General features: G+C 51.2%; 53 protein-coding genes and 1 pseudogene (1 of these 54 running past the window's edge). 36 read left to right on the plus strand and 18 right to left on the minus strand.

What is annotated here, in order from left to right:
* The 7 genes from Q7T66_RS07455 to ugpQ form a co-directional block, all read right to left on the minus strand.
* Nucleotides 1–1707, minus strand: partial view of an acyl-CoA dehydrogenase gene (locus Q7T66_RS07455; RefSeq protein WP_304932697.1) — the 5' portion only. 84 nt of this gene lie to the left of the window's left edge; only the first 1707 of its 1791 coding nucleotides appear in the window; its start codon is at nt 1705–1707; its stop codon lies off the left edge, out of view.
* A gap of 144 nt (nt 1708–1851) precedes the next feature.
* On the minus strand, nt 1852–2781 hold the full coding sequence (locus Q7T66_RS07460; RefSeq protein WP_304932698.1) for an electron transfer flavoprotein subunit alpha/FixB family protein: 930 nt from the start codon (nt 2779–2781) through the stop codon (nt 1852–1854).
* Nucleotides 2782–2843: 62 nt separating this feature from the next.
* A complete protein-coding gene (locus Q7T66_RS07465) occupies nt 2844–3593 on the minus strand; it encodes an electron transfer flavoprotein subunit beta/FixA family protein (RefSeq protein WP_304932699.1) in 750 nt (249 codons plus the stop codon).
* Nucleotides 3594–3927: 334 nt separating this feature from the next.
* Complete coding sequence (locus Q7T66_RS07470; RefSeq protein WP_304932753.1) at nt 3928–4155, minus strand: sulfurtransferase TusA family protein; 228 nt, start codon at nt 4153–4155, stop codon at nt 3928–3930.
* Nucleotides 4156–4261: 106 nt separating this feature from the next.
* A complete protein-coding gene (locus tag Q7T66_RS07475) occupies nt 4262–6037 on the minus strand; it encodes a FimV family protein (protein WP_304932700.1) in 1776 nt (591 codons plus the stop codon).
* Nucleotides 6038–6396: 359 nt separating this feature from the next.
* Entirely contained in the window at nt 6397–9006 is a 2610-nt protein-coding gene (gene alaS / locus Q7T66_RS07480; protein WP_304932701.1) for an alanine--tRNA ligase, read from the minus strand.
* A 151-nt stretch (nt 9007–9157) separates the two neighbouring features.
* The gene (gene ugpQ, locus Q7T66_RS07485) at nt 9158–9928 is read right to left on the minus strand and encodes a glycerophosphodiester phosphodiesterase (protein ID WP_304932702.1); all 771 of its coding nucleotides are present in this window, start codon (nt 9926–9928) and stop codon (nt 9158–9160) included.
* 265 nt (nt 9929–10193) lie between these two features.
* Here ugpQ and Q7T66_RS07490 point away from each other — a divergent pair, with 265 nt between their 5' ends.
* The 8 genes from Q7T66_RS07490 to Q7T66_RS07525 all read left to right on the plus strand — a co-directional run bounded on the left by Q7T66_RS07490 (nt 10194) and on the right by Q7T66_RS07525 (nt 20838).
* Nucleotides 10194–11792 carry a gamma-glutamyltransferase family protein gene (locus tag Q7T66_RS07490; protein WP_304932703.1) on the plus strand — a complete coding sequence of 533 codons (1599 nt, stop codon included), beginning with the start codon at nt 10194–10196 and terminating at the stop codon, nt 11790–11792.
* A gap of 128 nt (nt 11793–11920) precedes the next feature.
* Nucleotides 11921–12466, plus strand: a complete 546-nt coding sequence (locus Q7T66_RS07495; RefSeq protein ID WP_304932704.1) for a DUF2569 domain-containing protein — start codon at nt 11921–11923, stop codon at nt 12464–12466.
* 394 nt (nt 12467–12860) lie between these two features.
* Entirely contained in the window at nt 12861–13595 is a 735-nt protein-coding gene (locus Q7T66_RS07500; protein WP_304932705.1) for a YoaK family protein, read from the plus strand.
* Nucleotides 13596–13851: 256 nt separating this feature from the next.
* Nucleotides 13852–15639 (plus strand): glutamine--tRNA ligase/YqeY domain fusion protein, encoded by a 1788-nt coding sequence (locus tag Q7T66_RS07505; RefSeq protein WP_304932706.1) that lies wholly within the window; start codon nt 13852–13854, stop codon nt 15637–15639.
* A 39-nt stretch (nt 15640–15678) separates the two neighbouring features.
* Nucleotides 15679–18246, plus strand: coding sequence for a hypothetical protein (locus Q7T66_RS07510; RefSeq protein WP_304932707.1), 2568 nt, complete (start codon nt 15679–15681; stop codon nt 18244–18246).
* Nucleotides 18247–18329: 83 nt separating this feature from the next.
* Entirely contained in the window at nt 18330–18785 is a 456-nt protein-coding gene (locus Q7T66_RS07515; RefSeq protein WP_304932708.1) for a DUF2214 family protein, read from the plus strand.
* Between the two features lie 138 nt (nt 18786–18923).
* A complete protein-coding gene (locus Q7T66_RS07520) occupies nt 18924–19307 on the plus strand; it encodes a glutathione S-transferase N-terminal domain-containing protein (protein WP_304932709.1) in 384 nt (127 codons plus the stop codon).
* A 19-nt stretch (nt 19308–19326) separates the two neighbouring features.
* Nucleotides 19327–20838, plus strand: coding sequence for a phosphatidylserine/phosphatidylglycerophosphate/cardiolipin synthase family protein (locus Q7T66_RS07525; protein WP_304932710.1), 1512 nt, complete (start codon nt 19327–19329; stop codon nt 20836–20838).
* A 31-nt stretch (nt 20839–20869) separates the two neighbouring features.
* On the opposite strand, the gene Q7T66_RS07530 is transcribed toward Q7T66_RS07525, so the two are convergent.
* The 3 genes from Q7T66_RS07530 to Q7T66_RS07540 are packed head-to-tail and all read right to left on the minus strand — an operon-like array spanning nt 20870 to nt 23563.
* A complete protein-coding gene (locus Q7T66_RS07530; RefSeq protein WP_304932711.1) occupies nt 20870–21268 on the minus strand; it encodes a hypothetical protein in 399 nt (132 codons plus the stop codon).
* A 41-nt stretch (nt 21269–21309) separates the two neighbouring features.
* Entirely contained in the window at nt 21310–22554 is a 1245-nt protein-coding gene (locus Q7T66_RS07535; RefSeq protein ID WP_304932712.1) for a glycosyltransferase, read from the minus strand.
* Between the two features lie 37 nt (nt 22555–22591).
* The gene (locus tag Q7T66_RS07540; protein WP_304932713.1) at nt 22592–23563 is read right to left on the minus strand and encodes a MerR family transcriptional regulator; all 972 of its coding nucleotides are present in this window, start codon (nt 23561–23563) and stop codon (nt 22592–22594) included.
* A 171-nt stretch (nt 23564–23734) separates the two neighbouring features.
* Between Q7T66_RS07540 and Q7T66_RS07545 the strand changes: the two genes are divergently transcribed.
* The 7 genes from Q7T66_RS07545 to Q7T66_RS07575 all read left to right on the plus strand — a co-directional run bounded on the left by Q7T66_RS07545 (nt 23735) and on the right by Q7T66_RS07575 (nt 28053).
* Nucleotides 23735–24193, plus strand: a complete 459-nt coding sequence (locus tag Q7T66_RS07545) for a fasciclin domain-containing protein (protein WP_304932714.1) — start codon at nt 23735–23737, stop codon at nt 24191–24193.
* Nucleotides 24194–24245: 52 nt separating this feature from the next.
* Nucleotides 24246–24749: a VOC family protein gene (locus Q7T66_RS07550; protein WP_370691621.1), complete on the plus strand. Its 504-nt coding sequence runs from the start codon at nt 24246–24248 to the stop codon at nt 24747–24749.
* 55 nt (nt 24750–24804) lie between these two features.
* Entirely contained in the window at nt 24805–25200 is a 396-nt protein-coding gene (locus Q7T66_RS07555; protein WP_304932715.1) for a VOC family protein, read from the plus strand.
* Nucleotides 25201–25286: 86 nt separating this feature from the next.
* Nucleotides 25287–26261 carry a TAXI family TRAP transporter solute-binding subunit gene (locus Q7T66_RS07560; protein WP_304932716.1) on the plus strand — a complete coding sequence of 325 codons (975 nt, stop codon included), beginning with the start codon at nt 25287–25289 and terminating at the stop codon, nt 26259–26261.
* A gap of 124 nt (nt 26262–26385) precedes the next feature.
* A complete protein-coding gene (gene msrA / locus Q7T66_RS07565; protein WP_304932717.1) occupies nt 26386–26898 on the plus strand; it encodes a peptide-methionine (S)-S-oxide reductase MsrA in 513 nt (170 codons plus the stop codon).
* Between the two features lie 257 nt (nt 26899–27155).
* Nucleotides 27156–27671, plus strand: coding sequence for a GAF domain-containing protein (locus Q7T66_RS07570; RefSeq protein WP_304932718.1), 516 nt, complete (start codon nt 27156–27158; stop codon nt 27669–27671).
* Nucleotides 27661–28053, plus strand: coding sequence for a histidine kinase (locus tag Q7T66_RS07575; RefSeq protein WP_304932719.1), 393 nt, complete (start codon nt 27661–27663; stop codon nt 28051–28053). The genes Q7T66_RS07570 and Q7T66_RS07575 overlap by 11 nt, the downstream gene beginning before the upstream one ends.
* 182 nt (nt 28054–28235) lie before the next feature.
* Here Q7T66_RS07575 and Q7T66_RS07580 read toward each other — a convergent pair whose 3' ends face one another.
* The gene (locus tag Q7T66_RS07580; protein WP_304932720.1) at nt 28236–28553 is read right to left on the minus strand and encodes a hypothetical protein; all 318 of its coding nucleotides are present in this window, start codon (nt 28551–28553) and stop codon (nt 28236–28238) included.
* A gap of 322 nt (nt 28554–28875) precedes the next feature.
* On the opposite strand from Q7T66_RS07580, the gene Q7T66_RS07585 reads away from it, so the two are divergent.
* Nucleotides 28876–29673, plus strand: a complete 798-nt coding sequence (locus Q7T66_RS07585; protein ID WP_304932721.1) for a hypothetical protein — start codon at nt 28876–28878, stop codon at nt 29671–29673.
* A gap of 31 nt (nt 29674–29704) precedes the next feature.
* On the opposite strand, the gene Q7T66_RS07590 is transcribed toward Q7T66_RS07585, so the two are convergent.
* Together Q7T66_RS07590 and Q7T66_RS18030 are read right to left on the minus strand one after the other, a co-directional pair.
* A complete protein-coding gene (locus tag Q7T66_RS07590; RefSeq protein ID WP_370691623.1) occupies nt 29705–31024 on the minus strand; it encodes a diguanylate cyclase in 1320 nt (439 codons plus the stop codon).
* A gap of 36 nt (nt 31025–31060) precedes the next feature.
* A pseudogene (locus tag Q7T66_RS18030) lies at nt 31061–31540 on the minus strand (7TM-DISM domain-containing protein); the annotation flags it as partial.
* 268 nt (nt 31541–31808) lie between these two features.
* On the opposite strand from Q7T66_RS18030, the gene Q7T66_RS07595 reads away from it, so the two are divergent.
* Nucleotides 31809–33110, plus strand: a complete 1302-nt coding sequence (locus tag Q7T66_RS07595; RefSeq protein ID WP_304932723.1) for a bifunctional diguanylate cyclase/phosphodiesterase — start codon at nt 31809–31811, stop codon at nt 33108–33110.
* Nucleotides 33111–33120: 10 nt separating this feature from the next.
* Here the strand turns inward: Q7T66_RS07595 and Q7T66_RS07600 are convergent, their stop codons facing one another.
* Nucleotides 33121–34113: a LysR family transcriptional regulator gene (locus tag Q7T66_RS07600; protein WP_370691622.1), complete on the minus strand. Its 993-nt coding sequence runs from the start codon at nt 34111–34113 to the stop codon at nt 33121–33123.
* A gap of 96 nt (nt 34114–34209) precedes the next feature.
* Here Q7T66_RS07600 and Q7T66_RS07605 point away from each other — a divergent pair, with 96 nt between their 5' ends.
* From Q7T66_RS07605 to Q7T66_RS07645, 9 genes are all read left to right on the plus strand, one after another.
* Nucleotides 34210–35427 (plus strand): MFS transporter, encoded by a 1218-nt coding sequence (locus Q7T66_RS07605; protein WP_304932724.1) that lies wholly within the window; start codon nt 34210–34212, stop codon nt 35425–35427.
* A 178-nt stretch (nt 35428–35605) separates the two neighbouring features.
* The gene (locus Q7T66_RS07610; RefSeq protein ID WP_304932725.1) at nt 35606–35995 is read left to right on the plus strand and encodes a hypothetical protein; all 390 of its coding nucleotides are present in this window, start codon (nt 35606–35608) and stop codon (nt 35993–35995) included.
* Nucleotides 35996–36024: 29 nt separating this feature from the next.
* A complete protein-coding gene (gene bla, locus Q7T66_RS07615; protein ID WP_304932726.1) occupies nt 36025–36915 on the plus strand; it encodes a class A beta-lactamase in 891 nt (296 codons plus the stop codon).
* Nucleotides 36916–37152: 237 nt separating this feature from the next.
* On the plus strand, nt 37153–37530 hold the full coding sequence (locus Q7T66_RS07620) for a homoserine dehydrogenase (protein WP_304932727.1): 378 nt from the start codon (nt 37153–37155) through the stop codon (nt 37528–37530).
* Between the two features lie 125 nt (nt 37531–37655).
* Complete coding sequence (locus Q7T66_RS07625) at nt 37656–38417, plus strand: transporter (RefSeq protein WP_304932728.1); 762 nt, start codon at nt 37656–37658, stop codon at nt 38415–38417.
* Between the two features lie 95 nt (nt 38418–38512).
* On the plus strand, nt 38513–38758 hold the full coding sequence (locus tag Q7T66_RS07630) for a hypothetical protein (RefSeq protein ID WP_304932729.1): 246 nt from the start codon (nt 38513–38515) through the stop codon (nt 38756–38758).
* Between the two features lie 108 nt (nt 38759–38866).
* Nucleotides 38867–39511, plus strand: a complete 645-nt coding sequence (locus tag Q7T66_RS07635) for a LysE family transporter (protein WP_304932730.1) — start codon at nt 38867–38869, stop codon at nt 39509–39511.
* A 213-nt stretch (nt 39512–39724) separates the two neighbouring features.
* A complete protein-coding gene (locus Q7T66_RS07640; RefSeq protein WP_304932731.1) occupies nt 39725–40129 on the plus strand; it encodes a DUF2721 domain-containing protein in 405 nt (134 codons plus the stop codon).
* 142 nt (nt 40130–40271) lie between these two features.
* On the plus strand, nt 40272–40667 hold the full coding sequence (locus tag Q7T66_RS07645) for a DUF2237 family protein (protein ID WP_304932732.1): 396 nt from the start codon (nt 40272–40274) through the stop codon (nt 40665–40667).
* Between the two features lie 51 nt (nt 40668–40718).
* Here the strand turns inward: Q7T66_RS07645 and Q7T66_RS07650 are convergent, their stop codons facing one another.
* Together Q7T66_RS07650 and Q7T66_RS07655 are read right to left on the minus strand one after the other, a co-directional pair.
* Nucleotides 40719–41108: a lysozyme inhibitor LprI family protein gene (locus Q7T66_RS07650; RefSeq protein WP_304932733.1), complete on the minus strand. Its 390-nt coding sequence runs from the start codon at nt 41106–41108 to the stop codon at nt 40719–40721.
* Nucleotides 41109–41239: 131 nt separating this feature from the next.
* Nucleotides 41240–41773: a DUF3617 domain-containing protein gene (locus Q7T66_RS07655; protein WP_304932734.1), complete on the minus strand. Its 534-nt coding sequence runs from the start codon at nt 41771–41773 to the stop codon at nt 41240–41242.
* A gap of 214 nt (nt 41774–41987) precedes the next feature.
* Here Q7T66_RS07655 and Q7T66_RS07660 point away from each other — a divergent pair, with 214 nt between their 5' ends.
* From Q7T66_RS07660 to Q7T66_RS07695, 8 genes are all read left to right on the plus strand, one after another.
* A complete protein-coding gene (locus tag Q7T66_RS07660) occupies nt 41988–43127 on the plus strand; it encodes a diguanylate cyclase (protein WP_304932735.1) in 1140 nt (379 codons plus the stop codon).
* Nucleotides 43128–43328: 201 nt separating this feature from the next.
* Nucleotides 43329–43649 carry a hypothetical protein gene (locus Q7T66_RS07665; RefSeq protein WP_304932736.1) on the plus strand — a complete coding sequence of 107 codons (321 nt, stop codon included), beginning with the start codon at nt 43329–43331 and terminating at the stop codon, nt 43647–43649.
* On the plus strand, nt 43646–44521 hold the full coding sequence (locus tag Q7T66_RS07670; protein WP_304932737.1) for an HDOD domain-containing protein: 876 nt from the start codon (nt 43646–43648) through the stop codon (nt 44519–44521). The genes Q7T66_RS07665 and Q7T66_RS07670 overlap by 4 nt, the downstream gene beginning before the upstream one ends.
* 10 nt (nt 44522–44531) lie before the next feature.
* Complete coding sequence (locus Q7T66_RS07675) at nt 44532–45500, plus strand: GGDEF domain-containing protein (protein WP_304932738.1); 969 nt, start codon at nt 44532–44534, stop codon at nt 45498–45500.
* Between the two features lie 67 nt (nt 45501–45567).
* A complete protein-coding gene (gene sbcB / locus Q7T66_RS07680; RefSeq protein WP_304932739.1) occupies nt 45568–47001 on the plus strand; it encodes an exodeoxyribonuclease I in 1434 nt (477 codons plus the stop codon).
* Between the two features lie 170 nt (nt 47002–47171).
* A complete protein-coding gene (locus tag Q7T66_RS07685; protein WP_304932740.1) occupies nt 47172–47558 on the plus strand; it encodes an MAPEG family protein in 387 nt (128 codons plus the stop codon).
* A 51-nt stretch (nt 47559–47609) separates the two neighbouring features.
* Nucleotides 47610–47885: a hypothetical protein gene (locus Q7T66_RS07690; protein ID WP_304932741.1), complete on the plus strand. Its 276-nt coding sequence runs from the start codon at nt 47610–47612 to the stop codon at nt 47883–47885.
* 59 nt (nt 47886–47944) lie between these two features.
* The gene (locus Q7T66_RS07695) at nt 47945–48166 is read left to right on the plus strand and encodes an RNA-binding S4 domain-containing protein (protein ID WP_112993158.1); all 222 of its coding nucleotides are present in this window, start codon (nt 47945–47947) and stop codon (nt 48164–48166) included.
* Between the two features lie 113 nt (nt 48167–48279).
* On the opposite strand, the gene Q7T66_RS07700 is transcribed toward Q7T66_RS07695, so the two are convergent.
* Entirely contained in the window at nt 48280–50379 is a 2100-nt protein-coding gene (locus Q7T66_RS07700) for a methyl-accepting chemotaxis protein (RefSeq protein ID WP_304932742.1), read from the minus strand.
* Nucleotides 50380–50579: 200 nt separating this feature from the next.
* Between Q7T66_RS07700 and Q7T66_RS07705 the strand changes: the two genes are divergently transcribed.
* The gene (locus tag Q7T66_RS07705) at nt 50580–51185 is read left to right on the plus strand and encodes a PolC-type DNA polymerase III (RefSeq protein WP_304932743.1); all 606 of its coding nucleotides are present in this window, start codon (nt 50580–50582) and stop codon (nt 51183–51185) included.
* Between the two features lie 92 nt (nt 51186–51277).
* Complete coding sequence (locus Q7T66_RS07710; protein WP_304932744.1) at nt 51278–51922, plus strand: DsbA family protein; 645 nt, start codon at nt 51278–51280, stop codon at nt 51920–51922.
* A 40-nt stretch (nt 51923–51962) separates the two neighbouring features.
* Here the strand turns inward: Q7T66_RS07710 and phbB are convergent.
* Nucleotides 51963–52563 (minus strand): acetoacetyl-CoA reductase (gene phbB, locus Q7T66_RS07715; protein WP_304932745.1); only part of this gene is annotated, 601 nt, incomplete at its 5' end.

Below are 52563 nucleotides of genomic sequence, written 5' to 3' on the forward strand. Positions count from 1 at the left end.
ATGATCGGCAAAGAATCGCGCCGTGGCTATCTTCGCTGAATAAAACTTCGCATCGCTATCGTTCGCGTCCAGTTTTTGTTGCGCGACCAATGCAGCGCGCGCCATCTGCCAACCGCCAAGAACAATGCCCGCCAATTTCAAATACGGCACGCTACCGGCAAACACACCTTTGATGTCGGATTGAATATTCGCCACGACATACGCAATCACCTCGTCGAGCGCAATCGAAGCGACTGCCAGATGTTTGCCTATCGCTTGCAAATCAGTTGATGAAGACTGGGCCAGCTCCGCCTCGGTTTCGCGTACGCGCGCAATAATTTCACGTGCGACCGCACCGCCATCACGCACTGTTTTGCGTCCGACCAAATCATTCGCCTGGATCGCCGTCGTACCTTCGTAAATCGTCAGGATGCGGGCATCGCGATAATATTGCGCCGCGCCGGTTTCTTCGATGAAGCCCATGCCGCCGTGTATCTGCAAACCAGTGGACGCAACATCGATAGACATTTCGGTCGCCCAGCCTTTGATAACCGGCACCAGAAATTCATAGAAAGCCTGATTGTCGCTACGTACCTTTTCATCAGTGTGATGATGCGCAATATCGAACGCCGCAGCACCGACATAAGCCAGCGCACGCGCCGCTTCTATTTGCGCCCGCATGGACATCAACATGCGCCGCACATCGGGTTGATGAATAATCGAAACCGCAGTCGCCGAACCTTCCAGGTCTTTCGACTGCACGCGATCTTTTGCATACGCGACGGCTTTTTGATACGCACGTTCTGCCACCGCGATGCCTTGCATGCCGACCGCAAAACGCGCTGCGTTCATCATGATGAACATGGTTTCCAGGCCGCGATTTTCCTTACCGATCAAAGTGCCAATCGCGCCACCGTGATCGCCGAATTGCAATACCGCTGTTGGACTCGCCTTGATACCCAGCTTGTGTTCGATGGATACGCAAAACGCATCATTGCGCTCGCCCAGTGAACCATCAGCATTCACCAAAAATTTAGGCACGACAAACAATGAAATCCCTTTTACGCCTTCCGGTGCATCCGGCGTACGCGCCAACACGAGATGGATGATGTTCTCCGCCATATCGTGTTCGCCGTAGGTAATGAAAATCTTGGTGCCGGAAATTTTGTACGTGCCATCGCCTTGTGGAATTGCACGCGAGCGCACCATCGCCAGATCGGAGCCGGCCTGCGGCTCGGTCAGGTTCATCGTGCCTGTCCATTTGCCGGAAATAAAATTCGGGAGAAATTTTTCTTTTTGTTCGTCCGAACCAGCCGTCATCAAGGCTTCAATCGCGCCGTCTGTCAGCAAAGGACAAAGCGCGAACGACAGATTCGCCGCGTTCAACATTTCCATACAAGGTGTTGCTACCAGTTTCGGCAAACCCTGACCGCCAAAATCAACTGGATGCTGCACGCCCTGCCAACCCGCATCGCCGTAGGCCTTGAACGCTTCCTTGAAACCCGGCGTCGTCGTGACCTTGCCATCTTTCCACGCACTCGGATGTTGATCGCCCGCCTTGTTGAGCGGCGCAATCACTTCACTGCAAAAGCGCGCATTTTCTTCCAGCACCGCTTCTACCGTTTCCGGCGTCGCATCTTCGCAGCCAGGCAAGGCATTAACGGCAGCCAGATCGGCCAACTCGTTCATCACGAACAGCATGTCTTTTAATGGCGCAACGTAGCTCATGCAAAGCTCCTAAAGAAAATGGGCAGGACGTTCAGTAATTGCAGTGTGCCAGAAAAAATCCCCAACACACTACAACTCGCTTTCACGTCCTGCCCATTTCTTTTTGCAAGCGGCAATTTTGCCATCTGCATATTAGGTATTTCTTTATCCCAGTTCAGCAACCAGCTTAGGCACGATCTCGAACAGATCGCCGACGATGCCGTAATCCGCTACCGAGAAAATCGGTGCTTCCGGATCCTTGTTGATCGCAACGATCACTTTGGAATCCTTCATGCCGGCCAGATGCTGAATCGCGCCTGAGATACCGACCGCGATATACAAATCAGGAGCAACGATCTTGCCGGTTTGTCCGACTTGCCAATCGTTGGGAACGTAACCAGCGTCGACTGCTGCACGCGATGCGCCCATAGCCGCGCCGAGTTTGTCGGCCAATGGTTCGAGGATCTTGAAGCTTTCTTCCGAACCCATGCCACGACCACCGGAGACGACGATTTTCGCAGCGGTCAATTCAGGACGTGCGGATGTCGCCAGTTCACGCGAGACGAAAGACGATTTTCCTGAATCAGCAACCGCAGTCACATTTTCAACTGTAGCCGAACCGCCTTCTGCAGCAGCATCGAAAGTCGTCGTACGCACAGTGATCACTTTAGTCGCATCTGAAGACTGCACAGTTGCGATCGCGTTGCCAGCATAGAACGGACGCTCAAAAGTATCGGCAGAAATGACTTTGGTGATTTCTGAAATTTGCGCAACGTCGAGCTTGGCAGCCACGCGCGGCAAAATGTTTTTACCATAAGCGGTTGCTGGCGCAAGGATGTGCGAGTAATTGCTGGCCAGAGCCAATGCTTGCGCTGCAACGTTCTCTGCCAGGCCATCGGCAAATTGCGCACCGTCGGCAACCAGTACTTTTGCTACCCCTGCAATTTTTGCAGCGGCTTGTGCTGCTGCATCGGCTTGATGGCCGGCGATCAAAACGTGCACACCGCCACCACATTGAATCGCGGCAGTAATCGTGTGCAAGGTGCTGCCTTTTAAAGAGGCGTTATCGTGTTCGGCAATGACAAGTGCAGTCATGATGATTTCCTGTAATTGTTCCAACCATGCGGCTGCATCTTCATGCGTGCCGCAGCGGATGATTAAATAACTTTGGCTTCTGTCTTTAGTTTGGCAACCAGCGTGGCGACGTCCGGCACAATGATGCCGGCCGAACGTTTGGCTGGCTCAGTCACTTTCAGCGTTTTCAAACGCGGTGTGACATCGACGCCCAAATCGGCTGGCTTGACGTTATCCAGCGTTTTCTTTTTCGCCTTCATGATGTTCGGCAGCGTGACATAACGTGGCTCGTTCAAACGCAGATCGGTCGTGACGATCGCTGGCAAGGTCAGCGAAATAATTTCCAGGCCGCCATCAACTTCACGCGTGACCTTTACTTTGTCGCCATCGATTTCCACTTTCGACGCGTAAGTCGCTTGCGGCCAATCGAGCAAAGCGGCCAACATTTGACCAGTCTGGTTGGCGTCATCATCGATCGCCTGTTTGCCCAGAATGATTAGTTGCGGTTGTTCTTTATCAGCGATTGCTTTCAGCAATTTGGCAACAGCCAAAGGCTGCAACTCAACATCGGTTTCTACCAGGATGGCGCGATCAGCACCAATCGCCATCGCGGTACGCAAGGTTTCTTGCGATTGCAAAACGCCGCAAGAAACAGCGATGATCTCGGTGACCTTGCCGGCTTCTTTCAGACGCGTCGCTTCTTCCACGGCGATTTCATCGAATGGGTTCATCGACATTTTGACGTTGGCGATATCAACACCGGTTTGATCCGATTTGACACGGACCTTGACGTTGTAATCGACCACACGCTTAACTGGAACCAATACTTTCATAGCTCTGCCTTTGAAAAAATCAGAATGACATAAATGCAAATTGGGAACGATTATAAACGGAAGTGGCGATGGCATTCCCACACGCGCCGCGCGGGTACCTTTTGAGGAAGAAAAATACCGGCGATTCCATGACAAAATCGCGGCAAAAATCGCGAGGATTATCTGATCGAAGCGGAGTAGGCAAAGGCATGAGCGCAAAGAACAGCCTGCGCGCATGATTCAAAACGAGAAAGGTCTCAAGCCGGGGCTATATAAGAAGCACGCTAGAACTGCCACCTGCTTTTACACGCGGAGTTATGCGCGGAACTGACTTGCTGCGCGTATTAACTACAGCTTATTTACGCTTCATGAAAAAGGTAAATACGTCGTTCTCTTCGCTCTGTTGCACCAGATCATTGCCGGTCTGGCGGGCGAAAGCTTGAAAATCGCGGACAGAACCAGGATCGGTCGCCTGCACACGCAAAATTTGCCCAGTCGTCATATCGGCCAAAGCCTTCTTGGTTTTCAATATTGGCAAGGGGCAGTTCAAGCCTCGTGCATCGAGGTCTTTACTAAATTCCATAGTCATACAATTGCACCAGTACGAGGTAAGACGGGGATTCTACCCCAAACAAGTTCACAGAACAGCGCGCGGTATAAACCGTATAGGCAATTTTGCGAACCTACAGTCACAGAATTGACCAGTTCGGAAATGCAGCTGGAGGCTTCTCAAATTTTTTCGACAACTGAATTTTATGCGCGATATTAGTCAGGAACAGAATGTCGCGGAAAGCAGCCAAATCGAAGCCGTCGCGATTGCCTTCACGCTCGTCAATCAATAATTTTTCCATAAACGGCAGCAAAGCGTCAGTCGGCCACAACTGAACAATGCGCCCCATTACTTCAGGGAAATCTTCAATACCACGTGGCCGCTCTAAAGTAAGCGGCTCGTCCCACGGCACGATGCGCCCGTTGAATACGCTCATGAAACGTTTGCCCAGCGCTTCGTATTTTTCTCTATCGCCAACCACGCGATACAAATCAAATAAATTCAACCACGGCAATGGAGAAGTAGGATTATCTTCGCTCGATTTCGCTTCCAGAATTTCGATGGCGCGCAATGGTTGATTGATGTGCACCCAGAACTCAGCTTCTTGCGTCTCATCCGACAACTCTTCCGCTGCGGCGATTTTTGGCTTGTCGTGCGAGTAAAAATTCTCGTCAAACTCTTGCTCGCCAGTGACAACTGCTGCCTTGCCCAACTTCTTTTCACCCGGCAACCCGTCAGTATTGTCTGCAAGCGTCACTGCAATTGCTGAATCATCCAGAGCATCACTAGCGGCCGGCGCTGGGAAATGACGCGCTTCCATCTGCGCATCATGCGGTTGATCATTACCAGGAACGATTTGCTGCCACGACGAGAATCCGCCTTCCGATCGTATTTGCCGCATGCGCCACACTAACCACGCTATCGCTACTACACATGCGAATAAAAGCAGATAAAGAAAAATCAGCGAAGTCTTGAGTGGCGGCTCTTTCTTTGCCTCTTGCAAGGCAAGCAATTGCGTTGCGTTTAATTTTCTAAGTTCTTCTGTTTTGCTTTCAAGAAGATTAATTTTTTGCAGCAATTCTTGAAATGCTGGTGACGCTGTCGGCTCACTGATGATTGGTGCAGCCTCAGGTGTTTGTACTTGCGCTTGCGGCGGCAAATCAGCAGCCGGCGTTGGGATCAATCCAGACAAACCGTAAGTCATCGCCAAACGCAAACCGCCACCACCACCCGGCAAATCAGTCACGGCACTTTCACTACCACCTAGGCGCAACACATTCGCGGGCGCGGCAGCCACTGCGGCTTTTTCTTTTTTACGTTTTTTCGCAGGAGCAGGCTCTTGTGCAACTTGCGGCGTGATGTTTTCATCCACGGCCAAAGTTTGAGTTTGTGCCCTAGCCTGACGACGACTGGTTTTCTTTGGCTTCTCAGTTACTTCTTGCTCACCAGCCGCGGTCGGCGGCAAATTATTCAACTGTTGAGAAGCCTGTACCCGTTTGGAGGAAGCTGAATTAGCAGCTGGCGCAACCGCAGCCAAATTACCGCCAATCGGAGGATCAAGCAGAATCGCATATTCGCGTTGCATCTTCGGCTTGCAGACGTGCGTCAAAATAAATTTGGCGGCAGGCTCGTTAACTGGTGGCACACCAGAGATTTTGATATCAGATGAGCCATCCTTGATATCCAGAATAAGACGTCCCAAAGGCACGCCATCATAAGAAGTCAGACTCGCACTGAAGCAATGACGCTCTATAGAACCGCTGTCACTACCTAGTAAATTAACCTGCCCGCGAAACGCTTGCCCCAAAGCAGACTGCAATTGCAGATCGCCGAAGCCCCATGCAAATACTGAACTGCAGCACAACATGGCGATGAAAAACAGGCCTGCGTGAAGAGTAACAATAGACAAACGCATTCCCGACTCCAAAGATGGAGCCGTTGAAATTGCATTCAGTCCGATGACGCGTTTGTTCACTATTGTCCTTGTTGTTACTTCTTTTTACGACACAGTGATTAGAAAGTTGAAGAAAAAAGAGTTAATAAAAATTCATATTGAATTTCACATTGTGTGAGCATGAGGCAAGCCCATCAGGAACTCAACGACGAGCGCACCGATTTATCAATCGTTCACAATTGAAAGATGAGGAAGATACAAAAAAGCCCGGAACTGGTGCGAGCGAAATACTCATCCGCTCACGCCAGAAAGTGACGATACAAAATCCGTCATCACTTGCTTGAGTGTGATCCGCCAGAACGCGGATCACGAAGTCACTATCAGGTGCGTTCGCCGACCCAGGCTGCAACGCCTTTCAATGCTGCTGGCAAACCACTTGCATCGGTACCACCAGCTTGCGCCATATCGGCACGACCGCCACCTTTGCCGCCGACTTGTTGCGCGACAAAGTTAACCAACTCACCGGCTTTGACTTTGCCGGTTGCATCGGCTGTAACGCCGGCGATCAGGCTGACTTTGCCGTCGTTAACTGCAGCCAAAACGATGGCAGCAGTTTTCAGCTTGTCTTTCAGCGTATCCATTGTCGTGCGCAAGGTTCCTGCATCGGCATTTTCCAGCTTGGCTGCCAACACCTTGATGCCGTTGACATCGACTGCTTGCGACAACAGATCATCGCCTTGCGACGAAGCCAGCTTGCCTTTCAGCGCATTGACTTCGCGTTCCAGCGTTTTCATTTGATCCAGCACTTGCATCAAACGCGATTGCAACTCAACCGGTGGCGACTTCAATGTCGCTGCGGCGCTGTGAACGGTCGCTTCCAGATCTTGCAAATAGCTCAATGCATTCGCACCGGTAATCGCTTCGATACGACGCACACCTGCCGCAACACCGCTTTCGCCAACGACTTTGAACAATCCGATATCGCCGGTGCGTGTGACGTGAGTACCACCGCACAATTCGCGGCTGGAGCCGATGTCGAGCACGCGCACACTTTCGCCATATTTTTCGCCGAACAACATCATCGCGCCAGTTTTTTGCGCCGATTCAATATCCATTACACGCGCTTGCGTATCGGAGTTCGCGAGAATTTCCGCATTCACGCGTTTTTCGATTTCCAGAATTTGATCGTGCGTAATTGCTGCATTGTGTGCAAAGTCGAAACGCGTTTTATCCGCATCGACCAGCGAACCTTTTTGCTGCACGTGATCGCCCAATACTTCACGCAAAGCCTTGTGCATGATGTGCGTGACTGAGTGATTGCGCATGGTGGACGCGCGACGTGCGCCATCCACTTCAGCTTTGACTTTGTCGCCGACTTTCAATGTGCCTTGGGTCTGCACACCGTGATGACCGAACACATCGGCTTTGATTTTTTGCGTATCTTCGACGCCAAACTGCACGCCTTCTGCAGAGACAACACCTTGATCGCCAACTTGACCACCGCTTTCCGCATAGAACGGTGTGGTGTCGAGTACAACGATGCCGGCTTGACCTTCTTTTAACTCATTGACAGCGGTACCTTCAAAGTACAAACCGACTACAGTCGCGTCAGCTTGCTGACTTTCGTAACCAGTGAAGACGTTACCCGTGCCTGTGTACTCCACTGCGCGTTCCATCTTGAACTTGCCGGCTGCGCGACCTGCGGCTTTTTGTTTTTCCATCGCGGCAGCGAAGCCAGCTTCATCGACTGCGACGCCGTTTTCACGGCACACGTCGGCTGACAAATCGAGCGGGAAGCCGAAGGTGTCGTGCAATTTGAATGCGACTTCGCCCGGCAATACCTTGACGCCGCCAGCCAGCGCTGTGTCGAGGATTTCCATACCGTTGGCCAGCGTTTCAAAGAAGCGTTCTTCTTCAGCTTTCAATACTTCGGTAATACGTTGTGCATCGGCTTGCAGCTTTGGATAAGCCTCACCCATTTGCTCGACCAGATCTTTCACCAATTTGTGGAAGAAAGGTTTTTTCTGGCCCAGCTTGTAGCCATGACGAATCGCGCGACGGATGATGCGGCGTTGTACATAGCCGCGACCTTCGTTCGATGGGATCACACCGTCGGCAACCAAAAATGCCGTCGCACGAATGTGATCGGCGATCACGCGCAATGAATTGTTTTTCAGGTCTGCCGTATTGGTTTCGCGACCTGCCGCCTTGATCAGCGCAGCGAAGGTATCGATCTCGTAATTGCTGTGCACGCCTTGCAAAATTGCGGCTAGACGTTCCAAACCCATGCCGGTATCAACGCATGGTGCCGGCAATGGTTTGACGGAGCCGTCTTCGGCCATGTCGAACTGCATGAACACGTTGTTCCAGATTTCGATGAAACGATCGCCGTCTTCATCCGGGCTGCCCGGAGGACCGCCGGCAATGTGTGGGCCGTGATCGTAAAAGATTTCCGAGCATGGGCCGCATGGGCCGGTGTCGGCCATCATCCAGAAGTTGTCGGATTTATAGCGACCACCCTTGTTGTCACCGATGCGAATTACGCGCTCAGGCGGCAGGCCGATTTCCTTGGTCCAGATGTCGTAGGCTTCTTGATCTTCAATGTAGACGGTAGCCAGCAGTTTTTCGGCAGGCAAACCGTAGACCTGAGTCAACAATTCCCACGACCATTTCAGCGCGTCGCGCTTGAAGTAATCGCCGAAGCTCCAATTGCCCAGCATTTCGAAAAATGTGTGGTGACGTGCGGTGTAGCCGACGTTTTCCAGATCGTTGTGTTTGCCGCCGGCGCGCAAGCAGGCTTGTACGGACGTAGCGCGCGCATACGGGCGCTTGTCTTCACCGAGGAACACGTCCTTGAACTGGACCATGCCCGAGTTGGTGAACATCAGGGTCGGGTCGTTGCCTGGCACTAACGGGCTGGACGCCACGATGGTGTGGCCTTTGGACTCAAAGAACTTCAGGAATTTTTCGCGGATTTCGGACGAGTTCATGTTCTGGCTAAGTAAGGAAATTGGTATTGCAAAGCGGCGATTATACGTGAAGTAAGCGCGATAACCCTGTGTGCTTCATGGTCGAAACAACAGGAAAAACACCCTCTTTTTAGACTGAATGCCGGGTTTTAGTGAATGCTTCAGCTGCTCGTCAGCGAATGAGGGACGCCGCGCCGCCAAAGTTCGGCCCAATCACATCAATGCGATCAGTACAAAATCCATCGACGCCCCAGGACAAAATTTCCGTCGCGCGCGCCGGTTCATTGACGGTGTAACAAAACAGACCAAAGCCCGCATCTTTTACCGCGCGCGCCAGCAAAGGCGTCAAATTCTTGTGATTCGTCATCAAGGCGATTGCGCCCAAAGCCAGCAGGCGCTCATGCCAATCTGCAGGGATTTCACTCACCAAAAACCCGCGTGGAATTTCCGGTGCCGCCAGTTTTGCCGCCTGCAAAGCGTCAAACGAAAAAGAAGAAAGTATCGGCAATGCGGCCGGCGAACGATCGAGTACCGATTCAAACAAGCGTTTAGTCGTTTGCGCCACCACCCAACCGGTTTGTTCTTCAAATCCCGGTACCGGCTTGATTTCGATATCCATCCAGATCGCGTTGTTCATGCAAAACGCGACAACCTGTTCGAAGGTCGGTACCGGCTCGCCAACAAATTCTTCGCCGAACCATGCACCCGCATCACGCGCTGCCAGCTCCTGCGCGGTGAAGTCGGCCACGCAGCCTTCGCCCGCAACGGTGCGACCAAAGTCGGGATCGTGCATCACAATCGGCACGCCATCTTTCGCCAGCATCACATCGAATTCAACTGCATGAAAACCATGCCTCAAGCCGCAACGCATTGCGGCAATCGTGTTTTCCGGAGCAAGCACACCACCACCGCGATGTGCCACAATTTTTGGATAAGGCCACATACATAGTTCCCGTCATCAAGTCTGACTTCAGTTTATAACAGCGTGCGACTAGTTATAGAATGCTCGCACCGCGCGTTTTTTCATCGTCTGCATTGCCAGGATGAAATGCGTCGAGTCCATCACGTAGTTTGCAAGAACGCTACAAGACAGACACCCGCAAGCGATAAAAATTCATTCAGGTTGTCGTAAGCTTCCTGAGAGTTAATGCAACACCGAACAGAACATCGAACACACCCTCTTCCGATCACAACATCAGGACACCACCATGCCGTCATTTGACTGGAGCAATCCCTACCCCTCGATCCGCCAACCTTTGTTCGCACGCAATACCGTCGCGACCTCACAGCCGCTCGCCGCGCAAGCCGGCTTGCGCATGTTGCTCAAAGGCGGCAATGCAGTTGACGCCGCCATCGCTGCAGCGGCTGCACTGACAATTGTTGAGCCGGTATCGTGCGGTCTTGGCAGCGATGCATTTGCGTTAGTGTGGGATGGCAATCAATTGCACGGTTTGAACAGCTCCGGCACTTCACCAGCGGCGTGGAACGTCGATTACTTCAAGCAAAAACACAATGGCGTGTTCCCTGAACGTGGTTGGGATACGGTCACCGTTCCCGGTGCGATTGCAAGCTGGGTAGCGTTGTCGGATAAATTCGGCAAGCTGCCTTTTGCTGATTTGCTGGAACCAGCAATTGAACTCGCCGCCCGCGGTCACATGGTGTCGCCAGTAGTACAAAAAAAATGGGGCAACGCGATCCCGATCCTGCAAAATCAACCCGGCTTTGCAGAAGCATTCATGCCGCACGGTCGCGCTCCGCACGTTGGTGAAAACTTCGTCTTCGCCGATGCCGCCGAATCGTTGCGCAAGATCGCCGAAACCAAAGGTGAAGCTTTCTATCGTGGCGAACTGGCGGAAGCCATCGTCAATTATGCGAAGGAACATGGCGGCGCAATGACGCTGGCCGACCTCGCCGGCTTCAAGCCGGAATGGGTCACGCCTATACAAAAAGATTACGCCGGTCATACCGTGCATGAAATCCCGCCGAATGGCCAGGGCATCGCAGCATTGATCGCGCTCGGCATACTCGACAAACTCGATGTCGCGCGCTTCCCTGCAGATTCAGTTGAAGCGCAGCATCTGCAAATCGAAGCGATGAAGCTCGCATTCGCCGATACATATAAATGGGTCGCCGATGAAAAGTACATGACGCAAGTCAGCGTCAAGGATTTGCTCGACGATGCATATCTGACCGAACGCGCGAAGATGATCGACCTGCAAAAAGCCAATCGCTTCAGCTACGGCACGCCTCCAAAAGGCGGCACCATCTATTTAACAGCGGCGGATGAAAGCGGCATGATGGTCAGCTTCATCCAGTCCAATTACATGGGCTTCGGCTCCGGCGTTGTTGTACCTGGCACAGGCATCAGCTTGCAAAATCGCGGCCACAGCTTCAACCTCAGCGCCACACATCCAAACTGCGTCGCGCCAAACAAGCGCCCTTTCCATACGATCATTCCCGGCTTCCTGACCAAAGACGGCCAGCCGCAAATGAGCTTCGGCGTCATGGGCGGCAACATGCAACCGCAAGGCCATGTGCAAACCCTGATCCGCATGCTGTCGTACAACCAGCAACCGCAAGCTGCATGCGATGCACCGCGCTGGAAAGTCAACGTCGGCATGTCCGTCGATGTCGAAGACGCAATGGCACCGGACCTGCGCGCAGCTTTGCTCGCACGCGGCCACAAGATAGAGAACATCGCCGACAGCTATATGGATTTCGGCTCAGGCCAGTTCATCTGGAAAACAGAAAACGGCTACATCGCCGCCAGCGATCCGCGTCGCGATGGACAAGCGGTCGGCTATTAAAAGAAACGACAGCTCTGCGCTAGATGCTGACTTAAATCAGCATCTAGCGACGCATATCCCATGTTTATGGGGGTGTTTGTGAAGAAACTTTAGGTTCTAATGAAAGCACATTTCGTTAAAGGATCTTTATGTCCGAAGTCGCAGCACCCCCGGTCTTACCTGAAGAAAAATCATCCGAACTGTCCGGCATAGCCGGCTGGTTGATACTGCCAGCGCTGGCAATGATCATCAGCCCGCTTCGCATCCTCTACGAGAGTTATCAAAGCTTTCTTCCCGTTCTCAAACCATCGCTATGGTTTGCGATGCTGAGTACAAAGTCGACGTTTTACAATCCGCCTTTAGCCTTGCTGCTGACTTGGGAAATCATCGCCAATGTCGCCATGTTTGCATGCACAATCTGGCTCGCCTTTCTGTTTTTCAAAAAGCAGAAGAGTGTGCCAAGACTGTATATAACCTGGCTAGTGTTAGGGATCGTCCTTCAAATAGCCGATCTGGTTTTCAGTTCTTTCGTCCCTCTGGTTGTGGAACAGCAGAACGGCGACGCCTACAAGGAACTGATCAAGTCTGCGGTCGCAGCCGCAATATGGATTCCTTATTTCCTGCAATCGAAACGCGTCAAGAACACGTTTGTGAATGACACTGAAATCAAACTACCGGGGTCCGGCTGGGATTGATTGTGCCCTTGCTCAAATCGTTTATTCAATCGTTGATGGAATCGCGCATGCAGTCGCTGTTTAAATCGTCGTTTCAATAAACGACAAGCACGCAGTTATTTCATTCACTGCATAAGCGACATTCATCAAACGAATCTCTCATGGCCGAATCATCGGCTATGAGTTGCAATCACCCGACATCTCAAAACGAATTCAATAATATTTTTTTGATTCCTCTCGTAATTCACGTTCTGGTAACAACCGTGTCATTGCTTTGTGAGAACATAATTTCGATGTGATCTGAACGCTGTGCGCACGAATCCTGCTTAGTGGTGTTGCAGCATTTGTTCGGGTCCTCGTCCATCAAGCAATGATGGTCATGCAGGGTTTTCATGCATCAGATACTGGAGAATCAATGAAACGCAGTGAACTTCGTCACAAGATACAAAACAGCAGTCTCGGTTTTCTCGCGGGTTACGTAGACACCCTCGGTTTCGTTGCACTGTTTGGATTATTTACTGCACACGTAACGGGCAACTTCGTACTCATCGGCGCAGAAATGGCGCATCCACAAGGCGGCCCGCTGCTGCTTAAAATTCTCGCCTTCCCAGCCTTTGTTTTCGGCGTCGTGTTTGCCCGACTGCTGATCGCCGCGCTGCTGAAATATCACTTCCATGCGTTGTGGTACGCCTACATTTTGCAACTGGTTTTCCTGATTGCGTTTATGGTCGCGGGCATCAAAGCCAGCCCTATTGGTGACACGCCAACCTTGATGGCCGAGATTGCCGGCATCATCGGCGCAATGGCGATGGGCACGCATAGCGCCTGCGGTCGCTTGCTGTTGTCGCACTTGGCACCCACCGCCATGATGACCGGTAATGTCACGCAGCTTGTGATCGATGCAGTCGATGTTATCCGTGGCGCGGCCGATAACACGGTCAAGCAACGCTGCATCAAGTTCTTGTGGCCGGTACTCGCGTTTGCCGTCGGTGCAATCGGTGCTGCGTTCGCGTATCAGTTCGCTGGCTTCTACGCGCTGCTGCTGCCGATCTTCATCCTGATTTTTTTGATGTACATCGAACGCGGCGCAATGCACAAGACGCAAAACATGCCTAAGGTCAAAATTGTCCCAAGCACTAATTCAAAGTAATTGAATAAGGAAAACGGCGGATCTCAGTCCGCCGTTTTCTCTTTCACACCGCCCTCCGCACCACTCTCATTCTCGCTGACCGCCGCCGGTTCAGCAGCATCGCTCTCGCGATCTTTTCAGCCCGAGCCGCAAGGGCAAACAAGCCCATTTGCACGCCATTTCCGCCCATCCCTCATATAGTGCGCAAGCACGGCGACCGCTACGGTAAAATGCCCCTTACTTCTTAATTTGCGCACCCAGCAAGGCACAAGCATCCATGAGCAACGATTCAAAAAACAGCATTAACAATGGCAAAATTGACGCCAATGCACCAGCAAACCCGGCATCGCCTAACCCGGCCAGCTCCAATTTCCTGCGCGGCATTATCGAAGCCGATATCGCCGCCGGCAAGCATGACAAGCGGGTCGGTAAAGACGGCCAGCCGCTGCCTACCGTCATCACCCGCTTCCCGCCGGAACCTAACGGTTACCTGCACATAGGTCACGCCAAATCGATCTGCCTCAACTTCGGCCTCGCGCGCGATTACGCCGGCCGCTGCAACTTGCGCTTCGACGACACCAATCCGACCAAAGAAGAACAGGAATACGTAGACACCATCATCGACAGCGTCAAATGGCTGGGCTTCGATTGGGAAACCGAAGGCAAAGAACACCTGTACTTCGCCAGCGATTACTTCGACCAGTTGTATGCAATGGCCGAATACCTGATCACCGCCGGTCACGCCTACGTCGACAGCCAATCCGCTGACGACATGCAAAAGAACCGCGGCAACTTTGGCGAAGCCGGCAAGAACTCGCCGTTCCGCGATCGTCCCGCTGCAGAATCGCTCGACCTGTTCCGCCGCATGAAGGCTGGCGAATTCAAGGATGGCGAACACATCCTGCGCGCCAAGATCGACATGGCCTCGCCCAACATGAACATGCGCGACCCGGCGATCTACCGCATCCGCCACGCGCATCACCATCGCACCGGCGACAAATGGTGCGTCTACCCGATGTACGACTACGCGCATCCACTGGAAGACGCGATTGAAAACATCACACACTCGATCTGCACGCTTGAATTCCAGGATCACCGCCCGTTCTACGATTGGATCTTGGAGCGCACAGCCGAAGGCGGCTTCTTCACCAAACCGCTGCCGCATCAATACGAATTCGCGCGCCTCAACCTGACCTACGCCATCACTAGCAAACGCAAGTTACTGCAACTGGTGGAAGAAAACATCGTCGACGGTTGGGACGATCCGCGCATGCCAACCATCGTCGGCATCCGTCGCCGCGGCTTTACGCCAGAATCGATACAACTCTTTGCAGAACGCATCGGCGTCGCCAAGGTAGATAGCTGGATCGACATGAGCACACTCGAAGGCGCATTGCGCGACGACCTCGATGAGAAGGCACCACGCGCCATCGCCGTACTGCGTCCGCTCAAACTGATCATCGACAATTTCCCGGAAGGCGAAACTGTCGAATGCACCGCACCAGTTCATCCGCATCATCCGGAACGCGGCAACCGCACATTCCCGATCAGCAAAGAACTGTGGATAGAACAAGAAGACTTTATGGAAGTGCCAAGCAAAGGCTACTTCCGCCTCTTCCCGGGTAATAAGGTACGCCTGCGTTATGGCTACGTAGTTGAATGCGTGGGCGCGGACAAGGATGCAGACGGCAACATCATCGCCGTCCATTGCACCTATTTCCCCGACAGCAAATCCGGCACCGAAGGCTCCGCCAACTACAAAGTCAAAGGCAACCTGCACTGGGTCAGCGCCGCCCACGCACTCGAAGCCGAAGTACGTTTATACGACCGCCTCTTCACCGACCCGCAACCCGATGCAGGCGGCAAGGATTTCAAATTAGCGTTGAATGCTAATTCAAAAGAAATCGTCAAAGCTTTTGTTGAACCAGGCGTCGCAGCAGTACAAGCAGATGAGAAGCTGCAGTTTGAACGTCACGGATATTTTGTTGCGGATCGTGTGGACAGCAAGGCTGGGAAGCCTGTGTTTAATCGAGTGGTGACTTTGAAGGATGGTTGGGGGAAATAACTATCTTGAGCTAGTTAAAAAAGTAAATCGGAGACCGTATTGGATAAGTTACAGACTCAAGTATTTAGTCGAGCAAGACCAATACGACTAGCCTTCTTTATCGATCTAACCGAAGCATCGCACCCAATAATTGATGCTATTTTTGAATATTGCTATTCAATTTGGGGCGGTCGATTTTCGCTGATCATACCTTGCGAGAACGGCGCACCCATTCCAGAATTTCTTCCTTGGTTAAAGGCATTTGATCCCGATGTCATATATTCATATGTAGAAATATCCGAGCCAAAACAACAAGAACTTCATTCGACCTTTTATCCCTCAGCACTTCAACACCATCGCTTCGGCAACGGCGATGCGGATCATATAAACCGTATTCCCAATATATCAATTTCGCCGTTAGTCGTTGAGACGATCTTACCAATTGTTGGAGTTGGTCCATTTGGCGGCATACGTGACAACCGAATTATTGGGGCAATCGGGCGCATGGAAACCGATAGGTTTCTAGGCGATAGCTTTGGCGCTCCTCGTCCCCAATTAAGAAACGCAATGCAAAACATGTTGGCCGACTACGGCTCAATGTTGCTTGTGATTGGAGATGATGAAGCACAACCAAGACAGCACCATATTCGCAACAATGAAATAACGCTACCCGACTCAAATTCACTACTCATGCAAATGGCTGCAAATCGCCAAATTCGTGGCGTTGCGCAGTTATCCGCTTTTTCTGCACCAAGACTTGATCTCCACTCAGCGCATTGGGGTAATAGCTTCAACATTGTCATTAGCGATACTGTCTCTGATCGAGTCTTGTATTGGAACGCAAGATCATTAATGCCTGCTTGGCGAGATGGAAACGACGTCGATCTCTGCATCCCGCGCGCAAATTTTAATGATCAGCCCTTTGTTGCTTCACTGCGTGAATTTCTAAATCGTCGAAATTATGTAAGTGGGAATAACAACGGCGGCCCGCATAGGGTGACGTTACGTTCAGTGAGTATTCAAAACGAAGAACTACAGATAATCGCAGAACAAATGCGACAAGGCCAAAGCTGGAATACCTATAACCATGAAAATATAAGACGGGTCGCGGATTGCATACCGGAACAGCAAGCACTTGATCGTGCAAATTTCACGAATGGGCAACAAGGCTTCCATTCGCCTAAGCTGTGGGTCGAGTCATTTTCGATTGGCAACGAACTACGTCTCACAGCCAAAGAACCCGAGCATCTTCGACAAATACCGCCAAGTCTCTTCAACCCGGCAATGGGCGCTTGGGCCATCGATTTGGATATTGAGAGAAATCTTGATCATTCTCCCTACTCAAATTTGAGCCATCGCTGGCGGCTACCGCGTCGTTTACGTGTGACCCAAGCATTTCTAAATCACTATCAGATATCACAACCACATGGTGAGGTAGTTGGACCGAGGGTTTCAGCTGGCGGCCTTCTGACTCTCTATACCACTGCTAATGTCGACCCGCCCAAAATCAACTTACCAACGGATCGAGAAGCAATTGTGACGGGACTTCAATCTGGAAATGACTGGATGCCTTTTCACCGGCAGGATCAAGGAATACCACCTCAACTCTGCCATCAAGCGAATCGATCAAGTGCTGGGCGTCATTTTTGGGGAGTCTATCAACTCTTTGGGGGAATGAATAAAGCTCGCTCGTTTTTTCTTCATGAATTTTGGCGAAAGCAATTGGAAAGTTATGGAGCAACCGATCAGCGAACTGATATTCGTAAAGCAAAAATGCAGGCTGAGCTAATTCGACGCATCGGTCGTCATCAGCTTGATCTCGCTAACAATGAGCAATTGAATACGCTATCAGATATCGTACTGAAAGAGTCGGATGCCGTTCGAATCAGAGTTCGATCTCTCGATTGGACAACTTTTGAGAAGGACTTCAAAGCCCTGACCGAACGATACAATATTGCAAATCCATCCCACGATCCTAATCATAACCAAGAGGAGGAAGATCGCTGGAATGCTCAGGCACTTCGCGAGTCGGTAGAAAATCTTTGCGAATTGGGCGTACTGCACCAGGGGTATGAACATAAATGCCGAAAATGCCTGCATCGCAGCTGGATCAGTATTGCAGACCTCAAAGCGAATATTGTCTGCGAGGTTTGCCATGATGTTAGGCCAGCCCCCGTAAGCAAAGCTTGGCAATTTAGATTGAATGGCTTTTTACGAGAGGCTCTTCAGCTACACGGAGTGGGGCCATTATTTTGGGTTTTAAGCCGCTACCAAAAAAACAATAGCAATTCTTTTTGGTTTGAAGGCCCCTTAGATATCTTTTTCGATCAAGAAACTGCCACCGCGGGAACACCGGAGACCGACATAGATTTGACTATGATAGACAATGGATTAGTGCGCATGTGCGAGGTCAAGCAATCAGAGCGCCATTTTGATGCTGCCGCTGTGGCACGCACAATGAAAAAATTGCATCCCGACATAGCTGTCATTGCCATAATGCAAGCTAATAGCCCAGTATTACAGCGTAAATTTGATCAATTTTCGGTAGCCCTCGCAGGTACCGGGATTAAACCCGAACTACTAACATTAGATGTTCAGCGGGACATTAAGGACTCACCATATTTTTGATTCAGTTCGCGCAGTGAGGGAAGCGTCACCAAATTCTATATGTGACATTAGCTAAATCTCTGAGCAACTGACAGGAGCTAAAAATGAGCGCATTGACCGCTTTTCTTCACCACATCGCCTTCGTAGTGATCATGTTGATTTTATCGGCCGAAATGCTGATGCTCAAGCAGCCTCTAACACTAGCCTCCGCCAGAAAAATCCAGATATATGATGCAATCTATGGCGTATCCGCCATCCTGATTCTGATCATCGGCAGTTTGCGCGTAATGTATTTTGAAAAAGGCGCTGACTACTACATGCATAGCGCGCCGTTCATCGCGAAGATAATTCTGTTCATCATCGTCGGCCTGATCTCCATCCATCCGACTATCACCTTCATCAAATGGGGCAAGTCACTCAAACAAGGCATCGTCCCTACATTGACCGATGCGCAAAACCGCAAGCTGCGCATGATCATTCATGTGGAACTGACTTTGCTGGCGCTGATGATTCTGTGTGCTGCGATGATGGCCAAAGGCATAGGCTACCTAGGTAGCTAAATACAGTGCAATTAGATAGGCCTGGCCTCTGGCTATAATCGCGGCTACAGCAAACAAAAAAGCCGCGCAACTTTCTCGCCTTTCTCGGCGCGTTGAAGGTCAATTCAAGCCCACCACTCGCATCACCTTAAGGCATCAATGAAATACTTTTTCAAACTGGTACGACTGATACTTGGCCCTTTTTTACTTCTGAAAGAACAACTGAGCAAACCCAAGGGCTTGGTTCGCAGCGCCGCTGATCAGGCACGCGTCGATGCGGAATGCCAGCAACTGGCCTTGTATCAATTTACTACCTGCCCGTTTTGTATCAAGGTGCGCCAGGAAATGCGCCGGCTGTCATTGAATGTAGAACAGCACGATGCTCAGCATTCAGCAGAAAATCGTCAAGCTCTGTTAGCGCAAGGTGGTAGCAGCAAAGTACCGTGCCTGAAGATCGTCGACGCAGATAATCAAACCCGCTGGTTGTACAACTCACGCGAGATCATCGCCTATCTGCAACAGCGCTTTGCAGTCGCCCACTAATCCACTGCCATCCTTGATTATGCGAATCAAACAATTGAAGCATTTGTTATCTGCACTGCTGTTGTCACTGCCGCTATCAGTAGGTGCTGCAGTCGGTACAACGATTGATACATCGTTCTCGTTTATTGATGATCAAATCGCGGCGCATCAGGGACAAAGTGGCATCTACGTATTGGATAGCGGCGCAGAGGCTTTAATGGCTAGAGCCTGGTTGGCAGATCATGCACAGCAGACTATCGAAGTGCAGTACTTCATCTGGAGCACGGACAACATCGGCGCCCTTGCAGCCGAAGCATTGCTGCGCGCTGCGAAGCGCGGCGTGCAGGTCAACGTGATCGTTGACGATTTACTGATCGATGCAGAAGACAAGACCTTGATCGCATTGTCACGACATCCAAATATCGATATCCGCATCTACAATCCCAAAAATTCAGTCGGCGTCCCTTTGCAAAAACGTGTGCTCAATCTTGCCACCGATTTTCGCGGTGTGAATCAGCGCATGCACAACAAGACATTTATCGTTGACGGCAAAGTGGCGATCACCGGCGGACGCAATATGGCCGCCGAATATTACGATTACCACCAGGAATTCAACTTTCGCGACCGCGATGCCTTGCTGCTAGGCGAAGTGGTGACGACCATGCAATTCAGCTTCAGGGAATTTTGGGAAAGCGAGCTCAGCGTACCAGTCGCACAGCGCTACAACGGTTTGGGCCTGATGAAAAAACATGTGGAAATCGATGAAAATGAAGTCATCGGCATTCAGAAAAAACTGCATGAATACGCAGAATCGCCTAGCAACTTTGCTACCGAGGTCCGCAATGCCATTAATGAGGTCGGGCCAACATCGCAACGCATGACAGCTCAGATTGCGTGGGGCAAAGCGGATTTCATCAGCGACAAACCGGGCAAGAATGACAGTCTGAATAGTTTGAGTGGCGGCGGCTTCTCCACCACAGCGCTGGCGCAATTGATAGAAGACGCGCAGGAAAGTATCGTTATCCAGTCGCCTTATCTCGTCATGTCGGACGCTGCCCTGGAGTTATTTAAACGAGCGAGAGCACGTGGAGTGCAGATACGCATCAACACCAATTCGCTGGCGTCCACCGACAATTTGCCTGCGTTCAGCGGTTATCGAAATCAGCGAAAAGAATTGCTGGGCATCGGCCTCGAAATCTTTGAGTACAAACCCGATGCGGCGACACAGCGCCAACTGATGCAAAAATCAGGAACAGTGAGCGTTACGCAACCAACAACCGCGCTCCATGCCAAAACCCTGATTGTCGATTCAAAAATAGCTTACATCGGTACCTTCAATCTTGACCCGCGCTCAGAAAACTTGAATACCGAAGCCGGTGTGATTATTTACAACGAAGAATTGGCGCAAAAGATCGAGGCCGTGATCGAAGTAGATATGCAAGCAGAGAACAGTTGGAACGCGGCCACTGATGATCCTGATCAATATGTGCCCATTACCAAACGCAGTAAATTGCGCATGTTTCAGATGATGCCGATTAAACCTTTGTTGTAAATCGCGCTGGATAGTAGCGATTAACTCTCGTCTACTTTGCCTTGACGCTCAATGTGTATTTAGCGACCTCATCGCGCCTCGCTGCATTACGCATCATGTACACACGGATCGTGCAGACGCCACTGACAGGAATCACGCTCTCGTAAGTATTCCCTGAAGTCGAGCCGATAAACATGGCTTCGCTTGCGCCCGGAGCGGTGACGTTGAAATAGCTGGAGGTATTGCTGGTTTTGAGATTGACGCTCAGCGTCTGTCCAGCTGAAATCTGCACGGTGTGATCGGCGGTTTCGTAACCGGTGATCTTGCCTTTGATGATCCTGGATGTCTCGTTCTGTGTCGCGTGCACTGCTACGCCGCCAAGTTGCTCAGCCGCGACGACTGGCATGCTGAGCGACAAGGCCGTGAGTAAAGCAATTGAATTATTCCGCATGATTTTCCTTTCCTGTATCGGCTTGCCAGACGCCAAAGAAGTCATCGACTAAAACGCTGTTCTATCAATTGTATGGCACGTGCCACGCCATCTTCCTGCTGCATGGCGCGGCCGATTTCTGTCGCTCGGTGCTGTATGGTATTTGATTGCAGCGTGGTGCGCAGCGCTTCTGCCAACTGATCCGGCGTAACGGTATTGCGATGCAGAACAGTCCCTGCCATACCGGCGCGGCGTAATTCATCACCCCAGAACTGCTGATCAAAAGCGTGCTCGACCACGATGGACGGTCGGCCGGATCGCGCGGATGAATGCGTAGTTCCCGCGCCGCCGTGATGCACGATGGCGGCACATTTCGGGAACACTTGCGCATGCGGTGCGCGACCGCAGCGGAAGATATCCGGCGACGTTTTGCCCGGCCAATCCGACTGGATGATGGCGCGACAGCCAACCAAAGTCAAAGCATCCGTCATCAAGGAATCGAAGGACTCTGCCTGAAATTGCGCCAACGATCCAAACGTCATATACACAGGCGGCGGCCCGGCCTGCAAAAATTCCTGCAAGCCCGGCGGCAAGGCAATCGGATGATCGTCTTGCGGATAATGCAGATCGCCACAGAGGTGAATGTAGTCGGCCCAGTCGGCACGGCGCGGACTCAATGCCGGACTGGATGCAATCAGGGTCAGGTCCTTTGACAGATACAACTGGTCTTGTAAACTTTTTAGCGGGGGCAATCCTTCGCGGATACGTAATGCTTCGGCATGCGCAAACATTTTTTTGCGTCCGACATAGTCACCCAGCTTCCAGGTCAGACCGTTGAAAAATTTTCCGAAGTTGGGGCCGAACAGCGGGATCTCTTTGGTGCGCATCGCCAGCGGTGCGAGCGCAACCGAGACGCGCGGACGGCCGCTTAATTCTGCCGCAGTCAACAGCGTGTGATTGACCATGTGACCGATGACGATGTCGTTGTCAGCACATAGCGATTGTGATGCTGCGTACATCGCTTCCAGCGCTGGATCAAAGTAATGCTGCATCACCAGCACAAACTGCTTCATCGGATCGTTGGTGAGGACGATGTCTTGCAGCACGGGATTGAGTCCGCCATCAAATCCATCGTAAGCGGACATCGCGACAAAACCACCGGCGGCGGCATACGTTGCGTAGTCTTTGCCATCGACGGTGGTGTACGCAATCGTGACCTGATGCCCCACTCCTTGCAGGCCATGCGCCAGCGCCATGAAGGGCAGAATGTCGCCATCGGTGCCCCAGGTCTGTATGCCGATCTTCATGTCAATTTCCTCAAGGATGGAAGACGAGCGCTAGTCGTTAATACTGCAGTCCCTCGGCCTGCGCCAATCGTGCCATCGCCACTTCCAGAATATTCCTTGCCTGCCCTGCCGCACGACCCAGCTCCTGATGCAATTGCGCATCGTCGGCGTTGCGTGACAGGCATTGCGCGCTGTAGCGCTCAAAGCTGCTGATCATGAGCAGTATCTCGGCGAGATGACGCGGGCATTCGCATCCGACGGTATTGCTGGCTGTGGTGAAGCTGGTGAGTACATCGTCATCAAATCTTGGTGGGCTTGGTTCTGCTCCCTGCTCGACATTCAACGCGACGCGTTGTCCTGCCAGAACGGTGCGGCATAGTACGACCAGCTCGCCGATGTCGGCAGGTACGCGCACGACTAGGCAATTGTTCATGCGCAATTGACGGATGACGGCACTCGGGCAAAAGCGATACATCACCACCACTGCTTGCACATCCGCTACCTGCCGCGCCTGTTCGATCAGCGGCACCGCGGATTCGTCCAGCTCAGCAATTTCAACCACCAATACTTCAGCGCCGGCGTTCGGCAACACTGACATGGCGTCGACTAAAGTGACGCTGGTGCAGCGGATGTCGAGCGATAGATTGTCGCGGCCGGTTGTCGCCAGCCGTTCCTTCAATCGTTGACCGACCAGTGCAACGCGGATCGGACCTGCGCGATGCACCTGTTCGGATGTATGAGTACGCGCCAACTCTTCCAGTTGCGCGATCTGCAAACCGGCAATCAAGCCGATGGAGTGTCCCTGATCCACCAGGTTTTTAAGCAGGCGCAAACGATTCACCTGCTCCACTGTATAGAGACGTTGTCCGCGGTCGGATCGCTGCGTATCTGATAGCTCGTAGCGTCGCTCCCATACGCGCAGCGTTTCGACGGAAAGGCCGGCCAGACGTGCCGCCGTACCGCTACGGTAAGCGGACCCTGCGCTGTCTTCTTGTACCGCCGCACTTGTTTCTTTGACTGGCTTTTTCATATTTGACCCGATGTTGAACCGCAATGTGTTGATTGTATCGGTTCAATTGATGGACAACAAGCGATGTCGTGGCTACAGTACATAAACGCCATGTCTATTTTGTACGTGGTAACGACTACGTGTTACTTGCAATACCCAAAGCAATTTTCCCTTACTCTGAATGGAGACAAAATGAAAAAACTTTTGATTGGTACAGCTTTCGCTTTTGCAGTTGGTATGAGTCACGCAGCAGATATCGTCGATACGGCGAAATCAGCAGGCTCGTTTAACACGCTGGTTACTGCCGTGCAGGCAGCTGGATTGGTTGATACATTGAAGGGCCCAGGTCCGTTCACCGTGTTCGCACCAACTGACGAAGCATTCGCAAAAATCCCGAAAGCAAAACTGGACGCGCTGTTGAAAGACAAGGCTGCATTGACCAAAGTGCTGACGTATCACGTCGTCGCTGGCAAAATCATGGCAGCAGATGTTAAAGCTGGCAACGTGAAAACCGTCGAAGGCTCCAGCCTGAAGGTCACCACCACCGGTGGCAAGGTCAAAGTTGACAATGCCAACGTCGTCAAAACTGATATCGCTGCTGACAATGGCGTCATCCACGTCATCGATACAGTGATCATGCCGAAGATGTAAATGGCTTGCGCATGCGCTGTTGCGTGAACTGAATCCAGATCGTGCACAGCAAATGCGAAAGATACAAAAAGCCTCCGACTTGTCGGGGGCTTTTTCATTAGAGAGATCGACACATCACCTGACCATACAAGCATTTGCGATGTGGTTTTACAATATCGGCATGAAACTCGATCACGTTACCGTTACTACGCCGTACCTCGATACCGCACGGCATTTCTTTTGCCACATCGTTGGCCTGACTGAAGGCGAGCGGCCACCGTTTCGCTTTGATGGTCATTGGCTGTATCACGATGGCAAACCTGTTGTGCATCTGGTCAAGTCCAACTCTGATTTGCCACCAGCCAAACTCGCATCGCGCATCGATCACATTGCTTTTCGCGTTGTAAGTGATGACGAATGGCAGCAACTCATTGCGCGATTGGAAGCCGACAGCATCGAATATCGCGCCAGCGAAGTGCCGGGCTCGGGTGAGCGGCAATTGTTTGTCGCCCCCGTACCCGGCGTGATGATTGAATTTGTGACGGCTGAAGCTGGAGTGGAACAAGTACGAAGTTAAGCAAACTTTAGCAAGTCAGGAGCAAGTCATTTACCAATGAATCACAGGTGGGTCTATGCGAATGCTGATCAACATCGATGTACCCGAACTGGAAGCTGCGATCACCTTCTACTGCGCGGCACTGGGATTACGACTCAAGCGCGTGATCGCTGATGATGTGGCCGAACTGGTTGGGGCAGCCTCACCGATCTATCTGCTAGCCAAAGCTGCTGAATCACAGTCTGAGCGTTCACCGAATCCAAGGCATCATTACGCAAGGCACTGGACGCCGGTACATATTGATTTCGTTGTGGATGACATTGTGGAATCCACACAGCGCGCAATCAATGCTGGCGCGATTCAAGAAAGTGAATGCGTACATTGGAAGGGTTCAAGCTGCGTCACATTTGCAGATCCATTCGGCCACGGCTTTTGCCTGATCGAATTCAAGGATGAAAGCTATGAAGATTGAGTTGCCTGGCAGCGCGCCCATTTGAAAATTTGAAATTAAAACCTGACTCAACCCTAGTCATTACAGTATTCATCAAGGAGACAGCAATGCCTGGATATCTTCGCTCTGCAGTTCGGTCTTTCATTTTTCTCGGTGCAGCATTCACGACTTTGATGCCAGCCACTGCAGCCGACAAGATTGGCGTCGTGATGGGAACCGCTACTCCCGGCGGCGGCTTCCCGGTTTTTGGTGATGCCGTCGTTCGCACGATTGCAAAAACTGATCCCGAGCTGTTGATAGAAGCGCGCAATACGAAAGGCAGCACCGAGAATATTCCATTGCTGGAAGCCGGCACGCTCGACATTGCGCTGGTACAAGGCGAAGCCGCATACGAAGCCTTGCAGGGCGTGGGGCGTGCAGGAAATATCCCCGCCAATATCAAGATCATCGCGGCCATGTATTCCACGCCGGGCATGTTCGTCGTGCGTGCCGATAGTCCGTATCTCAGCATCAGTGACTTGCGCGGCAAGCCCGTGGCATTCGGCGCGCGCGGTTCGGGCCTCGTAATCCTCGCGCGTTACGTGCTGGACGGCCTGGGACTCGATATGGATAAGGATTTTCAGGCGGTATACCTGGAACGCGCCGGGGATGGACCAGCGATGGTTGCTGACGGCCGCGTGGCGGCACTATGGGGCGGAGGCAGCAGTTGGCCCGGCTTTGTCGCAGTGAGCAACGCGCCATCCGGTGGCCGCTTTATAGTGCCCGACGAAAAAGAGATCGCGACCATACGCGCGCGACATAGCTTCCTCAAACCGCTGATCTTGCCGCCCAACAGCTTCAAGGGCCAATCGGCAGCGCTATCTTCTTTAGGGTCGTGGAGCTTCATCATGGCGCGCACCACTCTTCCCGATGAAACCGCATATCGTTTGACACGCGCGCTGCACAAGGGCGAGCCTGTCATTGCCGAACTATTGCCACAAGCACGCGAAACCACCGCAGCAAATACCGCTACCGCCGCGCCGAATACGCAAGTCCTGCATCCGGGCACATTAAAGTATTTGCGTGAAATTGGCTTGAAGTAGCGCCTTTAAAAATAACGAATCGCCCACATAATATTGAGACAGCAAAACCAACTAGCGCTGGCAACAAATCACAAGTGCTGCATCCATTACAAAGCAGTTGTCACCATAACGTGAAGGAACACAAATGAGCCAAACAACCGAACGTGCAGTCTTTGCCGGAGGCTGCTTCTGGGGCATGCAGGATCTGTTACGCAAACGTCCCGGCGTTGTGTCTTCGCATGTTGGTTATTCCGGCGGCGATGTACCCAACGCGACCTATCGCAATCACGGCACCCACGCCGAAGCGATAGAAATCATTTATGACCCGAGCAAAACCAGCTATCGCGAGTTGCTGGAATTTTTCTTCCAGATTCACGATCCAACCACCAAGAATCGCCAAGGCAACGATACCGGCACCAGCTACCGCTCAGCGATCTACTATGTGAACGATGAACAAAAACAGATCGCTGAAGACACTGTGTTGGATGTCGAAGCATCGGGATTATGGCCAGGAAAAGTAGTGACTGAAATTGCAGCCGCCGGACCATTCTGGGATGCAGAATCAGAACATCAGGATTATCTGGAGCATTATCCGAACGGCTATACCTGCCACTTCATTCGTCCGAACTGGAAGTTGCCGGTGCGTTCGAAAACCTGAGCAGGCAAGCGCATCAACTGATCGATGCGCTGTTCATGGCGCAGATGGCGCACCTGACACGGGCGGCCCGAAACAATACAGGTTCGCGCCGCCCGCTTCAGTTTACAGACTGACTATCCATTAACGCCAAGCCCGCCTCACACCCGCGATACAGAGACATTCAACTCTCTTGCCCGACGTAGCAGTTGACAACTTTCCTGCAGCCGAAAGAAAATCAAGTGGGATGAATCCTTGCCTGTCATGAAGTGAGAAAAATTATGATCGAAGCACCTATCCCTGCTGACGACGATGATCGACTGCAGGCATTACGCCAGTTGCTGATTCTTGATACGCCACAGGAAGAACGGTTCGACCGCATCGTCACGTTTGCCGCTGAAGAATTTGAAATGCCGATGGTGCTCATCACTTTAGTGGATAAGAAGCGCCAATGGTTCAAGGCTAGTGTGGGCTTGAATGTGTGCGAGACATCACGCGATGTTTCATTTTGCGGTCATGCGATCTTGTCGAACGAAACCATGATCGTTGCCGACGCGACTAAAGATCAGCGATTCTTTGATAACCCATTTGTGATTGAAGAGCCGCATGTGCGCTTTTATGTGGGTGCACCGTTGACGCTACCATCGGGGCAAAATGTTGGCACGCTCTGCATGATCGACAGCGTACCGCGCGAGATAGATGCAATCGGATTGGCGATACTTTCTTCACTGCGCGATCTGGTGGTCGAAGAGTTGATCAATCAAGCAAGCTCATCGGATGAACGCCATGGCCTCTGAACTGCATCACATTTTGCTGGTTGAAAAAAATCATATGGTCGGCAGCGTCATCGCCTCGACCGCCCGACAATTAAATCTGGCAACAGTCAGAAAAGTTACCAACATCAGCAACGCCCAACAGTATTTAGGCAGTGACATCTACTCTGGTTTGATTGCGACGATTGATGATGAGCTAGAAGATCTGCAGTTTTTATACGCACTACGCAATGCATCATTCAAGGCCGCTCCCAATATGCCGGTCGTCGTCATCACACCGGCATGCGACGAAAATTTTGTAGAGAAGCTGAAGACCTTGCAGGTCAGTCGAATCTTGATCAAACCCTTCAAGGTACGAGATGTGATTTCAGCAATCGAGCTGGTTACACATCCGATGAATTCTTGATCAATGACAGGGCTGATTGCAGAGGCAATCCATCCCTTAAAGATAAATTTTGAAAGCTCACATGGTTCCATCGCGGAGCTATTTTTATGTAGGCGATATTTATCGTAGAGCTGGAACGTCGCAATAAAAATATCTGCACTTCTACGATTGGCTCATCCTGAGGTCGGCGGTGGATGTAGAGATCAACTATTAGCGGGCGGCGGAGATGGGAGTATTGCTGGCGTGTCTGCAATTAAGGCTGCATAAGTTTCGCTGATGTGCTTGGCTAGGCTTCCCGCGTTTGTCACAAGATCTTTAATCAAGTGGGTGCCCATATGTACATGGCGATACATTATTTCGACCATTTGTTGATCGGCAGGCGCAACCTCTCCCGCGCTTTGTAAACACGCTATCACGTCTTGCTGACCAAATCTGGAGTGAAGCAATTGAGGGCCGCAAATAAGAGACCATTTGTATTCCGTGCGTTGCTCTCGCACAATTGAAATCAGTGGTACGGACATATGTATTCTCCCGTTAATGTTGTCTGATCCATAAGAGAACCATTCGTTCCTTCTGAAGTTGTTATATGCCTGGGCAATATCTGCTTTAGATCGAAAAGGGAGCCGTTTTTGATGCCGCAGAGAATTTAAAACAAGATGGCTGAGATTGGCCTGCATCTCGATACATATACAGCCCGATCGCTGAAGAAACTCAAATGCGGTCATAAATGAAAAAACTTTTACGTCACTTTTCTTCGTTGCAAACCCTGATTTATTCAGCGAGATCAGCGTGCCTATGTGTAAACTAGCGCCTACCTATTTTTGCCTGAATTTTTCCTGACTCATGACGATTACCATCAACGCAGATCTGCAAGCCTATATAGACCCACTCACCACTGATGAACACGCAGCACTTGAACGCAGCCTGCTCGCTGAAGGTTGCCGCGATGCGCTGGTGTTGTGGGGCGATCTGCTGATCGATGGCCATAATCGCTACGGCATCTGCCAAAAGCATGGCATCACTTTCAACACGGTGCAGAACGAAACATTCAAATCGATAGACGACGTGCACTTGTGGATGATCGACAATCATCTGGGGCGACGTAGCGTGTCGGATTTTCAGCGTGGTGTACTTGCGTTGCGCAAGAAAGAAATTCTGAGCGCACGTACCGCACAACCATCGTCTGAGACATCAGAAGCGGAAGCCGCTACGCAAGCGAATGAAGAGCGTGCGTTGACCCGCGACGTCATCGCCAAAGCTGCACGCGTAAGCCCGGTGACATTGGGTCAAATTGAAAAGATTCAGAAAACCGCTGCCCCGGAATTAGTCAGTGCTGTGAAAGCTGGCATCGTGTCGATCAATGCTGCGGCGGCGATCTCATCACTGCCTAGCGATAAGCAGATTGAAGCGGTTGCTGGTGGCAAAAAAGAATTGCGTCAGGTTGCCCGTCAAGTACGTGAAGCCAAACTGCCACCGAAAGCGGAGCCGGTTCCGCCCCCAGCCGATGCGACGCCAGATCAAATCACAATTCATAAATTGAATCTTGTGATTACCGAACTCAATGAAGAACGCGATCAATTGAAAAAGAAGATTCAGCATTTGACGATCGCACTGGCAGAAGCACGCAGCGCTCAATCATGACGACAGCGCGACATGGCTCGCGCTAAAACGTTTACGCAGAAACGGTGTTGCGCCCTGCCTTCTTGGACATATACATCATCTCGTCTGCGCGCTGCAGCAAGGCTTCAAAACTCAAATCGTTGTCGTTGAGTTGGACCACGCCGAAGCTGGCGGTGAATGGCAGATTTTTGCCCTGACACGCTATCTGGTGATTCGCCACCAGTAGGCGCAAGCGTTCTGCCGTTGTGCTCGCCTCCTCCAGATTGGTTCCCGGTAGCAGGATGGCGAATTCTTCTCCGCCTATGCGCGCTACAAAATCGATTTCGCGCACGGCATTTTTAGCGATCTTGGCTACTGCCTTGATAACTTCATCGCCTACTGCGTGACCATAGGTATCGTTGACCAGCTTGAACAAATCGATATCGAATGAGATAAGCGAGAGCGCCTCCTGATTCCGATTCGACCGTGTAAATTCCTTGGCGGCGACTTCATTAAAATATCGTCGATTGAAGGCTCCGGTAAGGCCATCGATGCGCGACAAGCGCTCTGCTTCATCCCTCGCCTTGCACAGCTCGGCTGTGCGTTCCAGCACGATGCGTTCGAGATCATCCTTGGCGTGCTGCAGCAAGGCATTCGATTGCAGTTTCTGCTCGATGATTTCTCGTTCGACAGCTTCGCTTTGCTTGCGGACATAATTAATTCTGTCTGCCAGCGCCAGCGACAGCAGCACCACATCGGCAAGAATGCCGAATTCCACCGCATGAAAACTGGTAAAGCTGTATGGCATGAAGCCACTGACAACCGCAGCGGTAACAAAAGCGCCAACCAGATTACCCATAGACGCGACGACAAAGAATCGCGCAGCTCGAAAGCCCGAGCGCCATGCGAGGATGCCGGCAATCGCGGTCAGCGGCGAATAGAGAAAAACAAAATAAACGCCAGCAGCATTGTGAAATACAGGATTCCAGCTAATCAGTGATACCACCCATACCGCCACCATCACGAACAGAAAATATCGCAATACTTTATCCATGCGCGGCAGCCGTATCGCCGTTTCCAGAAAGACCATCGCGAACAGGATGGCCATCAACTGATACAGAAATACCCAGCTGGTGTAAGTCCAGTTCACCCAACGCGGTGAATCTGGCCATAGATATTGGAAAGAGAGCCCGTTGTACGAAAAATTCATAAGGAAAAAAGCCGCGAGATATAAGCAGTAATACAGATAGCTGCGATCGCGCGTCGAGAACCAGATAAAGGCGTTGTACAAAAACATGACAACCAACACGCCATAAAACATGCCGAAATAACCGGTCAGCAGTCTATCGTTTTCATGAAAGGCATCTGCCTGCCACAATTCAATCGGCGTCATGAAAGCCTGCGTACTGGTAATGCGCAGGTAATACGTTTGCTTGCCAGGAGGGACTTGCAGATCGACTAGAAATTGAGGATGCGGATGCAGGCGTGTGCGGAACGGTTGTGCATCGCCAAGCTGCAGTGTTCTGTAATCGCCGTCACCTTCGGGCAGATAGACGCGTATTGAATCCAGCCATGCGGTGCGTAACACCAGCACCATGTTTTGAGTATGCAGTGACGGGTTATCGATATCGAAGCGAAACCAGTATGCCGAATCAGTGAAGCCGAAACTAAACAGGCCGGCCTTCTGATGTTTGAACGCCGTAGTAGAAGTGCCAATGCTGACATCGGCAAAACTTAGCTCGCCAGGCACGTCCTCCAATACATCCAGCGCAGCATGTACCAGATAACTTTTGCGACCGTCTTCCAGCGTGATCGTAGCGGCCTGCGCAGTTTGCCCAAACAAAAGAAAAGCCAGGAGCAGCAGCGCTAGAAAACGCTTTGTCATCAAGATATACACGTCATGTCGCATGGCTTTTCGATTCCTATTGATTCATGCGCATTAACTGGACGCCGTTATTTAATTACGGACGTTCTGCAGAACAACTTTAGCAGAATTGCATTTCTTTTCTGACACTTTTCCTTGCCGCAGATTAAGTCACAGCGTAAAATTTTTTTAACGCAAAGTAATTAAATTTAATCTTTGGTACTCACTTGAGGCTATATCAATGGAGATAACGGCGCACTTGAATAGCAAGCAGTCGCTCCGCATGCGCCGCGCCTTGCTAGTGAGTTCGCTCATGCTCGGCAGCATTTCCCTCTGCTGGGGCGTGTACTTTGTCGTCCACGGCAACTGGAATATGTGGCACATCAATCTGGCTTCGCTGTTGGTTGCCACCGGTACCGCGCTGCTGACTCTACGAAGACACATACGCGCCGCATCCATCATCATGTTTTGTTATGTGTATGTGGTTCTGTGCATATTTTGTGCGTTCCTGGATATACCGACGCTGGACGCACCGCGCTCGAATCACAATTATTTTCTGGTGATCGCGCTCTTTGCCTGGCTGGTTTTCAAGGGTGACAAACCCTGGCTCAGACATGGCATGACCTTGGCTGGCTTGCTCGGCTTTGTCTTCTTTGCCAGCACAACTTGGGGCATGCAGGCTTATGTGCTGGGCCCGGATGTACGCGTGCCAGGTACCTGGATACACAACATTATTGCGACGGGCTTGTTGTGGACACTGCTGTGGGTGATGCAAGCCAATCTGTCCGAACGCAGCGTGATGGAATCCGATCTGCGGAAAGCGATTCCAGGTAATCAACTGGTTCTTTTTTACCAGCCGCAAACTGGCGATGACGGTCGGATCGTCGGCGCCGAAGCGCTGTTGCGCTGGCAGCATCCAATTAATGGATTGGTACCTCCAGCGGATTTTATCCCGCTGGCAGAACAAACCGGCTTGATCATGCCGCTTGGGCATTGGGTGCTGGGCGCGGCCTGTGCGCAATTGATGGCATGGGAGAAAAATCCCGCCACCGCGCATTTGAGTCTGGCGGTCAATGTCAGTGCGCTGCAATTCAAGCAGCCTGATTACGTCAGCCAAGTCATCTCGGTACTGGATCGTTCGGGCATCGCCCCGGCTCGACTCACGCTTGAGCTGACGGAAAGCATGTTGGTCAACGATGTGAACGACATCATCACCAAAATGAATGCGCTGAAAGCCAAGGGCGTGCATCTGTCACTGGACGATTTTGGCACCGGCTATTCGTCACTCAACTATCTGAAAAAACTACCACTTGATGAACTCAAGATCGATCAGTCTTTTGTACGTGACATGCTCACGGATACACACGACGTGACCATCGTACGGACAGTAGTCGACTTGGCACGCGGCATGAGTTTGCATGTGATTGCTGAAGGCGTGGAAACGGAAGAGCATCGACAATTTTTGGCTGACCTTGGCTGCCATTCGTTTCAAGGATATTTGCTGAGCAAGCCGGTACCGATTGCAGATTTTGAAGCGGTCGTCATGGCTCACAACGATACGGTTGATGCCGCAGCAGAAGCCGCGCGCAATGCCGTACTGGCAGCAAAAGGTTAAGCGCTAACAGTTAGCGCTTCTTTTTCTTGCTGCGTACGTCAGAAGTTTTTTCTTCTATCAACGGCATCATGGTCCGTATGGTTTCTATAAACAGACGCAAGCGCGCCGGATAATAACGCGCATACGGATAAACCAGATAAACCGGCAACGGTGCGGCGTGCCAGTCGGGCGCCAGATGCACCAAGCGACCTTGCGCAATATCATCCGCCACCAGCCACGCCGAGACGATGCCGGCACCTAGACCAGATAAAGCGGCATTCCGTATCGCATACAAACTGTCGGTACTCATACGCGGCTTGATCGTGAAGCGATGTTCTTCACCGTCAGATAGGCGTGCGAGCGTGACTTCATCGCGATAAAAAGTACGCAAGGCCAGCCATGGCATGCTGTGCAAATCTTCCACCGTCAATGGCCGCGACTTGCCCGCTACATGCTGAGGCGCGGCTACGACTATGCGTGGAATATCGAACAGCTTGATAGCAATGACAGATGGATTTTCGACCGCACCGACTTGAATCGCGCAATCGATACCTTCAGCAATAAAGTCCGGACGACGATCATGCAATAACCATTCAACCGAAACGCGCGGAAAACGATTCAAATAATTAGTAAGCGGCGCAATCAACTGATCCTGCCCGAACGCATGCGGCACCAGCACCCGCAATGTGCCTTCCGGCTCATCTTGCGTACCGCGCAAATCGGCTTCCATCGCCTTCCAGTTATCCAGCAAATCCTTGGCATGCGCGAAGCAGCGTTCGCCATCTTCGGTCAGCTTCATCACGTGCGTGGAACGTTGCAGCAAGCGTAAACCCAGACTTCGCTCCAAGGTTTGCAGACGGCGACTCACGGTGGGCTGGCTTGTTTTGAGCTGCTCGGCGGCGGCCGATAAACTCCCCGTCTCGACGATGCGGACAAAGGTTTGCATCAGCTCGATGCGGTCTACGCCGGGATTACCGGATTGCTTATCTGAGCGCTTGCGTGCTGGGCTATCTGGTCTATTCATACGTTAAGCGTATAACAAATCTACATTCAAGGCCACTACCAAGCACGAATCACAGCGAGGAGAATGCAATTCATCGTCAATATCTGGAAAATCATCATGTTGCTTATTCAATCTGCAAATACAAGCATCTCTACAGAAAAGCCTGCGCTGCCAGCCTCGCTGATCCTGTTACTCGCGACCGGAGCCGGCTTAAGCGTGGCTTCGCTCTATTACAGCCAACCTATGCTGGGCGTGCTGGGCGCGGACATTCATGCCAGCGACCGCATGATCGGTTTGGTGCCAACGCTGACGCAACTCGGCTATGCGCTGGGAATTATGTTGTTGGCGCCTTTGGGCGATCGCTACGACAGACGCAATATTATTTTGATCAAAGCAGCCTTGCTGGCACTGGCTTTGTTGTTCAGCGGCTTGGCGCCAAACGTCACCTGGTTACTTGCCACCAGCCTGGTGATTGGACTGACCGCAACGATGGCACAAGACATTATCCCGGCTGCTGCAACGCTGGCCCCAGAAACACATCGCGGCAAAATTGTCGGCACGGTGATGACAGGCTTGTTGCTAGGCATTTTGCTGTCGCGCGTCGTCAGCGGTTTTGGTGCGGAACAATTTGGCTGGCGCGCAGTGTATGTTGCCGCAGCCGTCAGCGTTGCATTAGTTGTGGTGGCGATATGGCGCGGCCTGCCACGCTTCCAGCCGACCACGCAATTGGGATACGGCGCATTACTGGGATCGATGCTTGATCTGTGGCGTCGCCATGGCAAGTTACGTCAGGCTGCGTATGCACAAGGTTTGCTGGCTGTTGGCTTCAGCGCTTTCTGGTCGACGCTGGCCGTGATGTTGCACGCCGCACCTTTCCATCTTGGTAGCGCAGCGGCTGGTGCATTCGGCCTGGCTGGTGCAGCCGGCGCACTCGCTGCGCCATTGGCTGGCCGCCTGGCTGATAAACGCGGTCCAGAGTTGGTGACGCGTCTTGGTGCTGGCTTGGCTGCAGTGTCGTTTGCTGCAATGTGGTTCGCTCCCTTGCTGCCAACACATCTGCAACTGGCATTGATCGTCGTCAGCGCAATCGGCTTTGACTTCGGTATACAAGCGACGCTGGTTGCACATCAGACGGTTGTATTCGGCATCGATCCAGCATCACGCAGCCGCTTGAATGCGCTGCTGTTCACCGGCATGTTTGTCGGCATGGCGAGTGGCGCTGCATTGGGTAGCTTGATGCTGGCGCAATGGGGCTGGGCGGGCGTGGTGATGCTCGCGACCGTTTCATCATTGGCTGCGTTGGCAGTGCGTATGGTCGGTCAAAGAAAAAACTAATCGCCTTTACAACTGCGCATGCTCGTTGCATGTAGTTGAGATGACTATGCGTTAGGATATCGCCTGAATCTTTGCAGCCGATATTGCTCCTTACCGAATGTCTGCTATCGAATTTATATGCAAGCGATAGTGGCATTCGGTTTTTGCATATCGGCCCTCAATCTAAACATTAAACGCCATGACCACATTCAAAAACATCGTTCTCTACACCGACACCGACGGCCTCGCCAAATTTCGCGAAGAAGCACTTGCATTGCCGGGCGGCTCGCCGAAAGCCTTGCTGTCCGATCTGATTCCATCTGGAGGATTTCAAGTAAGACAAAGCCCTCCAGGCATCAGCAGCGACTTTCACTGCACAACAACCGCACAATGGCTGGTTGTATTAAGCGGGCAAATGGAAATCGGTTTGCGCGATGGCACGGCACGCATCTTCAAAGCTGGCGATCATTTTTTCTCCAACGATCTGTTACCTGACGGTGCGGAATTTGATAGCAACTTGCACGGTCATCGCAGCCGCGTTGTAGGTGATACACCGCTGGAAACCCTGTTTGTTCGGACTGCCGGGTAAGTCGGCGATCGACCTTGGCAGAAAAATCCATGCTCCATTCAACGCGCAGACGCGCCCTCTTACTGGCCGCCATCGCTACACCTTTTAGCGGAATGTCTTTGCCTGCTTTCGCCAGCGAGGAAAAGACCATAACGACCGAACTGGCAAGGCTGGAAAAGTCTGCCAACGGGCGGCTGGGCATATCGGCAATCAATACTGGCAACGGCATGCGCGTGCAGTATCGCGCGGATGAACGCTTCCCTTTTTGCAGTACGTTCAAAACCATCGTCGCCGCGGCTATCTTGAAAAAAAGCCAAACAGAAAAAGGTTTACTGGATAAACGCATACGCTACAACAAGGACGACGTGACGAAATCGGGCTATGCACCGATAGCCGAAAAGCACATCAGCGACGGCATGACGATTGCCGAACTATGCGCAGCTACTTTGCAATACAGCGACAACGCCGCAGTAAATTTATTGATGCATGAATTGGGCGGGCCGACAGCCGTCAACGCTTATGCGCGCTCCATCGGCGACGATATATTTCGCCTTGATCGCTGGGAACCGGAATTGAATTCGGCGATACCCGGCGACGAGCGCGACACAACGACGCCAGCGGCAATGGAAAAGAGTCTGCAAAAACTCACGCTGGCCGATGCATTGGAATTCCCGCAACGCGAACAATTAATCCTTTGGTTGAAAGGCAATACGACCGGCAGCAAACGCATGCTGGCTGCTGCACCCAAAGGCTGGATAGTCGGCGACAAAACCGGCACCGGCTCTTACGGCACGACCAATGATATCGGCGTGCTGTGGCCAACGAATGGCGGCGCACCCATCGTTGCTGCCATCTACTTCACACAGAACGTCAAAGATGCCGCGCCACGCGATGATGTAGTCGCTGCTGCGACGCGCATCGTGATTACAGCCTTCAAATAAAGTCACTTTTACCTGACGCTTGCAAGCTTGCTACTTCTGCAAGGGGATCAACTCAGCGATCGCTTTGCGTCCGCCCTTCTTTCCTATCTACAATCCGCAACACATCAATACTAAATCTCTTGTCCGCTGTAATTTGATTGCACATTTGGGCTTATAGTCATGTGCACCAGAGCTGCTGAATTCAAACGCTGACGGCCCTGGATAAAAAAGAAATTACATAAAGACTATGGAGAAGACATGAGTAAACAATCAATTGCAATCGTCGGCCTGGGTAGAGTTGGTTCAGTTTTTTTGGCCGAATTGCTGCGTCGTCCCAACAAGGATATTGAAGTCATCGCGGTAGCCGAGAATGGCGACACCAGTGGCAAAATTCTGGCCAAGGCTCAAGGTATTGCGGTTCTCGATACCGATGCACTGATTGCGATGGGCGAAAAAATCGACATTCTTTTTGACCTGACCGGCGTGCCGGCAGTACGCAAGGATCTACGCGAAAAATTGATGGCCGCTGACAATCGCCACACGATTATTGCGACCGAAACCATAGCAAAATTGATCTGGTCCTTGATTGCCAGTGATGTTGCATTACCAAGTGTGCATGGCAAAAGTGGTTACTGATTCCGCAATTGATAAAACAAGCATTTCGTAACAGCTATTATTTTTTATAACAAAAATCAGCAAGACAGCAGACCTTGATATATAAAGATCCACTGCCTTGCTGATCCAACAAAAAGGGCGCAACCATGACACGGATGCAAAACCTGATTTTCGTATTTATTGCAGCATGCAGCTTGCCGGCTTTGGCCGACGACGGCGCACCAGTTTTGCCATATCGACCTACCGTTTCTTCCCCTGCGCAATTGCCTGCACCTGGCCAGCTTGAACTGGAATTAGGTGGACTATCGATGAAGACGAATGAGGAGCGACGTGACAGCGTGCCTTATCAATTCAAACTCGCCTTTACCGAAAACTGGGGCGTGCTACTCGGGGGCGATGCCTATGTGTGGCAACGCGATCCGGATAATCGCATCAGTGGTTTCGGCGATACCAGCCTTACATTAAAACGTGCTTTTTTAATCGATGACAAAACCGCATTCGGCCTGGAATTCACCAGCCGTATGCCGAGTAGCAAAGGCGAGATAGGAAGCGGCAAAGCGGATTACACACTGAACGGCATTTTCAGCAAAGACATCGGCGACTTCCACCTAGACACGAATATCAACACCACACGCATAGGCGCGCCGGACGAAGGCACAGGACGCACGCTGACCGGCATATCGTCATCGCTATCAAAGACCCTTAATGAAAAATGGGGCGTGGTCGGCGAACTGTCGGGCACACATCAAAGCGGCCTCCCTAAGAATGCCCTCTTTCTAACCGCATTGACCTACAGCCCGAGCAAACGGATAGTGATCGACTTCGGCTTCGCAAAAGGCTTGAACAACAATTCTCCCGATTGGGAAGTGTTCACGGGGATAGTCGTACCGATTGCGAATTTTTGGTAAGTGAGTTCTGCTTGAATGAGTTGAGCAACAAGGCTACTGCAGCTCCGCAATTGATATACGCAGCAAACCCGATATAAAAATACCGAGTCCATATGATGAACAATGTACCCGCGCTGGCAACAATGGGCTTCACGATTCCAACTCCTGCCTACTTGTTCGGCGCGATTCTGTTAAGCGTCATCGGCTACGCCGCTTATCGATACGGCAAACGCAACGAACTGATGCATCCGAAATGGATAGGCGTTGCGCTGATGCTGTTTCCTTATGCAATATCACGGACGTGGATGCTGTATTTGATCGGTGCTGGGTTGTGCGCGGCTTTGTATTTTTTCCGATCGTGACGGTTTGCTGTTTTATCAATATCACTTGATGCGACCAGCGATGCGAAAAGTTGAAACACGGTAAACTTCGGCATTACGCGTTTACTGCTATTTTCTCTGCAATCCATCATGACCCTCACCCACTGGCTCACCTTCCTCGTTGCATCCATCCTGATTGCAGTTTCTCCCGGTTCCGGCGCAGTGCTATCGATGTCGCACGGTTTGTCTTATGGAGTACGCAAAACCACGGGCACTATTTTTGGTCTGCAATTGGGATTGCTTTTGCTGCTGGTCGTTGCGGGAGCCGGCGTTGGTTCTTTGTTGATCGCATCTGAAATCGCATTCAATATCGTCAAGACTATTGGTGCGCTTTATTTGATTTATCTGGGCTTCAGCCAATGGCGTGCGAAGGCGGTGATGGCACCCGAGCTGCAGGCAAGCCTCAGACACACTAGCGCCCCCAGCTTGCGCAAGCGCTTCTTGCTGGGATTTTTCACCAATGCGACCAATCCAAAAGGCGTGGTCTTCATGGTGGCAGTGCTACCGCAATTCATCGTCAAGGATGCGCCTTTGCTGCCACAGTTGATGATTCTTGCGGTAACGATGTGCACCATCGATGTGATCGTGATGCACGCTTATGCATTTGCCGCGTCGTCTATGCAGCGCTTCTTCCGCGATGCGCATGCAGTTAAAAAACAGAATCGCTTCTTCGGCGGCTTGCTGATGGCTGTCGGCGCCGGGTTGTTTTTCGTCAAACGTAGCCCTGCCACGTAATTCTGCTGTCAGCCTGACCCTTTACAATGAGGCTGCGGCAATATCTGTCGCAGCAGAGTGATAGCCTCATCAGGCCGAATCCCTGTTTACACAAGCTGTGTGTTCGACCTGTTTACGGGCGCACTTCTTGCGTTAAGTTCTTTGCTTTATCAACATGCTGCGCCATAAGCACACGCATGTACTTTTCTAGACTAACCCTCACTAGATGAAATTATGGATCTGACTACGCCTGCTTTACTCTTCCCCGCCATCTCATTGCTGTTGCTGGCTTATACCAATCGCTTTCTTGTCACCGCACAATTGATTCGTCAGTTGCATGTTAAATACAAGGATGATCGTGCGCGCGATGAAGTCACGCGACAAATATCCAACCTGCGCCAGCGCGTGCTGTTGATTCAGCGCATGCAGGCGATGGGCGTCGTGTCATTTTTGCTGTGCGCACTCTCGATGCTGCTGGTTTTTATTGAACTGATACCCATCGCGAAAGTGATTTTCGGACTGAGTATTTTCATGCTGGTTTTATCCTTGCTGGTTTCTCTGCATGAAATCACCATCAGCACGAAGGCGATCGAAATCGAGATGGAAGATATGGAACAAAGTCTGCGCGACCACAAGTAAGGCTGCACGAAGTAAGCAATAAAATCCTACCGCTCTACCAGCGGCAGTCTTGAAAATTTCCAGCTGCCTGCTACTCTGATTTGGGCGTATAGTTGCATCCTCAGACGCAACGTTTCAACGCCTTTTTCATTGTAAATATCTTATGCCGCCAGTCACTCTTCCCATTGCTAAAAACGTGTTCGGCGAACCCTTGGTACCGTGCTCGTTCAAACCCGTCACCGGATATTTTCGCGACGGTTGCTGCAAAACCAATGAAGATGATGTTGGCACGCATATCGTCTGCACCGTAATGACGGCGACCTTCCTTGAATTCAGCCGCGGTTGCGGCAATGATTTATCGACGCCTCGTCCAGAATGGAATTTCCCTGGGTTGAAGCCTGGCGATCAATGGTGTTTGTGCGCCAATCGCTGGGTAGAAGCTTGGCGCGCAGGCGTCGCACCTAAAGTGGTGCTGGAAAGTACCAATCAAAAGATATTAGAAATTGTCCGTCTGGAAGATCTGCGCGAGTACGCTTACGCCATACCTGAAGAAGAATAAAACTGTTCCGCGGCAGATTACTTCAGGGTTCGCTCGTTCGCGCAACCCACGTTACCCACCGTCACAGCTACGACCGTAAGTAAGCGCTACATTGGCGAGCAAGGTTTCGTGTAAAGCCTTGATGCGCTGGTCATACGCTCGCGTCAGACAGTCGATGCTGCTGCGGCAAATATCTCTTTCACTTTTCATCCATTTGCTTTGTTCTGCATGGATATTGTCGCGAAATTCTCTATACGCCATGCCGCCAACAGCGGGGTGAGCTTCTTGCAGAATTTGATAATAGCTCGCCATCTTTAGATCCTTGGCACCCAAGGCAGGCGTTTTACATATCGCGCGCTCGGTCGCCGTGCTCGCACGCTTGCAATCGAAACTGGCGACTTGTGCATAGACTGAAGTATGCGCAATGATTAGAAAAGCGCCCGCCGCCAATATCTTTTTCATCTGTGCTCGTCGATTGCCATTTACGCAGACTTTAAACGTCAAATTCTTATTCACTTTTGCTCCGTAACACTCGTTGAGTGCTCTATGCGCTTAGATTTATTGATAGATAAGTTCGCATTTATTGTCTGCGCTCACTTACCTGGCGCATCCCTGATCGGTCTGACCGAGCCACAATCTGTACTCAACCATTTACCACTGGTATCGGTCCTATCATTGACCGGCATTCCCTGCATCGTTCCCTTGAATTCAGACGTCGTACTGAAACTTTGATCGCTGGCGAATACAGTTTTGCTCATTCCTTTTCCCTTCATCTGCGCGCCATCGCAAATCAAGTCCATCGTGTAGCCGTCGCTGGTGCGCTTTTGATTCTTCATCTCACAGCCGGAGTCCTTGTGATTCATTTGCGGCAGGCTTTCGCGCTCGGCCATGTCCTTCGTAATGCAGATCTTGTTGACGATGGCACCGGATTGCAGTTGCGCCATGTCGACACCCATTTTGCGCATTTGCTCTACTTGTTCCGGGGATATTTTCGGTATGTTTTTCAGCGCACTGGATTGCAGTGTGACTTCCCACAACCCAGGTTTCATGCTGCCTGCGGCAAAGACGAAAATCGAAGCGGACAGCATCAGAACCGCGGCGGCAGAAAATTTAAAAAAGTTAGCCATGATGAACCTCGCTTGAAATGATTTTTACATCGTACATCCGGTTTTTTCGCATCACAACATTCGGTTTGCGTAATCAGTCTCGTTTGAAGCTGTATGAAATTACCAACGTGACAGAAGTTAACAATATTTCCATAAAGAATCAGCTAGAATTAAAAGCAGATAATTAAAAAAGCAGCATACGTTCAGATCGGGTTACGTCCTTCATGGATCTCTTATGGATTCGCTAACCGCCGGCATCATCCTTATCCTATTGCAAGTGTGTATCGCACTCGTAATGGCGGGCGTCTTTTTTGCGGCTCCAACCGAAAAATGCACACGCTACTGGGCACTCGCAGGTAGTTATATCGCTCTAGGCGTATTGATTGCCATCCTGAATAGCCGTCACCCGCGGTCCTTTGTCCTGCTGAGTGGTGGCGGTCTGATCATGGCCGGGCTGATTTATCAATGGCACGGCATTCTGGCTTTTTATAAAAAACAAGCGCCTAAATGGAGTTGGTTGATCTGTCTGGCATTCCTTGTTTCGCTCGGACTTGCACTGCACCTGAACGTGCCTATGGCGGAGCGGTCCATCCTGTTTTCTGTCTTTACTTTGCTGCTGCATATATTGAGTTTCCGTGCGGTTTGGCAAGGGCAGAACGGACCGCCACAAACCTTTGTCCAACGTTTGGTGCAAGGCGCGATCTTGCTGCTGATGATCGGCAATGTTCTTAAACTGTGGATCGCAGGTGTGCAAATCTGCGAAGCGATACCGGCTACCCGCACGACGTTTGATGTTGTCACGACCTATGTCATACCGGCCGCTGGCACGGTGCTGTTTTCTATCGGTTTGCTGCTACTTTATTTTGAGCGGACCATAGAAGAAAATCGCCATCTTGCCACTCACGACGAGCTCAGCAAATTACTGAATCGCCGGGCCATCGTGGCTGCCGGTGAACGCGAACTGGATTTATCTATTCGGCTGCAACGCTCGTTGACGGTGGCATTTATCGATATCGATTTATTCAAACATTTCAACGATGAATTTGGTCATGCAGCCGGCGATACAGTGCTGGCAGAAGTAGCAGCCATTTTGCAAAAAACCTGTCGTTCTATCGATCTGGTCGGTCGTTATGGCGGCGAAGAATTCCTGGTGATTTTGCCGGGCGTCGACCTCAACGGTGCGGCATTGATAGGTCAACGCCTGATCAACGCGGTGCGCGACTATCGCTTCCTCGGCGAACATCCTGTGACCATCAGCGCGGGCTTGGCTACGCTGCCGCTGGATGGCAATTGCTCATGGGCGCAGTTGATACGCCGCGCCGATGCTGCACTGTATGAAGCCAAAGATATGGGGCGCAATCGCTTCTGCGTATAACGATCAAATCGCCTCATTTTTGATGAGACTTCGTGCTAGTTTGCGAAGGTTGCAACGCGATTCATTTTCTATGCGCCAACAAGCTGTCTTGATCGCCCCTCAACCAGACGCTTGCATATACAACAAACCCACTATTTCCCGATAGATACATCGTGCGCCCGGTGGTAAGCTAAGCCAAAGAGAAAACAAGAGAGACGACACATGACCGCAATCAGCGCGCAATTTGCATTGGCAGACGTTAAGCCGGACATGGTTCTGTCAGATGATTTGCTTGATCCGCAAGGACAAGTCCTGCTGCCCAAGGGCGCGACGCTGACCGACCACACGATCGAATCACTCCATAGACACGATGTGGTCTCCCTCAGAATCGTAATGGGCGAACTCACACCTGAGGAAGAAGCGATACAACGCGCACATTTCCAGGCTCGACTAGAGCGCCTATTCCGCAAATCGGACGACGAAAATGCCAACGGCTTGTTGCACAGCTACATTCGTACTTTTCGGCTGGGAGAAAAAGCATGATGGAAAACCTGCCTGAACCCAACGTCTCCAAAGTACATTTCAATCAAGTGCTTGAGCAGATCCGCGATCTGCCTGCTCTACCGGCCATCGTGCAAGACTTGATGGCCAGCGTTGGCCCCGACGATATCGATATCAACGTCGTTACACGCAAGGTCATGCTCGATCAGGCACTTGCTGCCAAAACTTTGCGCTTTGCCAATTCATCGTTTTACGGCACGCAAACCAAGGTTACGACCATTCAACAAGCGATCACGCTAATTGGTGTGAACTCGGTACGACATGTAGTGACGGCCACCGCGCTGACCGGCTACTTCCCGACCAATAGCTGTGCCGGGCTGGATTTCATTTCCTTGTGGCGCCATGCGATTGCCACTGCGGTATGCGCACGCGTACTGGCACGACATCTGCATGTGAATCAGGATTACGCTTTTACTGCAGGCCTGTTGCACGATATAGGCCGCCTGGTTTTGGCGACCTATTTCCGCCGTGAATATGAGGCGGTAATCGCCTATCGCAAGCTGCATGATTGCCAATGGCTGGAGGCTGAGCGAGCGGTGATGGGCGTAGATCATGCGATGGCGGGCGAAGCGCTCGCGGCACATTGGCATTTTTCCGATACGATTCGGTTTGCGATTGCAGGTCATCACGAGCCGGAAGGCCAAAAAGTGCATTCGCTGGCATCCATAGTGCATATTGCGAATGCGATTACGCATGCGCTGGATATGTCGGGAGTGGAAGATGACCTGGTGCCGCCGATTTCACAAGCATCGTGGGAAGGCCTGGGCTTGAGTGAAGAAATTTATCAACACGTATTCCTCGAAACAGAATTGCAATTCGATGAAGTAAGCCGTGTACTGCTGACTGAGAAATAGAAAGAAGAAGTTGGAAGAAATTACGAGCTTCGGACAATCCGGATATACGAGTAGCAAGCTGCATTTATTTGATGGCGTTACCGATACTGGCGTCGATGCATTACTCGCCCCTTGCACCGTATTACGCATTGCCGCTGATGAAGAGCTACCAAACACCCACGGTACAGAAGCCTGCGTCTATGTTGTATTGCGTGGTGCACTGATCAATTTTTTGGTTGCTGATAATAATCAACAACGCCGCACCGATAAGATTTTGCCCGGCGAAAGCATAGGTGAATTATCGGTACTGGATGAAGCAGTTCCATCCAACACCATGACCGCGTTGGAAGAAACCGATCTGCTGGTTATTTCTTCGCGTCTGATGTGGAAGCTGATCGATGAAGTCGATGGCATCGCACGTAATCTGCTGCGCCAACTATCATTCCGCTTGCGTGCAGCGAACGCACAATTACGCCGTCGCGAAAAAGTTGGTGAATTCTATCGCCAACTATCAATGATTGATGGCCTTACCAGTTTATACAATCGCGCATGGATGATAGATCGACTGCCGATCATGGTTGAAGAAGCCCATACCGCTGCTCGTCCGCTGTCACTGATCATGATCGATCTGGATTACTTCAAAAAATTCAACGATGTATATGGCCATCAGATGGGCGACGCGGCATTGCGCGTAGCAGCCGGGGTCTTGAGTGCTGCATTGCGTCCCAGCGATTTCGCCGTACGTTATGGCGGCGAAGAATTGACCGTGATTTTGCCGGATAGCGACGCCGCAGCCGGCAAAATGGTAGCGCAGCGCCTGTGCGATCGCATGCGCCAAGCGATTGTCTTTGAAGATATGCGTCTGCCTCTGCCACACGTTACCGCGTCTTTTGGAGTCGCCACACTCACGGCTCATCATGGAGCCGAAGATTTGATTACCCGGGCCGATGCTGCCTTGTATCGCGCCAAGGAAGCTGGGCGCAATCAGATTTCATTCTAGATTTTAATTACGCGCTTTTTAGTTAAGAGTTTTAATTTAGCGCTTCATCACTTCATATTTTTTGACGATGTCCAACCATACATTTCTCTGGCACGACTACGAAACCTTCGGCATCAACACGCGTCGCGATCGCCCGGCGCAATTCGCTGCGATCCGCACCGATGCAGAACTAAATGAAATCGGCGAACCGGTGATGTTGTACTGCCAACCGGCCAACGACTTTTTGCCTGATCCACAATCGTGTTTGATTACTGGTATCACTCCGCAAGTTTGTCTGGAACGCGGTATACCCGAATATCAATTTGCCGCAGCGATTGAAAAACTGCTGTCAGAAACCGGCACTATAGGCGTTGGCTACAACACGATACGTTTCGATGATGAAGTCACTCGCTTTATGTTCTGGCGCAATCTGATCGATCCGTACGCGCGCGAATGGCAAAACAGTTGCGGTCGCTGGGATATTCTCGATGTCGTGCGCACTGCCTACGCATTGCGCCCGGAAGGAATCAACTGGCCACGCCATCCTGACGGTCGCCCTAGCTTTAGACTGGAACAACTGACGGCCGAAAATGGCATCGCGCATGAAGCCGCGCATGATGCTTTATCTGACGTGCGCGCGACGATTGCGATGGCGCGCCTGATACGAGACCGTCAACCCAAGCTGTTTGATTTTTGCTTTGCCTTGCACAAGAAAGATAAGGTTGCAGCAGAAATTGGCCTGCCTTTGCGCCGTCCTTTTTTGCATATCACCGGCATGTTCCCAGCTGAACGCGGTTGCATAGGCATCGTATGGCCGCTAGCCGTACATCCAACCAACAAGAATGAAGTCATTGTCTGGGATCTGTCTGCAGACCCAAGCGAACTCGCATCGCTGGATGCAGAGACAATCCGTACCCGCATGTTCACCAAATCAGATGCATTGCCGGAAGGTGTCAGTCGCCTGCCGATCAAATCCATCCATTTGAACAAATCGCCGGTCGTAATCAACAATTTGAAAACCTTGTCGCCGGAAATGACTGCACAGTGGGGCCTCGATGTTGCCACCGCCTTGCGTCATGCAGAGATTGCCGCGCAAACGCCAGACATGTCGGCAATCTGGCAAGACGTCTTTCACAGACCGCAAGAAGATACGCCAGACGTCGATGAAGATTTATATGGCGGCTTTGTTGGAAACAACGATAGACGTTTGCTACAAGAATTGCGCGCCTTGTCACCTGAAGCAATGGCCACCGCTAATCCGAGTTTTAGTGATGCGCGGCTGGAAGAAATTTTCTGGCGCTATCGTGCGCGCAACTTTCCACACACGCTTTCTGCAGAAGAAGTGCAACGTTGGGAAGAACATCGATCAGCACGACTCTTCGATGGCGAAGGCGGCGCACGAACAATCGAAAAACTATTTTCTGAGATTGATCAGTTGTCAGAGACAGCCGATGAACGCGGCGAAGAAATACTTGGTGCCTTGTATGACTATGCAGAATCAATTGCACCTGTACGTGACTAATTAATACGCGATTGATGCCTGGCGAGAAACAAACCACTAACATCGCTTTTATTCATCACCGTGTGAGCCACTTTGCATAAATTATCACCAGCAATGGACAGTATAATTGTCGCGCACTCGAGGCGATACGCTGACAAATACATGATGTCGTCCTGCAACCGGAGATAAAAATGAATCTTGCTTATTGGTGTGTATTGGCAGCTGGCATCATGCCGGTAGCGACAGTTGGAATCGCCAAATGGAGTAGACGGGATTACGACAATTCTGAACCGCTTGGCTGGCTGGAAAAACAAAAAGGCGTACGACGCCGTGCAGACTCAGCACATCGTAATCATTTTGAGGCATTTCCATTTTTTGCCGCAGGTGTTCTGATTGCGCAGCAACTGCACGCACCGCAGAATTCGACTGATATGCTGGCGATAGCATTTATTGCCTCACGCATCGTGTACACCTGGTTGTATCTAACGGATCGTTCAACCTTGCGTTCCGTGTCATGGTTCATCGGTTATCTGAGTGTAGTCGGCTTGTTTTTAATCGCTGCGTTTCAAGGAAGCTGATCGCTAAAACGTAGCCTGATTTAATTTCTTATTCATTCGTTTTTAATTCTTATGTCACAAGATCAAACATTTCAAATCCTGCACGATTCACTGAATGCCGTACGTGAAAACAAGCTGGGCATCAACGAGTTTTGCCAACTCTGGCGTTCGCAATCCGCATTGCTGAGTTCACTGCCGGCACGCTATAACGAAGTCATGGAAGATTTGTTGAGTCGACTAGAAGCCGGAAGTTTATTCACTGAAGAAAGCTGCTCATTCAGTCAAATCGATTTATTGGCAACGCTGGATGTCTGGCTGGAAACAGCGCGTCAATCACAGTCAAAATAGATCGCGTTATATCAATCTACTTAGCCGCACTCCCACCCAACTTTTAACAAGCAGAAGCCATGCAACAACTTGAATTTGAATTGAATGACGAATACGTCGAATTGAACCAGTTACTGAAACTGGTCGGCGTCTGCGATAGCGGCGGCGCTGGCAAGATGATAGTCGCCAGCGGCAAGGTAAAAGTGGATGGTCAAACTGAACTGCGCAAAACCTGCAAGATTCGTTCGGGGCAAGTCGTTGCGCTGGGTGATGTGCGCATCAAGGTACTGGCACCGACCTAAGTGCACCATACAGTTACTGCTCTTAGTCTTTGAGCAGTAACTGATGATTTCTTATTCATTTCGATTTGATGCAGCATTAACGCGAAATTCTTTATAGCCCAGCATTCCTAGACTCAACGGCGTCGATTCGCAACTGCCAGTAGCTTCTTTTGACGCTGCACCGGCAAACTCACTCTCATCTTTTCATTGGTCACGCTCAACGTGCGCTTCGCTAGCGACAAGACGTTGTTGTGAGTATGTTGAGAGTCCGTTATCGCAACATCGCTGCGACCGTCATTCGCTAATTTGAAGACGGCAACTGTCTCTGATAATTTGAGCGTTTGCTCGCGCATACTTTCTGCTGCAGCCGCAGCTTCCTCAACCAATGCTGCATTCTGCTGCGTGATGTCATCCATCTGGCCCAGTGCTTGATTGATATGTTCAATGCCGGTTTGCTGCTCAGAACTGGCTGCAGTAATTTCTTCCATGATGGTGGTAACGCGACTGATGGAATCCACAATTTCATCCATTGTTTTGCCGGCGCTATCTGCCTGCTTGCTGCCTATCTCTACCTTCTCAACAGAGTCGGCGATCAAAGCCTTGATCTCCTTGGCGGCCGTCGCGCTACGCTGCGCTAAATTGCGCACTTCGGCTGCCACCACTGCGAAGCCTTTGCCCTGCTCGCCGGCACGCGCTGCCTCTACCGCAGCATTCAATGCCAGGATATTGGTTTGAAATGCGATGCTATCGACGACGCCGATGATGTCACTGATCTCTCGCGATGATTGTTGTATCGCGTGCATGGTATCCACGACTTGAGACACCACTGCGCCACCCTGCTCTGCGATGCTTGAAGCTGTCTTGGCGAGCTTATTCGCATGCTGTGCGTGCGTTGCGTTCTGTCTAACGGTACTGGTCAACTCCTCCATCGCGGCAGAAGTTTCTTCCAATGAGCTGGCTTGTTCTTCGGTACGCGTAGACAGATTGAAGTTGCCGGTTGCTATTTCATTCGAGGCCAATGCAATCGTATCGCTACCCGAACGCACTTGCGCAACCAGATGTGTCAAACCATCACTCATGCCGCCAAATTCATTCAGCAATTGCGCGATCTCATCTTTGCCGTGCGAACTGGTTTTCTTGCTGAGATCACCTGATGCTACGCGTTTGACCGCGGCGCTCAAGCGTTGCACTTCTGTCGAGAACGATACATAAAATCCGAGCAGAAAATATGCAGCGATTAACAATACAGAAAAGATCGCCAACATAATCATGTTGCGATTGAACGCATCTTTCTCTATCCGTTGCTCAAGCAATTGCGTTAGCAAATCGGCTGAAGTATCTGCTGCTGCATACAAGCCATCTATGCTGATATGACCTGCGTCAAAAAATGCGTTCCCTGAGGTTTGATCCAAGGTATTCAATACTTCATTCTTGGCTCTATCCAAATAACTTATAGCGATGGGAATCGCTGCCTGCGCGGATGCCATTTGCTGCGCGAGCTGCGGATCTTCATGTAGCAGCATGGCGATCTTGCCCGGAATCTCTGCCAGATCGCGACGTGCCAGCAATACTGTCGAACCGAGCAGTACTTCTTCATTCGCTTCCATCAGGCCGCTGTCGATGTAAGCAGCACCGCGCCCTGCGACTTCGGACAGGCCTTCAGTAACCCGCGGGAAATCATTGCTAAATAATTCAGCCAGATAAGAAGTTGTTCCTTCTGGATCATGTGTGAGCTTGCTACGGTCGGCAATCAATGTATTGAATCGATAAAGCTGCGCAATTAATGCCGTATGTTCATCGTAGATTTTTCTATCTTTTGCGCTGGCAAACTTACTTTGCAATGTGGTCCAGCTAGTTTGGATTTCCTTCCATGCATCGCCTTCATACAAAGCTGGTTCTGTACTACGCATAGCATCAAAAAAAGTGATTTCCTGATTGATGTCCTTTTGCGTTTGCTGCGCCTTTTGTTCAGCGCTTGCATTGCCCATGATGAACATGTGCTGGAAGGCGCGATGCTTCTGAGTCAGCTGAATGATTTTCTGAATCTTGCTTACGTGACTAACACCCAAGCGTTCCTGCTGTGTAAAAGCGATGGATTTATCCAATTCGCTCAGCAACAAAAAGGTCGCAAACAATAAGGGCGTAACGAAAATAATCGTCAATACGACAAACTTGGGCAACAGGCGCAGGCGCTGCATGAGTTTGACCGCAGGTGTCAGGAAGACATTTTTCATTGTGTACTTTCAGATGGCGATGCCGAGTGATGCGAGGTGCTTGATTTGCCTAAATTCGATCCTGATAGACAAGGATGAAATAGACACGCATAGTTTCTTTGGCGCAATTTTGGCTGTGAAATATGACGACTTGATGAATTGCCGTTTTGCTCAGATCATGCTTGATCAACCGCAGCAAGATGCTTTGCCATGGGACAATGATGGCTATGAAGCCTTTTGAAAAGTTGATATTCGTCGATCTGGAAACCACAGGTGCAAACCTGGTCAACGATCGCATTACCGAAATCGGTATCGTCGCAGTTCACCTGGATGGTGAAGTTGAGCGCTGGTCCAGCTTCGTCAATCCTGGTCGGCCTATACCGTACTTCATCCAGAATCTGACCGGCATCAGCGATGACATGGTCGAGACAGCACCGTCCTTTGAATTACTGGCCGATGGCGTGCGTGAACGATTGGCTGACGGTTTGTTTATTGCGCATAACGCGCGCTTCGATTACGGCTTTTTGCATCATGCGTTTGCTCGTTCCGGCCATGCATTGCAGTCCGAAACCCTGTGCACCGTCAAACTATCACGCGCGCTGTTCCCGGAAGAAAAGCGACACAATCTGGACACGCTGATAGAGCGACACGGTTTGATACCCGAGGCGCGCCATCGTGCTTTGGCTGATGCTGATTTGCTGTGGCAGTTTTGGGGGAAGTTGATACGCGATATGCCGCAAGAGACACTAATAAACACGGTCAAAAAACTGCGGCAACGGCCAAATTTGATTGCGCCGTCCGACCTACCGTACGCAGAATCGAATTAGCAATCGGCATCGCCCTGATGCTATGCTTTCAATATAAATTTGCGATCAATTCCAACGACCAATTATAAGAAGCAAAGAAAGACACTAGACCAATGACAAAACTCATCTACATCGCCGATCCTATGTGTTCATGGTGCTACGGCTTTGGACCGGAATTGACGACACTGCGCGACGGCATTCCTGAATTACGTTTCGAAGTCGTCCTCGGCGGCCTGCGTGCGTACAACAAGGAGTTGATGGATGAGGCGTTGAAGACAACGCTGTTGTCGCATTGGGAAAAAGTGGCAGAGACAAGTGGCTTGCCATTTTCGGATGAAGCTTTGTCGGGCAAGGATTTTATTTACGACACTGAACCGGCTTGTCGTGCCGTCGTCGCGGCGCGCATGCTGGCTCCAGATGTTGCACTCGATGTGTTTCATGCGATTCAGCATGGCTTTTACGCAGAGGCTCTGGATGTGACCAAGGGCGATGTCTTGGCAAAAATCAGCGTTGCTGTTTTGAATAAAGCGGGTATCACTATCAGCGAGGAGGATTTTCTCGCAACATGGTCATCGGAAGATGCGATTACGTCTACGAATAATGATTTTCAGCAGATGCAACGTTGGGGCGTAACCGGCTTCCCTACCTTGGTATTTGAACGTTCCGGCGAGCTGTATCTTGTGACGTCAGGCTTCGCACGTACTGAGGTATTGGTTGAGCGCTTGCAGGCATTGGTCGATCAAACATCGGACTCTTGATCAAAAAATTGGCCGATTCACGATCGGCCAATTCTCCGCATCAATACATGTGTTGCCCGCCATTGATGGCGATATTTGCGCCGGTCAAAAATGCTGCCTCGTCCGACGCGAGGTAAGCAACCAAACCAGCAATCTCTTCCGGCTTACCCAGACGTCCCATCGGAATTTGCGGCACGATCTTTGTGTCCAGCACCTCTTGCGGAATCGCCATCACCATTTTTGTTCCGATATAACCAGGGGAAATTGTATTTACGGTGACGGCTTTGCGCGCGACTTCCAGCGCGAGTGCTTTAGTGAATCCATGCATCCCGGCTTTCGCAGCAGAATAATTGGTTTGCCCAAACGCACCCTTCTGACCGTTCACTGAAGAGATGTTGATAATGCGACCCCAGCCGCGTTCAACCATGCCGTCGCACACTGGTTTTGTCATATTGAAAACCGAGTCAAGGTTGGTTCCCATGACTTCGTCCCAATCCAGTTTTTCCATCTTTTTGAAAGTCACATCGCGCGTGATGCCGGCGTTGTTGACCAAGACATCAATTGGGCCGATCTCTTTTTCGATGAGCGCAACGCATTGTTGCGCAGAGTCGTAATCGGATACATCGCATGGGTAAGCGCGGAAATTAAAACCGTTTTCCTTC

The organism is Herminiimonas sp., from assembly GCF_030655415.1.

What these genes read in the sequence shown, in the direction of transcription:
- Q7T66_RS07575 (WP_304932719.1), top strand. Translation starts at nt 27,661, where the DNA reads ATGGCCTCTGAACTGCATCACATTTTGCTGGTTGAAAAAAATCATATG.
- Q7T66_RS07555 (WP_304932715.1), top strand. Translation starts at nt 24,805, where the DNA reads ATGCGAATGCTGATCAACATCGATGTACCCGAACTGGAAGCTGCGATC.
- Q7T66_RS07570 (WP_304932718.1), top strand. Translation starts at nt 27,156, where the DNA reads ATGATCGAAGCACCTATCCCTGCTGACGACGATGATCGACTGCAGGCA.
- Q7T66_RS07640 (WP_304932731.1), top strand. Translation starts at nt 39,725, where the DNA reads ATGGATCTGACTACGCCTGCTTTACTCTTCCCCGCCATCTCATTGCTG.
- Q7T66_RS07585 (WP_304932721.1), top strand. Translation starts at nt 28,876, where the DNA reads ATGACGATTACCATCAACGCAGATCTGCAAGCCTATATAGACCCACTC.
- Q7T66_RS07545 (WP_304932714.1), top strand. Translation starts at nt 23,735, where the DNA reads ATGAAAAAACTTTTGATTGGTACAGCTTTCGCTTTTGCAGTTGGTATG.
- Q7T66_RS07665 (WP_304932736.1), top strand. Translation starts at nt 43,329, where the DNA reads ATGACCGCAATCAGCGCGCAATTTGCATTGGCAGACGTTAAGCCGGAC.
- Q7T66_RS07695 (WP_112993158.1), top strand. Translation starts at nt 47,945, where the DNA reads ATGCAACAACTTGAATTTGAATTGAATGACGAATACGTCGAATTGAAC.
- Q7T66_RS07625 (WP_304932728.1), top strand. Translation starts at nt 37,656, where the DNA reads ATGACACGGATGCAAAACCTGATTTTCGTATTTATTGCAGCATGCAGC.
- Q7T66_RS07605 (WP_304932724.1), top strand. Translation starts at nt 34,210, where the DNA reads ATGTTGCTTATTCAATCTGCAAATACAAGCATCTCTACAGAAAAGCCT.
- ugpQ (WP_304932702.1), bottom strand. Translation starts at nt 9,928, where the DNA reads ATGTGGCCTTATCCAAAAATTGTGGCACATCGCGGTGGTGGTGTGCTT.
- Q7T66_RS07655 (WP_304932734.1), bottom strand. Translation starts at nt 41,773, where the DNA reads ATGGCTAACTTTTTTAAATTTTCTGCCGCCGCGGTTCTGATGCTGTCC.
- Q7T66_RS07635 (WP_304932730.1), top strand. Translation starts at nt 38,867, where the DNA reads ATGACCCTCACCCACTGGCTCACCTTCCTCGTTGCATCCATCCTGATT.
- Q7T66_RS07630 (WP_304932729.1), top strand. Translation starts at nt 38,513, where the DNA reads ATGAACAATGTACCCGCGCTGGCAACAATGGGCTTCACGATTCCAACT.
- bla (WP_304932726.1), top strand. Translation starts at nt 36,025, where the DNA reads ATGCTCCATTCAACGCGCAGACGCGCCCTCTTACTGGCCGCCATCGCT.
- Q7T66_RS07595 (WP_304932723.1), top strand. Translation starts at nt 31,809, where the DNA reads ATGCTCGGCAGCATTTCCCTCTGCTGGGGCGTGTACTTTGTCGTCCAC.
- sbcB (WP_304932739.1), top strand. Translation starts at nt 45,568, where the DNA reads ATGTCCAACCATACATTTCTCTGGCACGACTACGAAACCTTCGGCATC.
- Q7T66_RS07490 (WP_304932703.1), top strand. Translation starts at nt 10,194, where the DNA reads ATGCCGTCATTTGACTGGAGCAATCCCTACCCCTCGATCCGCCAACCT.
- Q7T66_RS07500 (WP_304932705.1), top strand. Translation starts at nt 12,861, where the DNA reads ATGAAACGCAGTGAACTTCGTCACAAGATACAAAACAGCAGTCTCGGT.
- Q7T66_RS07465 (WP_304932699.1), bottom strand. Translation starts at nt 3,593, where the DNA reads ATGAAAGTATTGGTTCCAGTTAAGCGTGTGGTCGATTACAACGTCAAG.
- Q7T66_RS07690 (WP_304932741.1), top strand. Translation starts at nt 47,610, where the DNA reads ATGTCACAAGATCAAACATTTCAAATCCTGCACGATTCACTGAATGCC.
- Q7T66_RS07540 (WP_304932713.1), bottom strand. Translation starts at nt 23,563, where the DNA reads ATGAAAAAGCCAGTCAAAGAAACAAGTGCGGCGGTACAAGAAGACAGC.
- Q7T66_RS07525 (WP_304932710.1), top strand. Translation starts at nt 19,327, where the DNA reads ATGCGAATCAAACAATTGAAGCATTTGTTATCTGCACTGCTGTTGTCA.
- Q7T66_RS07550 (WP_370691621.1), top strand. Translation starts at nt 24,246, where the DNA reads ATGCGAAAGATACAAAAAGCCTCCGACTTGTCGGGGGCTTTTTCATTA.
- Q7T66_RS07460 (WP_304932698.1), bottom strand. Translation starts at nt 2,781, where the DNA reads ATGACTGCACTTGTCATTGCCGAACACGATAACGCCTCTTTAAAAGGC.
- alaS (WP_304932701.1), bottom strand. Translation starts at nt 9,006, where the DNA reads ATGAACTCGTCCGAAATCCGCGAAAAATTCCTGAAGTTCTTTGAGTCC.
- Q7T66_RS07710 (WP_304932744.1), top strand. Translation starts at nt 51,278, where the DNA reads ATGACAAAACTCATCTACATCGCCGATCCTATGTGTTCATGGTGCTAC.
- Q7T66_RS07645 (WP_304932732.1), top strand. Translation starts at nt 40,272, where the DNA reads ATGCCGCCAGTCACTCTTCCCATTGCTAAAAACGTGTTCGGCGAACCC.
- Q7T66_RS07650 (WP_304932733.1), bottom strand. Translation starts at nt 41,108, where the DNA reads ATGAAAAAGATATTGGCGGCGGGCGCTTTTCTAATCATTGCGCATACT.
- Q7T66_RS07520 (WP_304932709.1), top strand. Translation starts at nt 18,924, where the DNA reads ATGAAATACTTTTTCAAACTGGTACGACTGATACTTGGCCCTTTTTTA.
- Q7T66_RS07470 (WP_304932753.1), bottom strand. Translation starts at nt 4,155, where the DNA reads ATGGAATTTAGTAAAGACCTCGATGCACGAGGCTTGAACTGCCCCTTG.
- Q7T66_RS07505 (WP_304932706.1), top strand. Translation starts at nt 13,852, where the DNA reads ATGAGCAACGATTCAAAAAACAGCATTAACAATGGCAAAATTGACGCC.
- msrA (WP_304932717.1), top strand. Translation starts at nt 26,386, where the DNA reads ATGAGCCAAACAACCGAACGTGCAGTCTTTGCCGGAGGCTGCTTCTGG.
- Q7T66_RS07535 (WP_304932712.1), bottom strand. Translation starts at nt 22,554, where the DNA reads ATGAAGATCGGCATACAGACCTGGGGCACCGATGGCGACATTCTGCCC.
- Q7T66_RS07700 (WP_304932742.1), bottom strand. Translation starts at nt 50,379, where the DNA reads ATGAAAAATGTCTTCCTGACACCTGCGGTCAAACTCATGCAGCGCCTG.
- Q7T66_RS07685 (WP_304932740.1), top strand. Translation starts at nt 47,172, where the DNA reads ATGAATCTTGCTTATTGGTGTGTATTGGCAGCTGGCATCATGCCGGTA.
- Q7T66_RS07560 (WP_304932716.1), top strand. Translation starts at nt 25,287, where the DNA reads ATGCCTGGATATCTTCGCTCTGCAGTTCGGTCTTTCATTTTTCTCGGT.
- Q7T66_RS07495 (WP_304932704.1), top strand. Translation starts at nt 11,921, where the DNA reads ATGTCCGAAGTCGCAGCACCCCCGGTCTTACCTGAAGAAAAATCATCC.
- Q7T66_RS07580 (WP_304932720.1), bottom strand. Translation starts at nt 28,553, where the DNA reads ATGTCCGTACCACTGATTTCAATTGTGCGAGAGCAACGCACGGAATAC.
- Q7T66_RS07475 (WP_304932700.1), bottom strand. Translation starts at nt 6,037, where the DNA reads ATGCGTTTGTCTATTGTTACTCTTCACGCAGGCCTGTTTTTCATCGCC.
- Q7T66_RS07530 (WP_304932711.1), bottom strand. Translation starts at nt 21,268, where the DNA reads ATGCGGAATAATTCAATTGCTTTACTCACGGCCTTGTCGCTCAGCATG.
- Q7T66_RS07670 (WP_304932737.1), top strand. Translation starts at nt 43,646, where the DNA reads ATGATGGAAAACCTGCCTGAACCCAACGTCTCCAAAGTACATTTCAAT.
- Q7T66_RS07600 (WP_370691622.1), bottom strand. Translation starts at nt 34,113, where the DNA reads ATGAATAGACCAGATAGCCCAGCACGCAAGCGCTCAGATAAGCAATCC.
- Q7T66_RS07515 (WP_304932708.1), top strand. Translation starts at nt 18,330, where the DNA reads ATGAGCGCATTGACCGCTTTTCTTCACCACATCGCCTTCGTAGTGATC.
- Q7T66_RS07620 (WP_304932727.1), top strand. Translation starts at nt 37,153, where the DNA reads ATGAGTAAACAATCAATTGCAATCGTCGGCCTGGGTAGAGTTGGTTCA.
- Q7T66_RS07610 (WP_304932725.1), top strand. Translation starts at nt 35,606, where the DNA reads ATGACCACATTCAAAAACATCGTTCTCTACACCGACACCGACGGCCTC.
- Q7T66_RS07660 (WP_304932735.1), top strand. Translation starts at nt 41,988, where the DNA reads ATGGATTCGCTAACCGCCGGCATCATCCTTATCCTATTGCAAGTGTGT.
- Q7T66_RS07590 (WP_370691623.1), bottom strand. Translation starts at nt 31,024, where the DNA reads ATGACGCCGATTGAATTGTGGCAGGCAGATGCCTTTCATGAAAACGAT.
- Q7T66_RS07705 (WP_304932743.1), top strand. Translation starts at nt 50,580, where the DNA reads ATGGCTATGAAGCCTTTTGAAAAGTTGATATTCGTCGATCTGGAAACC.